General features: G+C 66.3%; 56 protein-coding genes (2 of these 56 running past the window's edge). 31 read left to right on the top strand and 25 right to left on the bottom strand.

Going from position 1 to position 54,068, the window contains the following annotated elements; translation table 11 throughout:
* Both betC and bhcR read right to left on the bottom strand, forming a co-directional pair.
* Positions 1 to 940: the 5' portion of a choline-sulfatase gene (gene betC, locus E8M84_RS11470; protein ID WP_137111332.1), read on the bottom strand. It extends 563 nt beyond the left edge of the window; the window shows 940 of its 1,503 coding nt (coding positions 1-940); it begins with the start codon at positions 938 to 940; the stop codon falls past the left edge of the window.
* A gap of 85 nt (positions 941 to 1,025) precedes the next feature.
* The gene (gene bhcR, locus E8M84_RS11465; protein WP_137111331.1) at positions 1,026 to 1,838 is read right to left on the bottom strand and encodes an HTH-type transcriptional regulator BhcR; all 813 of its coding nucleotides are present in this window, start codon (positions 1,836 to 1,838) and stop codon (positions 1,026 to 1,028) included.
* A gap of 149 nt (positions 1,839 to 1,987) precedes the next feature.
* On the opposite strand from bhcR, the gene bhcA reads away from it, so the two are divergent.
* The 5 genes from bhcA to E8M84_RS11440 all read left to right on the top strand — a co-directional run bounded on the left by bhcA (position 1,988) and on the right by E8M84_RS11440 (position 6,772).
* The gene (gene bhcA / locus E8M84_RS11460) at positions 1,988 to 3,178 is read left to right on the top strand and encodes an L-aspartate--glyoxylate aminotransferase BhcA (protein ID WP_137111330.1); all 1,191 of its coding nucleotides are present in this window, start codon (positions 1,988 to 1,990) and stop codon (positions 3,176 to 3,178) included.
* A gap of 78 nt (positions 3,179 to 3,256) precedes the next feature.
* Positions 3,257 to 4,228: a beta-hydroxyaspartate dehydratase BhcB gene (gene bhcB / locus E8M84_RS11455; protein WP_137111329.1), complete on the top strand. Its 972-nt coding sequence runs from the start codon at positions 3,257 to 3,259 to the stop codon at positions 4,226 to 4,228.
* Between the two features lie 5 nt (positions 4,229 to 4,233).
* Positions 4,234 to 5,397 carry a 3-hydroxy-D-aspartate aldolase BhcC gene (bhcC, locus tag E8M84_RS11450; protein ID WP_137111328.1) on the top strand — a complete coding sequence of 388 codons (1,164 nt, stop codon included), beginning with the start codon at positions 4,234 to 4,236 and terminating at the stop codon, positions 5,395 to 5,397.
* 87 nt (positions 5,398 to 5,484) lie between these two features.
* The gene (gene bhcD / locus E8M84_RS11445; protein WP_137111327.1) at positions 5,485 to 6,444 is read left to right on the top strand and encodes an iminosuccinate reductase BhcD; all 960 of its coding nucleotides are present in this window, start codon (positions 5,485 to 5,487) and stop codon (positions 6,442 to 6,444) included.
* 79 nt (positions 6,445 to 6,523) lie between these two features.
* A complete protein-coding gene (locus E8M84_RS11440) occupies positions 6,524 to 6,772 on the top strand; it encodes a DUF167 domain-containing protein (protein ID WP_137111326.1) in 249 nt (82 codons plus the stop codon).
* Positions 6,773 to 6,890: 118 nt separating this feature from the next.
* Here the strand turns inward: E8M84_RS11440 and E8M84_RS11435 are convergent, their stop codons facing one another.
* Entirely contained in the window at positions 6,891 to 8,378 is a 1,488-nt protein-coding gene (locus tag E8M84_RS11435; RefSeq protein WP_137111325.1) for a bifunctional diguanylate cyclase/phosphodiesterase, read from the bottom strand.
* A gap of 76 nt (positions 8,379 to 8,454) precedes the next feature.
* The gene (gene ttcA, locus E8M84_RS11430; protein ID WP_137111324.1) at positions 8,455 to 9,321 is read right to left on the bottom strand and encodes a tRNA 2-thiocytidine(32) synthetase TtcA; all 867 of its coding nucleotides are present in this window, start codon (positions 9,319 to 9,321) and stop codon (positions 8,455 to 8,457) included.
* An 83-nt stretch (positions 9,322 to 9,404) separates the two neighbouring features.
* Between ttcA and E8M84_RS11425 the strand changes: the two genes are divergently transcribed.
* Positions 9,405 to 11,069, top strand: a complete 1,665-nt coding sequence (locus tag E8M84_RS11425; RefSeq protein ID WP_137111323.1) for a pentapeptide repeat-containing protein — start codon at positions 9,405 to 9,407, stop codon at positions 11,067 to 11,069.
* 4 nt (positions 11,070 to 11,073) lie between these two features.
* On the opposite strand, the gene E8M84_RS11420 is transcribed toward E8M84_RS11425, so the two are convergent.
* The gene (locus E8M84_RS11420) at positions 11,074 to 11,805 is read right to left on the bottom strand and encodes an SDR family NAD(P)-dependent oxidoreductase (RefSeq protein ID WP_137111322.1); all 732 of its coding nucleotides are present in this window, start codon (positions 11,803 to 11,805) and stop codon (positions 11,074 to 11,076) included.
* A gap of 125 nt (positions 11,806 to 11,930) precedes the next feature.
* On the opposite strand from E8M84_RS11420, the gene argB reads away from it, so the two are divergent.
* The 7 genes from argB (at position 11,931) to E8M84_RS11385 (ending at position 18,301) form a co-directional block, all read left to right on the top strand.
* Positions 11,931 to 12,809: an acetylglutamate kinase gene (gene argB / locus E8M84_RS11415; protein ID WP_394347420.1), complete on the top strand. Its 879-nt coding sequence runs from the start codon at positions 11,931 to 11,933 to the stop codon at positions 12,807 to 12,809.
* 152 nt (positions 12,810 to 12,961) lie between these two features.
* Positions 12,962 to 13,753 carry a sterol desaturase family protein gene (locus E8M84_RS11410; RefSeq protein ID WP_137111320.1) on the top strand — a complete coding sequence of 264 codons (792 nt, stop codon included), beginning with the start codon at positions 12,962 to 12,964 and terminating at the stop codon, positions 13,751 to 13,753.
* A complete protein-coding gene (locus E8M84_RS11405; protein WP_137111827.1) occupies positions 13,723 to 14,379 on the top strand; it encodes a ferredoxin in 657 nt (218 codons plus the stop codon). The genes E8M84_RS11410 and E8M84_RS11405 overlap by 31 nt, the downstream gene beginning before the upstream one ends.
* On the top strand, positions 14,376 to 14,879 hold the full coding sequence (locus E8M84_RS11400; RefSeq protein ID WP_137111319.1) for a histidine phosphatase family protein: 504 nt from the start codon (positions 14,376 to 14,378) through the stop codon (positions 14,877 to 14,879). Before E8M84_RS11405 ends, E8M84_RS11400 begins: the two co-directional genes overlap by 4 nt.
* A 263-nt stretch (positions 14,880 to 15,142) precedes the next feature.
* A complete protein-coding gene (locus tag E8M84_RS11395) occupies positions 15,143 to 15,802 on the top strand; it encodes an SDR family NAD(P)-dependent oxidoreductase (protein ID WP_137111318.1) in 660 nt (219 codons plus the stop codon).
* Complete coding sequence (locus E8M84_RS11390) at positions 15,796 to 17,319, top strand: cryptochrome/photolyase family protein (protein ID WP_137111317.1); 1,524 nt, start codon at positions 15,796 to 15,798, stop codon at positions 17,317 to 17,319. Before E8M84_RS11395 ends, E8M84_RS11390 begins: the two co-directional genes overlap by 7 nt.
* Before the next feature lie 229 nt (positions 17,320 to 17,548).
* Positions 17,549 to 18,301 carry a hypothetical protein gene (locus tag E8M84_RS11385; RefSeq protein ID WP_137111316.1) on the top strand — a complete coding sequence of 251 codons (753 nt, stop codon included), beginning with the start codon at positions 17,549 to 17,551 and terminating at the stop codon, positions 18,299 to 18,301.
* Positions 18,302 to 18,527: 226 nt separating this feature from the next.
* Here E8M84_RS11385 and E8M84_RS11380 read toward each other — a convergent pair whose 3' ends face one another.
* Positions 18,528 to 18,899 (bottom strand): hypothetical protein, encoded by a 372-nt coding sequence (locus tag E8M84_RS11380; protein ID WP_137111315.1) that lies wholly within the window; start codon positions 18,897 to 18,899, stop codon positions 18,528 to 18,530.
* 220 nt (positions 18,900 to 19,119) lie between these two features.
* Entirely contained in the window at positions 19,120 to 20,058 is a 939-nt protein-coding gene (hemC, locus tag E8M84_RS11375; protein WP_137111314.1) for a hydroxymethylbilane synthase, read from the bottom strand.
* Positions 20,059 to 20,151: 93 nt separating this feature from the next.
* Between hemC and hemE the strand changes: the two genes are divergently transcribed.
* Both hemE and E8M84_RS11365 read left to right on the top strand, forming a co-directional pair.
* A complete protein-coding gene (gene hemE, locus E8M84_RS11370; RefSeq protein ID WP_137111313.1) occupies positions 20,152 to 21,192 on the top strand; it encodes a uroporphyrinogen decarboxylase in 1,041 nt (346 codons plus the stop codon).
* Positions 21,193 to 21,196: 4 nt separating this feature from the next.
* Entirely contained in the window at positions 21,197 to 22,090 is an 894-nt protein-coding gene (locus tag E8M84_RS11365) for a DMT family transporter (protein WP_137111312.1), read from the top strand.
* 39 nt (positions 22,091 to 22,129) lie between these two features.
* Here E8M84_RS11365 and E8M84_RS11360 read toward each other — a convergent pair whose 3' ends face one another.
* A complete protein-coding gene (locus E8M84_RS11360; RefSeq protein WP_137111311.1) occupies positions 22,130 to 23,284 on the bottom strand; it encodes an acyl-CoA dehydrogenase family protein in 1,155 nt (384 codons plus the stop codon).
* A 129-nt stretch (positions 23,285 to 23,413) separates the two neighbouring features.
* Here E8M84_RS11360 and E8M84_RS11355 point away from each other — a divergent pair, with 129 nt between their 5' ends.
* Together E8M84_RS11355 and E8M84_RS11350 are read left to right on the top strand one after the other, a co-directional pair.
* Positions 23,414 to 24,106, top strand: coding sequence for a helix-turn-helix domain-containing protein (locus E8M84_RS11355; protein WP_137111310.1), 693 nt, complete (start codon positions 23,414 to 23,416; stop codon positions 24,104 to 24,106).
* A gap of 72 nt (positions 24,107 to 24,178) precedes the next feature.
* Entirely contained in the window at positions 24,179 to 24,904 is a 726-nt protein-coding gene (locus E8M84_RS11350) for a serine/threonine protein phosphatase (RefSeq protein ID WP_137111309.1), read from the top strand.
* 98 nt (positions 24,905 to 25,002) lie between these two features.
* Here the strand turns inward: E8M84_RS11350 and lpdA are convergent, their stop codons facing one another.
* The 8 genes from lpdA to E8M84_RS11305 all read right to left on the bottom strand — a co-directional run bounded on the left by lpdA (position 25,003) and on the right by E8M84_RS11305 (position 34,891).
* Positions 25,003 to 26,391, bottom strand: coding sequence for a dihydrolipoyl dehydrogenase (gene lpdA / locus E8M84_RS11345; protein ID WP_137111308.1), 1,389 nt, complete (start codon positions 26,389 to 26,391; stop codon positions 25,003 to 25,005).
* Between the two features lie 85 nt (positions 26,392 to 26,476).
* Positions 26,477 to 26,872 carry an MAPEG family protein gene (locus E8M84_RS11340; RefSeq protein WP_137111307.1) on the bottom strand — a complete coding sequence of 132 codons (396 nt, stop codon included), beginning with the start codon at positions 26,870 to 26,872 and terminating at the stop codon, positions 26,477 to 26,479.
* Positions 26,869 to 27,828, bottom strand: coding sequence for a glycosyltransferase family 2 protein (locus tag E8M84_RS11335; protein WP_137111306.1), 960 nt, complete (start codon positions 27,826 to 27,828; stop codon positions 26,869 to 26,871). The genes E8M84_RS11340 and E8M84_RS11335 overlap by 4 nt, the downstream gene beginning before the upstream one ends.
* A 3-nt stretch (positions 27,829 to 27,831) precedes the next feature.
* Positions 27,832 to 29,400, bottom strand: coding sequence for a class I SAM-dependent methyltransferase (locus E8M84_RS11330; protein WP_137111305.1), 1,569 nt, complete (start codon positions 29,398 to 29,400; stop codon positions 27,832 to 27,834).
* Between the two features lie 76 nt (positions 29,401 to 29,476).
* Positions 29,477 to 29,938 carry a hypothetical protein gene (locus E8M84_RS11325; RefSeq protein WP_137111304.1) on the bottom strand — a complete coding sequence of 154 codons (462 nt, stop codon included), beginning with the start codon at positions 29,936 to 29,938 and terminating at the stop codon, positions 29,477 to 29,479.
* Complete coding sequence (locus tag E8M84_RS11320) at positions 29,935 to 30,174, bottom strand: hypothetical protein (protein ID WP_137111303.1); 240 nt, start codon at positions 30,172 to 30,174, stop codon at positions 29,935 to 29,937. Before E8M84_RS11320 ends, E8M84_RS11325 begins: the two co-directional genes overlap by 4 nt.
* A 468-nt stretch (positions 30,175 to 30,642) precedes the next feature.
* Positions 30,643 to 31,899 (bottom strand): 2-oxoglutarate dehydrogenase complex dihydrolipoyllysine-residue succinyltransferase, encoded by a 1,257-nt coding sequence (gene odhB, locus E8M84_RS11310; RefSeq protein ID WP_394347408.1) that lies wholly within the window; start codon positions 31,897 to 31,899, stop codon positions 30,643 to 30,645.
* A gap of 22 nt (positions 31,900 to 31,921) precedes the next feature.
* Positions 31,922 to 34,891 (bottom strand): 2-oxoglutarate dehydrogenase E1 component, encoded by a 2,970-nt coding sequence (locus tag E8M84_RS11305; protein ID WP_137111301.1) that lies wholly within the window; start codon positions 34,889 to 34,891, stop codon positions 31,922 to 31,924.
* A gap of 170 nt (positions 34,892 to 35,061) precedes the next feature.
* Between E8M84_RS11305 and E8M84_RS11300 the strand changes: the two genes are divergently transcribed.
* Entirely contained in the window at positions 35,062 to 36,246 is a 1,185-nt protein-coding gene (locus tag E8M84_RS11300) for a glycosyltransferase family 4 protein (protein WP_137111300.1), read from the top strand.
* A gap of 232 nt (positions 36,247 to 36,478) precedes the next feature.
* On the opposite strand, the gene E8M84_RS11295 is transcribed toward E8M84_RS11300, so the two are convergent.
* The 3 genes from E8M84_RS11295 to sucC are packed head-to-tail and all read right to left on the bottom strand — an operon-like array spanning position 36,479 to position 39,691.
* On the bottom strand, positions 36,479 to 37,606 hold the full coding sequence (locus E8M84_RS11295) for a glycosyltransferase family 2 protein (protein WP_137111299.1): 1,128 nt from the start codon (positions 37,604 to 37,606) through the stop codon (positions 36,479 to 36,481).
* Between the two features lies 1 nt (position 37,607).
* A complete protein-coding gene (sucD, locus tag E8M84_RS11290; protein ID WP_137111298.1) occupies positions 37,608 to 38,492 on the bottom strand; it encodes a succinate--CoA ligase subunit alpha in 885 nt (294 codons plus the stop codon).
* A gap of 5 nt (positions 38,493 to 38,497) precedes the next feature.
* The gene (gene sucC, locus E8M84_RS11285) at positions 38,498 to 39,691 is read right to left on the bottom strand and encodes an ADP-forming succinate--CoA ligase subunit beta (protein WP_137111297.1); all 1,194 of its coding nucleotides are present in this window, start codon (positions 39,689 to 39,691) and stop codon (positions 38,498 to 38,500) included.
* Between the two features lie 268 nt (positions 39,692 to 39,959).
* On the opposite strand from sucC, the gene E8M84_RS11280 reads away from it, so the two are divergent.
* On the top strand, positions 39,960 to 41,282 hold the full coding sequence (locus E8M84_RS11280) for an aspartate aminotransferase family protein (protein WP_137111296.1): 1,323 nt from the start codon (positions 39,960 to 39,962) through the stop codon (positions 41,280 to 41,282).
* A 138-nt stretch (positions 41,283 to 41,420) separates the two neighbouring features.
* Here the strand turns inward: E8M84_RS11280 and E8M84_RS11275 are convergent, their stop codons facing one another.
* Complete coding sequence (locus E8M84_RS11275) at positions 41,421 to 42,608, bottom strand: hypothetical protein (RefSeq protein WP_137111295.1); 1,188 nt, start codon at positions 42,606 to 42,608, stop codon at positions 41,421 to 41,423.
* 117 nt (positions 42,609 to 42,725) lie between these two features.
* Between E8M84_RS11275 and E8M84_RS11270 the strand changes: the two genes are divergently transcribed.
* Entirely contained in the window at positions 42,726 to 43,601 is an 876-nt protein-coding gene (locus E8M84_RS11270) for a glycosyltransferase family 2 protein (protein ID WP_137111294.1), read from the top strand.
* On the opposite strand, the gene E8M84_RS11265 is transcribed toward E8M84_RS11270, so the two are convergent.
* The 3 genes from E8M84_RS11265 to E8M84_RS11260 all read right to left on the bottom strand — a co-directional run bounded on the left by E8M84_RS11265 (position 43,562) and on the right by E8M84_RS11260 (position 45,045).
* Complete coding sequence (locus tag E8M84_RS11265) at positions 43,562 to 44,113, bottom strand: class I SAM-dependent methyltransferase (RefSeq protein ID WP_240790359.1); 552 nt, start codon at positions 44,111 to 44,113, stop codon at positions 43,562 to 43,564. The genes E8M84_RS11270 and E8M84_RS11265 overlap by 40 nt on opposite strands.
* 110 nt (positions 44,114 to 44,223) lie before the next feature.
* On the bottom strand, positions 44,224 to 44,391 hold the full coding sequence (locus E8M84_RS21440) for a hypothetical protein (protein ID WP_170971945.1): 168 nt from the start codon (positions 44,389 to 44,391) through the stop codon (positions 44,224 to 44,226).
* Positions 44,392 to 44,814: 423 nt separating this feature from the next.
* A complete protein-coding gene (locus E8M84_RS11260) occupies positions 44,815 to 45,045 on the bottom strand; it encodes a hypothetical protein (RefSeq protein ID WP_137111293.1) in 231 nt (76 codons plus the stop codon).
* Between the two features lie 108 nt (positions 45,046 to 45,153).
* On the opposite strand from E8M84_RS11260, the gene E8M84_RS11255 reads away from it, so the two are divergent.
* Entirely contained in the window at positions 45,154 to 45,708 is a 555-nt protein-coding gene (locus E8M84_RS11255; RefSeq protein ID WP_137111292.1) for a sigma-70 family RNA polymerase sigma factor, read from the top strand.
* Positions 45,701 to 46,027 (top strand): hypothetical protein, encoded by a 327-nt coding sequence (locus tag E8M84_RS11250; protein WP_137111291.1) that lies wholly within the window; start codon positions 45,701 to 45,703, stop codon positions 46,025 to 46,027. Before E8M84_RS11255 ends, E8M84_RS11250 begins: the two co-directional genes overlap by 8 nt.
* A 54-nt stretch (positions 46,028 to 46,081) precedes the next feature.
* Here E8M84_RS11250 and mdh read toward each other — a convergent pair whose 3' ends face one another.
* Positions 46,082 to 47,044, bottom strand: coding sequence for a malate dehydrogenase (gene mdh / locus E8M84_RS11245; protein WP_137111290.1), 963 nt, complete (start codon positions 47,042 to 47,044; stop codon positions 46,082 to 46,084).
* A gap of 156 nt (positions 47,045 to 47,200) precedes the next feature.
* On the opposite strand from mdh, the gene E8M84_RS11240 reads away from it, so the two are divergent.
* A complete protein-coding gene (locus E8M84_RS11240; RefSeq protein WP_137111289.1) occupies positions 47,201 to 47,950 on the top strand; it encodes a sulfite exporter TauE/SafE family protein in 750 nt (249 codons plus the stop codon).
* A gap of 155 nt (positions 47,951 to 48,105) precedes the next feature.
* Positions 48,106 to 48,360, top strand: coding sequence for an Ada metal-binding domain-containing protein (locus E8M84_RS11235; RefSeq protein WP_137111288.1), 255 nt, complete (start codon positions 48,106 to 48,108; stop codon positions 48,358 to 48,360).
* Here E8M84_RS11235 and E8M84_RS11230 read toward each other — a convergent pair.
* Entirely contained in the window at positions 48,312 to 48,623 is a 312-nt protein-coding gene (locus tag E8M84_RS11230; RefSeq protein ID WP_240790358.1) for a hypothetical protein, read from the bottom strand. The two genes, E8M84_RS11235 and E8M84_RS11230, sit on opposite strands and share 49 nt — an antisense overlap.
* Before the next feature lie 180 nt (positions 48,624 to 48,803).
* Between E8M84_RS11230 and E8M84_RS11225 the strand changes: the two genes are divergently transcribed.
* The 7 genes from E8M84_RS11225 to sdhA all read left to right on the top strand — a co-directional run.
* Positions 48,804 to 49,649 carry a CoA ester lyase gene (locus tag E8M84_RS11225; RefSeq protein ID WP_137111287.1) on the top strand — a complete coding sequence of 282 codons (846 nt, stop codon included), beginning with the start codon at positions 48,804 to 48,806 and terminating at the stop codon, positions 49,647 to 49,649.
* Positions 49,650 to 49,687: 38 nt separating this feature from the next.
* Positions 49,688 to 50,257, top strand: coding sequence for an NnrU family protein (locus tag E8M84_RS11220; RefSeq protein WP_137111286.1), 570 nt, complete (start codon positions 49,688 to 49,690; stop codon positions 50,255 to 50,257).
* A gap of 97 nt (positions 50,258 to 50,354) precedes the next feature.
* Positions 50,355 to 50,558, top strand: a complete 204-nt coding sequence (locus E8M84_RS11215; protein ID WP_137111285.1) for a DUF1737 domain-containing protein — start codon at positions 50,355 to 50,357, stop codon at positions 50,556 to 50,558.
* A complete protein-coding gene (locus tag E8M84_RS11210; RefSeq protein WP_137111284.1) occupies positions 50,555 to 51,577 on the top strand; it encodes a MaoC family dehydratase in 1,023 nt (340 codons plus the stop codon). The genes E8M84_RS11215 and E8M84_RS11210 overlap by 4 nt, the downstream gene beginning before the upstream one ends.
* Positions 51,578 to 51,775: 198 nt before the next feature.
* Positions 51,776 to 52,171, top strand: coding sequence for a succinate dehydrogenase, cytochrome b556 subunit (sdhC, locus tag E8M84_RS11205; protein WP_137111283.1), 396 nt, complete (start codon positions 51,776 to 51,778; stop codon positions 52,169 to 52,171).
* 11 nt (positions 52,172 to 52,182) lie between these two features.
* Complete coding sequence (sdhD, locus tag E8M84_RS11200; protein WP_137111282.1) at positions 52,183 to 52,554, top strand: succinate dehydrogenase, hydrophobic membrane anchor protein; 372 nt, start codon at positions 52,183 to 52,185, stop codon at positions 52,552 to 52,554.
* Positions 52,555 to 52,565: 11 nt separating this feature from the next.
* On the top strand, positions 52,566 to 54,068 hold the 5' portion of the coding sequence (gene sdhA, locus E8M84_RS11195; protein ID WP_137111281.1) for a succinate dehydrogenase flavoprotein subunit. Its footprint extends 300 nt past the window's final position; only the first 1,503 of its 1,803 coding nucleotides appear in the window; it begins with the start codon at positions 52,566 to 52,568; the stop codon falls past the right edge of the window.

The following is a 54,068-nucleotide window of genomic DNA, read 5'->3' as shown; positions in this document are numbered from 1 at the left end:
TCAGGGGCACGCGGGCCGAGCCTTCGAAGAAGTTCATCTTGAACCAGAGACCCTTTTGCCCAAGCATCTCACCGTGGTCGGAGAGGAAGACGATGTGGGCGTCCTGCCGGGTGGCCTCCAGAACGGCAAGAATCTCACCGATCTTGTCGTCGATATAGCTGATGTTGGCGAAATATGCCTGCTTGGCGCGGCGGATGTGGTCGGGGGTGATTTCCATGCCCCGCCAGTCGCAGGCGTCCATCAGGCGCTGGGAGTGGGGGTCCATGTCGTCGTAGGCGAGGGGTTCGGGCGGCTCGCATTCGGGGGCACCTTCGTAGAGGTCCCAATATTTGCGGCGGGCGACGAAGGGATCGTGCGGGTGGGTGAAGCTGACGGTCAGCGCCCAGGGGCGGGGGTCCTGGCCGCGCGAGAGGTCGTAGATCTTCTGCACGGCCTGGAAGGCCACGTCGTCATCGTATTCGTACTGGTTGGTGATCTCGGCCACGCCTGCGCCGGTGACGGAGCCGAGGTTGTGGTACCACCAGTCGATGCGCTCGCCCGGTTTGCGGTAGTCAGGGGTCCAGCCGAAGTCAGCGGGGTAGATGTCGGTTGTCAGGCGCTGCTCGAACCCATGGAGTTGGTCAGGACCGACGAAATGCATCTTGCCGGAAAGCGCCGTCTGGTACCCGGCGCGGCGCAGGTGGTGGGCGTAGGTCGGGATGTCCGAGGCGAATTCGGCGGCGTTGTCGTAGACGCGGGTGCGGGAGGGAAGCTGACCGGACATGAAGCTGGCGCGGGCGGGGGCGCAGAGGGGGGACGCCGTGTAGCAGTTCCGGAAGCGGGTGGACCGGGCGGCGAGAGCCTTGAGGTTGGGCGTATGCAGGAAGTCAGCCGGGCCATCGGGGAAGAGGGTGCCGTTCAGCTGGTCGACCATCAGGATCAACAGGTTCGGCTTGGTCATGATGTGTCCTTCGCTGGCTTTGCGCTTGTCTAGACGGTCGGGCGCGCCCGTCTGGCCCCCGACCGACCGGCCCCTGTCGAAAGCGTCACTCGGGCTGGGTGCCGCCCGTGGCTTCCGTCACCTGATCCGCCGCCGCCCGCACCAGCGCGCCGGTCCGGGTGGCGTCGGACAGCCCCATGCGGAAGGCGGGGCCGGAGACAGACAGGCCCGCCACCGGCTCGCCATGGGCGTTGAAGATCGGGGCCGCGACGCAGCGCATCCCCTCGGCGCGTTCCTGATCGTCGATGGAAAAGCCCCGGTCGCGGGTGCGGTTCAGGTCGCGGAGGAGGGCGCTGTCGCTGGTGAGGGTCAGGGAGGTGAACTTTTCCAGCCCCTTGCGGGCCAGGATGCCGCGCGTCTTTTCCTCGGGGTACCAGGCCAGCAGCGCCTTGCCGATCCCGCTGGAGTGCATCGGCGCGCGGGTGCCGGGGGGGAAGAAGGCGCGGATCGCTTCGTAGGTTTCAACCTGGGCGACGAAGAAGACCTCGTCCTTGACCTCGATGCCGAGGTTCGCGGTTTCGCCGGTTTCGCGCATCAGCGCGTCCATCGGCTGGCGGGCGCGTTCGACGACCTTGGTGCGGCGCAGAAAGGCCGAGCCGACGCGGAAGGCACCGGGGCCGATGTGCCAGAACTGGCCGGGCTCATCTACCTCGACCATGCCGTGGCCTTGCAGGGTGACAAGGGCGCGGAAGACGGTGGCGATGGCCTCGCCGGTATCCTCGGCAATCTCGGACAGGGTCCGGCCCGGGTTCAGGGCGACATGGGTCAGGATGTCCATGCCCCGGTCCAAGGCCTGCACGGTGTTCTGGTCCGTCTTTTCGTTGAACGCCTTCGGGCGGCCGCGGGGTTTCTGGGCCATCGGGGGCCTCCTGTTTGTGAAAAAGCACAAGTCATTGGATGGATTGGGGAATAGCATGGATATGTGACAGTGAAAAATCTTTTCGAAAAAATTGTGCGCATTCGCCGCAGGGCGTAGCTTTTCTGGGCGATCTTTCAGGGAGTTGCCCGATGTCCATGCAGAACCCCGTCTTCATCCCGGGCCCGACGAACATTCCGGATTCGGTGCGCAAGGCCTGCGACATGGGCACGCTGGACCACCGGAGCCCGGCCTTTTCACGGCTGTTCAAGCCGGCGGTGGAAGGTGTTCGGCGGGTTTTGCGCATGGAACAGGGCGAGGTCATCGTCATCCCGTCGACCGGCACGGGGGGTTGGGAAGCGGCAGTGACGAACACGCTGTCACCCGGAGATACCGTTCTTGCCGCCCGGTTCGGGATGTTCAGCCACCGCTGGATCGACCTGTGCCAGCGCCACAAGCTGGACGTCGAGATCATCGAAACGCCCTGGGGGCAGGGAGCGCCGCTTGAGGCCATCGAGAGGGTCCTGCGCGCGGACAAGGCAGGGCATATCAAGGCGGTCCTGGCGACCCATAACGAGACGGCGACGGGGGTGAAGTCGCACATCGCGGGGATCCGGGCGGCGATGGACGCGGCGGGACATGCGGCGATGCTGTTCGTGGACGGGGTGTCCTCGATCGCCTCGATGCCCTTCGACTTTGCGGGCTGGGGCGTCGATATCGCGGTGGCGGGCAGTCAGAAGGGCTTCATGCTGCCGGCGGGGCTGGCGATCCTGGGGGTTTCGCCGAAAGCGATTGCGGCGATGGAGACGGCACGACTGCCACGGACCTTCTTCGATTTCAAGGACATGCTGGGTGCTTACGCGCGCGGCGGCTACCCCTATACTCCCGCTGTGGGCCTGATTGCCGGGCTGGCGCATTCCATCGACCTTCTGGAGACGGAGGGGCTGGAGAATGTCTACGCTCGCCACCACCGGCTCGCCGAAGGCGTGCGCCGGGCGGTCTTTGCCTGGGGGATGACGCCCTATGCGGTGTCGGCAGACTTGTATTCGGATACGGTGACGGCGGTAAAGGTGCCTGCCGGGTGCGACGGGACCGCGCTGGTTCAGCTTGCGGCCAGCAAATACGGCATGGCCTTCGGCGTGGGTCTGGGTGAGGTCGCTGGAAAGGTCTTCCGCATCGGTCACCTTGGCATGCTGACCGAAGCGATGGTGCTGTCAGGGCTTTGCGTGGCCGAGATGTGCATGGCCGATCTGGGTTGGCCGGTGAAACTTGGATCGGGCGTGGCGGCGGCGCAGGAGTATTATCGCGGGACGGTTCCTGCGATGGCGATGGCGGCGGAGTAAGGGGCCAAAATCCTCAAGCAAGGATTTTGACAAGTTTCTTGCTCAAGAAATTTGGGCCCCAGCGGAAAGGGCAGGAAAATGAAGGACATGAACGGATTGCAGATCCCCACCTACGACGACATGCTGGCCGCACATGACCGCATCCGCCCGCATATCCGCCAGACCCCGGTCCGCAGCTCGGACTACCTGAACGAGCTTGCCGGGTGCGAACTCTTCTTCAAATGCGAGAACTTCCAGGAGCCGGGGGCCTTCAAGGTGCGCGGCGCGGCCAACGCCGTCTTCGGGTTGACGGACGACCAGGCCAGGCTTGGTGTCGCCACCCACTCCTCCGGAAACCACGCGTCCTGTCTGTCCTACGCCGCCATGCTGCGGGGCATCCCCTGCAATGTGGTCATGCCGCGCACGGCCCCGCAGGCAAAGAAGGACACTGTGCGGCGCTATGGGGGTGTCATCACCGAATGCGAACCCTCGACCAGCAGCCGCGAGGCGACCTTTGCCGAAGTGCAGGCCCGCACCGGCGGCGACTTCGTCCACCCCTACAACGACCCCCGCGTGATCGCCGGGCAGGGCACCTGCTCACGCGAGTTCATGGAGCAGACCGGCGGATTGGACATGGTCGTGGCCCCCATCGGTGGCGGCGGCATGATCTCGGGCACTTGCCTGACGCTGTCGACGCTTGCCCCGGTAACCAAGGTCATCGCGGCGGAGCCGGAACAGGCCGACGACGCCTATCGCAGCTTCAAGGCCGGGCGTATCATCGCCGATGACGCGCCGAAGACCATCGCCGACGGGTTGCTGGTCCCGCTGAAGGACCTGACCTGGCATTTCGTGTCGAACCACGTCAGCGAAATCTACACGGCCTCTGAACAGGAGATCATCGACGCGATGAAGCTGACTTGGAAGCATCTGCGGGTCGTGATGGAACCCTCCAGCGCCGTGCCGCTGGCCGTGGTCCTGAAGAACCGTGCGGCCTTCCGGGGCAAGCGCGTCGGCATCATCATCACCGGCGGCAACGTCGATCTGGACCAACTCCCCTGGATGAAAGGTTGAAGACCATGAACAAGTACACGGATTTTCAAGGGCTTGAGGTGGGTTACGACATTCCGGCCCTGCCGGGGATGGACGAGGCGGACATCCAGACGCCCTGCCTGATCCTCGACCTCGATGCGCTGGAGCGCAACATCGTCAAGATGGGCGACTATGCTCGCGCGCACGGGATGCGGCACCGGGTGCATGGCAAGATGCACAAGTCGGTGGACGTGGCCAAGCTGCAGGAGCGGCTGGGCGGCGCGGTGGGGGTCTGCTGCCAGAAGGTGTCGGAGGCCGAAGTCTTCGCCCGCGGTGGGATCAAGGATGTGCTGGTGTCGAACCAGGTGCGCGACCTGGCCAAGATCGACCGGCTGGCGCGGCTGCCGAAACTGGGGGCGCGGACCATTGTCTGCGTCGACGACGTGGCGAACGTGGCCGACCTGTCGGCGGCGGCGGTTCGCCACGGGACGGAAATCGAGGTCTTCGTCGAAATCGACTGCGGCGCGGGTCGCTGCGGGGTGAAGACGCCCGAGGAGGTGGTGGCGATTGCTAAAGCCGCGGCCGCAGCACCCGGGCTGAAGTTCACCGGCATCCAGGCCTATCAGGGCGCGATGCAGCACATGGATCGCTATGAGGACCGGAAGGCCAAGCTGGATGCGGCAATTGCCCAGGTGAAGGGGTGTGTCGACGCGCTGGAGGCGGCGGGGCTAAAGCCGGAGCTGGTGTCGGGCGGGGGCACGGGGTCCTACTATTTCGAAAGCAATTCCGGGGTCTACAACGAGCTTCAGTGCGGGTCGTACGCTTTCATGGACGCGGACTACGGCCGAATCCTCGACAAGGATGGCAACCGGATTGACCGGGGTGAGTGGGAGAATGCGCTGTTCATCCTGACCTCGGTGATGAGCCATGTGAAGGCCGACAAGGCGATCTGCGATGCAGGGCTGAAGGCTCAGTCGGTGGATAGTGGCTTGCCGGTGATCTTCGGGCGCGACGACGTGAAATACGTCAAGTGCAGCGACGAGCACGGGGTGATCGACGACCCAGCGGGCGTCTTGAAGGTCGGCGTCAAGCTGAAGCTGATCCCCGGCCACTGCGACCCGACATGCAATGTGCATGACTGGTATGTCGGTGTCCGGGGCGGCAAGGTTGAATGCGTCTGGCCGGTCTCGGCCCGGGGCAAGGCGTATTGAACCTGCGCCCGGCCCTCCCGGCGGAGCCTCCGGCGGGAGTATTTTCGACATGAGCAAATCAGGGCATAGGTCCCTGGGAAGGCACGCATGCTGATCGTTCCCGAGGCGCTGATCGCGTCGCTTGTCACCGCCGAGGATGCCTTTCGCGCGGTCGAGGCCTGTTTTGCCGCGATGGTGCGCGGAGAGGCATACAACTTCCCCGTGGTGCGCGAGGCGCTGGGCGAAGGGCGGCAGTATGGCTTCAAGTCCGGCCTCGATCGGGCGGCAGGCCAGCTTGGGGTGAAGGCCGGCGGGTACTTCCCGGGGAACGCTGCGAAGGGGCTGATCAATCACCAGTCCTCGGTCTTCCTGTTTGATCCCGACACCGGGCGGCCGGTGGCGATGGTGGGGGGGAACCTGTTGACGGCGCTGCGGACGGCGGCGGCATCGGCGATCGCCATCGACCGCCTCGCGCGGCCAGAGGCACATGTGCTGGGCATCGTCGGTGCGGGACATCAGGCGGGGTTCCAGTTGCGCGCAGCCGCACGGGTGCGGCGGTTCGAGCGGGTGATTGCCTGGAACCTGCATCCCGAGATGCTGCCAAAGCTTGGCGCGGTGGCGGCAGAGCTGGGCCTGCCGTTCGAGGCGGTGGATCTGCCCCGGATGCGAGAGGCCGAGGTGATCGTGACGATCACGTCCTCCCCTGCGGCGAGCCTTCTTGCCGAGCATGTCGCGCCCGGCACGCATCTGAGCTGCATGGGGACTGACACGGCAGGCAAGCAGGAGGTGGAGCCCGCGCTGGTGGCGGGGGCTTCGGTCTTCACCGACGAGGTAGCCCAATCGGTGACCATCGGCGAGGCGCAGCATGCAGTGGGCGCAGGACTTCTGGACGCAGCCGGAATAGTGCCGCTGGGCGATGTGCTGATCGGCAGGCACGAGGGCCGGAAAGCCATGAATGAAATCACGCTTTTCGACGGGACGGGGGTAGGCCTGCAGGACCTTGCGGTTGCGTCGGTCGCCGTGACCCGTGCCCGGGAGCGGGGATTGGGGATCGAGGTCGGGGTCTGAGCGCAGCGAGAAAGGCCCGGCCCGTGCAGGCCCGGGAGAGAGACTTGCCAGGCAGACCGGCGTGGTGCATGCCCCGGACATGACCGATCTTTCGCACATGGCAGTGGAAGGGACGACTTTCGCGGTGCGGGTCACCCCGAATGCGCGGCGGGCGGCGCTGGAACTGGTGGACGGGGTGGTCCGGATCAGCGTGACCGAGGTGCCCGAGGCCGGACGGGCGACGGAAGCGGCCCGCGCAAGTCTGGCGAAGGCGCTGGGCGTGGCGAAGACCCGCCTCGTCCTGCTGCGCGGTGCTGCTTCACGGGACAAGCTGTTCCGACTGGAGTGACCCGTGACCATGACCACGGCGCGTGCCTGTCGCTGTGCAATGTGCTGGCTGTGCAGCCGGGATGGCGGGGCGGTGCTGCGCCGATCCGAAGCCGGGCGGCCTTCCAGTCAGTTCCCGCCTATCGCGCCCGGACGCCGATCCGCAGCGCCTGGGCGCGTTTCTCGCGATGCGCGGCAAGCCAGCCCGCAAGCTCTTCCACCGGCATCGGTTTCGCGATGACGTAGCCCTGCACATGGCCGCAGCCAAGTTGCGCCAGAAGCGCGTGTTCGCCGGGCGTCTCGACGCCTTCGGCCAGGGTCTCGAGCCCCAGACGCTCTGCCAGCGACAGGATCGCGGTAATCAGGTTCTGCTGGTCGCGGTTCTGGTCGACGTTCTGGACAAAACTGCGGTCGATCTTCAAGCGGTTCAGCGCGAACCGGCGGATCGCGGTGATCGAGGCGTGACCGGCACCGAAGTCGTCCAGGTCGACGCCGCAGCCCATGGCGGCAATCCGGCCGATGTTTGCGGCAAGGACATCGTCGCCGTCGCCCGCAACGACCGATTCCAGCACCTCGACGGTCAGTCGCGACGGATCGAGGCCAAAGTGGTCCAGCGTCCAGCCGAGCCGTTCCGGCAGATGAGGGTCGCGCAGTTCCTGCTGCGAGAAGTTCACCGCCACGGTCGGAATGCGCAGGCCCTTGCGGTCGAACTCGGCCAGGGCGGCCATGGACTGGGTCAGCATGGTCTGGCCCAGAAGCTCCATCAGGTCAGAGCCGTCGATGGCCGGAAGGAAGGTCCCCGGGGCGAGGCAGCCGCGTTCGGGATGAAGCCAGCGCACCAGAGCCTCAACCCCCGTGACCTCACCGCTGTCGGTCGAGACCTGCGGCTGGAACCAGGCCCGTACTTCGCCACGCTGGACCGCCGCGGAAAAGCCGGCGCGCAGGGCGTCCCGGTCGGCCCGGGCGCGGGCCAGATCGGCGGAATAGCCGCGGATCGCGCCCGGACGGCACGAGGCTGCCTCATCCCCGGCGACCTGAGCGGCATCGAGGAGGGCCAAGCCGCTGGGCCGGGCCAATTGCATCGAAGAACAGAACCCCACGGAACAGGTCACCTGCACCGGCCCTGACGACAGCGTGACCGGCTGCTGCACCACGAGTTGCAGTCTTGCCGCGATGCGGACCATGATCTCCAGGTCCAGCCGGGGCGAAGTGGCAAGGACCACGGCGAGACTGCCGTCCTCCAGCGTGTAGAGAAGATCACGCGGGCGGAGAGCCCCGCGCAGCCGGGCGACACAGGCCGACAGCACCTCGCTTTGACGGACGCGGCCCAGGCGGTCGCACAGGTGGGCAGCATCTTCGAACTGGATCACCAGGCAGCCGGTCGCCCCGCCGCGGGCCCCGGCCTCCGTCAGCATGTCGTCCAGCCGGGCGATCACCCGGTCGCTGGTCGCACCGGTTTCGTCCACAGCCCGTGGACGGCCGAAGGCCAGCACGACAACCGGCAGCGCCGCCGCCAGCGCGACAAGCGCCAGTTCCCCGGCGATCCAGTAGGTCGAGAGCGCGAAGAGGGGCACCAGGGCAAGAATCTGCCACGCATGCCGTGCCAGCCGTTGCAGCGCCAAAGTCATGCCAGTCGCCCCCGAAAAGGCGGGCCTGATGCCCGCGGTTCGAGGTCAGGCTAGGCGGATGTTCCTGATCAGTTCCTTAACGCTCACCCGAAAGTTGCGGAAAATTCTCACGATCTCCCGTGGCGGCAAAGAGTGCCGCAAAGTCAAACAGCGTCGGGTCGGCAAGGTGCGAGGGCCGCACGTTCATCAAGGACCGGAACATGACCTGCCTGCGGCCAGGGGTCCGGGTCTCCCATTCGTCGAGGAGCCTTTTCACCTGGGCGCGCTGCAACCCTTCCTGGCTGCCGCAAAGGTCGCAGGGGATGATCGGATAGTTCATCGCGCTGGCGAACTTGCCGCAGTCTTCCTCGGAGACAAAGGCGAGGGGGCGGGCGACGAAGAGGTCGCCGTCCTCGTTCAGTAAGCGCGGCGGCATGCTGGCAAGCCGTCCGCCGTGGAAGAGGTTCATGAAGAACGTCTCAAGGATGTCGTCGCGATGGTGGCCGAGGACGACCGTCGAACAGCCTTCCTCGCGGGCGATGCGGTAGAGGTTGCCGCGCCGGAGGCGGGAGCAGAGCGAGCACATCGTCCCGCCGGGCTTGATCTTGTCGATGACCACCGAATAGGTGTCCTGGTATTCGATCCGGTGCGGCACGCCCATCCGGGTCAGGAACTCAGGCAGCACGGTCGCGGGGAAGTTCGGCTGGCCCTGGTCAAGGTTGCAGGCGAGAAGGTCCACCGGCAGAAGCCCGCGCCATTTCAGCTCGGTGAGGATGGCGAGAAGGGTATAGCTGTCCTTGCCCCCGGACAGGCAGACCAGCCAGCGGTCGCCCGCGCGCGCCATGCCGTAGGTGTCGATCGCCTCGCGCACCTGTTGCACCAGGCGTTTCCGCAGCTTGCGGAACTCCAGCCCCTTCGGCGCGCCGTGGAACAGCGGGTGGATGTCGTCGGCGTCGTCAAGCATGGGCGTCCCCTGCAGCATGGCAAGCCGATTGCCATAAAGGCTGCGCTTTGTCATCGTCAATCCCGTGGAAAGGGGTGGACGGGGTGACGACGCCAGGCACAGAGCCCGGGCCGCCAGCGCGGGCGTCAGGAGGCGGCGGCCTTGCGGCTGGCGGCATGGGGCTGGTGTTCTTTGCCTTCGGGCTCGCCGCCGGAGTGCTGGGTGCCTATGTGGCGGTTGGGTTCCTGGCCGACAGCGCCGGGCTGATCCTGTCGGTCTTCCTGGCCGCGCTGATCGTGGTGCTAGTCCTTGGCGTCCTGATCCTCGCCCTGCGCAAGACGCTGCTGACGAAGCTTTTCGGCCATGCCGAAGTGGCCCTGGAAGAGATCGCGAGTCCCCTTGCACGGATTGCGGACCGGGCCATCGAGCGTGACCCCGCAGGGGCGACTTCTGCGGCGCGGGACCTGGTGGCGATGGTGCTGGCGCGCTATTCCTGGATCGCGACCCGGCGCTGGGTGATCGCGTCCCTGACGGCGCTGATCGCGGCGATGGCGGCACTGGCGGGGACGGCGCTTCTGTTCAAGCAGAACGAGCTGATTTCCACCCAGACCGAGCTTTTGCGCGAACAGAACCTGCGTATCGAAGAGCAGACCAAGCTGATCCAGACCGATGTGCAACTGGCGGAAGCCGCGCGGAATGCGCAACTGGCGGTCGAGATCACCGAGATCGCGGCGGAACTGGGCCGGGTGGTGGACCGGGTGAACGGCGATGGAACGATCAACCCGGTCAACGTGCTGGACCCGGTGGCCGACCTGGACCGCAGCCTTGTGTTGCGCATCACCTCGATCTCGCGGGCGCTTTTGCCCTACAGGTTCCTGGATCATGGGTTCCGGCCCGAGGACCAGTCCGACGGCAGGCGCGTGGCGCTGGCCGGGCGGCGCGAGGTGCTGGGCGACAGCTATGCCAAGGCAAGCGCCTATTTCGGCTGGAGCGAGCGGCCCGAGGGCACCTATCTGACCGACCGGCCGGCAAGCCCCGAGCGCGGCCAACTGCTGCGCGTCCTGATGGCCAGCGGTGTCCGCAATCTGGAGTATCTCACCTATGCCGGGCTGGATCTGGATTTCGCAGTGCTGCGCGCGACCGACATGCAACTGGTGACAGGCCAGCAAGCGCGGCTTTCCTTCGCGGACTTCTCGGGCAGTTATCTGGTCGAGTGCGACTTCGGGACGGCGATCCTGGAAAACAGCCGGTTCCGGCTGGCCAATATCCAGAGCACACGCTTTGCCGCCCTGCCGCCCGATCAGGTTCTGGCACCCCTTCCGGCGCAGGACGGGCTGACCCCGACGCGGATGTCGGGGGCGGATTTCAGCCGTGCGACGATCCTTGCCAGCGACTTTTCGGCCACCGAACTGGCCGGAGCAAGCTTTGACGGCGCGCTTCTGGACGGCGTGGACTTCGGCGATGCGGATCTGTCGGCGGCGACGCTGCGGGGGACTGTGATCCTTGCGGCTGACTTCGGCGGGACCTTCGTGAAGCGGACGGATTTCGACGGGGCGCTGGTCATCGACCCCGAGTTTCTGACCAAGCTTGCCGCCTCGGTCGCCCCGGAGACGTTCCGGTCAGAGCTTTACACAATGGAGCCGGTCGACCTGAACTCGCTGCTGGAGATCATGGTCGTCTACAATTCCATCGAGGCCGAAGACCTTGCCGCCCGCGCGCCTGATGGGAAGGCCTACCGCATCACCCGGATCGGCGACTTCGGCCCCTGAGCCGCTAGACGTGCTGGCCGCCGTTGACCTCGATTTCGGCGCCCGAGATGTAGCTCGACTGGTCGGAGCACAGGAACCAGATCGCGTCGGCGACTTCCTTGGGCTGGCCCAGGCGGCGCATCGGCAGTTGTTCCACGATCTTGTCGGTGCCGGGCGAGAGGATCGCGGTTTCCACCTCTCCCGGCGCGATGGCGTTGACGCGGACGCCCAGGGGCCCGAAATCATGCGCCATTTCCCGGGTCAATGCCGCGAGGGCCGCCTTCGACGTCGCATAGGCCGCCCCGGCGAAGGGGTGGACCCGGACCCCGGCGATGGAGGTGACGTTGACGATGGAGCCCTTGGTGGCCGTCAACTCGTCCTTCAGCCCGCGCGCCAGGATGACGGGGGCGAAGAAGTTGACGTGGAAGACATGGCCCCAGGTGCGAAGGTCGGTCGTCATGGTGTTCAGCCGTGCCCCGCCCGGCCCCTTGGGGCTGATTCCGGCATTGTTTACAAGGGCATGGATGCGGCCGCCGACCTTGGCCTTGATCGTCTCGATGGCGGCGATGGTCTTGTTGGGGTCGGCAAGGTCGATCTCGATGTGGTTCTCCTCGCCCCCTGGCCAGGGGCAGCGCGGGTCGAAGGGCTGACGCGAGCAGGTGAGGACGCGCCACCCCTCGGCGCCAAACCGCTTGACGGTGGCATGGCCGATCCCGCGGCTTGCGCCAGTCAGGACGAGGGTTTTCTGCTCGGACATCTCATGTCTCCTTTGAGGGCACAGGCTACGCTTGCGCACGGGGAAGGCAAGGCTTGGCAGAGGGGTGGAAAAGCCGTATGCGGCGCGTCAAGATGGAGGTCCCGATGAAACAGCAGACCCTGACCATGAAAGACGCAATCACCACCGCGAAGATGCTGTCCGAGGCGCTGCCCTATCTGCAGCGGTTCGAGGGGGCTGTGGTCGTCGTCAAGTTCGGCGGCAACGCGATGGGCGACGATGCGGCGATGGCGGAATTCGCCCGCGACATCGTCCTGATGAAGCAGGTCGGCGTGCATCCCGTGGTGGTCCACGGCGGCGGGCCGATGATCAACGAGATGCTTGAAAAGCTTGGGATAAAATCCACCTTCGTCCGTGGCAAGCGGGTCACCGACAAGGCCACGGTGCAGGTGGTCGAGATGATCCTGTCGGGATTGGTGAACAAGCGGATTGTGCAGGCGATCATGGATGCGGGCGGTCGGGCCGTGGGGATTTCCGGCAAGGACGACGACCTGATGGTCTGCGAGGCCGACGACCCGGAACTGGGCTATGTCGGCCGCCCGGTCGAGATGAACGTGCAGGTGCTGCGCGACCTTTACAACGCTGGCATCATCCCGGTGGTGGCCCCGGTGGCGACGGGGATGAAGGACAACGAGACCTTCAACGTGAACGGCGACACGGCGGCGGGGGCCATCGCGGGCGCCTTGCAGGCGGACCGGTTGCTTCTGCTGACCGACGTTCCGGGGGTGAAGGACGCGAGTGGCCAGGTGATGACCCAGATCACGCCCGAGGAAATCCGCCGGATGACCGAGGAGGGGGTGATCTCGGGCGGGATGATCCCGAAGACCGAGACCGCGCTGATGGCGATCGAGCAGGGGACGCGGGCGGTGACGATCTTGGACGGCAAGGTGCCGAACGCCTGCCTGCTGGAGCTGTTCACCGACCACGGCGCCGGGAGCCAGATCCGAAGCACCGAGCCGCGGGTGAAGCCGCATGTCCGGCGCTGAGCGGTCGGTAGATTAACCGGCTGAAAGAGCAGCATTTTATCGGTCTGTAAGGTGTCGGCTATCTGTCTGGCATCCGTCGGGCATCCTGTCTGGCGGCAACACGCGCCTCGCCCTGTTAACCTTGCCCAGCGAATCGGGTGCAGGAGTGCCATATGGAGCAGGACCTTCTCTGGCGCGGCGGGGTTTTCCTCGGCCTCTTCGCCCTGTTCGCGGGGCTGGAGCCGCTGGCGCCGCGCCGCGCCCGCAGCCTGTCCCGCGGGCGGCGCTGGCCGACGAACCTGGGCATCACGCTTCTAAACACACTGGCGCTGCGCGGGCTTGCCATCGTCCTGCCGCTTCTCGCCATCGGCGCGGCGCTGGATGCCGAGGCGCAGGGTTGGGGGCTGTTGAACCGCGTGGATTGGCCGGGCTGGGTCGACCTGGTGCTGGCTGTCCTGATCCTGGACCTTGCGATCTGGGCGCAGCATCTGGTGACGCACAAGGTGCCCCTGTTCTGGCGGTTCCACCGGGTCCACCATGCCGACCGCGACATGGACGTGACGACGGGCTTCCGGTTCCACCCGGTCGAGATCCTCGCCTCGATGGGGCTGAAGATCGGGCTGGTTTACCTGCTGGGGCCGTCTGCGCTTGCGGTACTGGTGTTCGAGATCCTCTTGAGCGGGACGGCGCTGTTCAACCATTCCAACCTCGCCCTGCCGGGGGGGTTGGACCGGGTGGTGCGGCTGGTGCTGGTGACGCCGGATATGCACCGGGTGCACCATTCCATCCACCGCGAGGAGCATGACAGCAATTACGGCTTCTGCCTGTCGGTCTGGGACCGGATTTTCCGCACCCATGTGCCACAACCGAAGGCAGGGCATGACGCGATGACCGTGGGGCTGGAATGGCAGGACGAGAGACCGGCGAGGCTTTCATGGGCGCTGGGGTTACCCTTCCGGCGCTAGAGGCGCTGCTGGCCGAAGAGCGGCTGGAGGTGCTGGGCGGCTTTGCGCTGCGCCCGGGGGAGGAGGGCTTTCCGGCGGGCACGCGGACGTTGCTGCTGCTTGGGCCGAAGGAGCCGGGGTTCTGGACGCATCTGAAGACCCAGCCCGAATGGGGGGGGCCTGACCCCGTCGACCGCTGGTCGCGGCGGGTGATCGGGCGGATTGCCTGTGATCTTGCGGCCAAGGCGCTGTTTCCCTTCGGCGGGCCGCCGTATCATCCGTTCTACCAATGGGCGGTGCGAACGGGCCGGGTCTGGGACAGTCCGGTGCGGCTGCTGGTCCATGCCGGGCAGGGGTTGATGGTCAGCTTTCGTGGGGCATTGGCGCTGAAGGAAGTGGTCGAGGTGCCGCCGCCAGTGGCGAAACCGTGTGAAGCCTGCGCGGCCCCTTGCCTGACCGCCTGCCCCGCTGGGGCGCTGACCGGCACAGGGTATGACGTGCCTGCGTGCCATGCCTGGCTGGACCGGGCAGAGGGGGCGGAGTGCCTGTCGGGCGCCTGCCTTGTGCGCCGCGCTTGCCCGGTGTCGCAAAGCTATGCAAGACTGCCCGAACAGTCGGCCTATCACATGAGGCAGTTCCACAGATGAAGCGGTTGATCCTGACGCGGCATGCGAAATCCTCCTGGGACGACCCGATGACCCCCGACCATGACCGCCCCCTGAACGAGCGCGGCAAGGCGGCTGCCGCGGATCTGGGGCAGTGGCTGGCGAGCCGCGACTATGTGCCGGGCGAGGTGTTGTGCTCCGACGCGGTTCGGACGCGGAAGACGTTTTCGGGGATCGCGCCAGCCTTGCCGGGGGCACCGGTGCTGGAGCTTAAACCGGCGCTGTATCATGCGGGGCCGGACGTGATGCTGGCAGTCCTGCGCCATGCCAAGGCGGATGTGGTGATGATGATCGGGCACAATCCCGGAATCGCCGATTTCGCGGCCCGGCTGGTGGCGCATCCTCCGTCGAACCCGGAGTTCGGGCGCTATCCGACCGGGGCGACGCTGGTGGCGGATTTCGATGTGGCAGACTGGGCGGAAGTCGGTTTCGGGATGGGCGTGACGGTGGATTTCATCGTCCCGAGCGAGATCGTCGCCTGACGGGCCGTCCAGGCAGGACATCTCGAGCAAGTCAACCAAATCAAGGTGTTGGGCTGGCGCGTTGGCGCGGGCTTGACGATTGCTTGAACGGGGGAGCCGCCTCGGGGGGCATCGAGCCCCCGCTCGGCGGCGCTGCCGCGGACCTGTCCAAAGCGTTGCCGGGGGTGGAGGGTGCGGAGCCTCCGGCGGGAGTATTTGTGACATGGGCAAATATGGTCGCGAGTCCCGGCCGCGCTATGTCCGGCGTCTAGGCTGGAGGCGAGATGCGGGCATTGGTGGTGGGGGCGTCGGGCGGGATCGGTCGGGCGCTGGTGACGGAGTTGCGGGGGCGGGGCGAGGTTGTCGGGCTGTCTCGGTCGGGCGATGGGCTGGACGTGACGGAGGAGGCGTCGGTTGCAGCGGCGTTCTCGGGCCTGGAGCCGGGGTTCGACCTGGTGGTGGTGGCGACGGGGGCGTTGGTCATCGGTGGCGTCGGGCCGGAGAAGACCCTGCGGGCGGTGACGGCAGAGGGGCTGGCGGCGCAGTTTGCGGTGAACGCGGTGGGTCCTGCGCTGGTGATGAAACATGCGTTGCGGTTGTTGCCGCGGGATCGGGTGTCGCGGCTGGCGGTGCTGTCGGCGCGGGTGGGGTCGATCGGGGATAACGGCTTGGGCGGCTGGTATGGCTACCGGGCGGCGAAGGCGGCGTTGAACCAGTTGGTGCGGACGGCGGCGGTGGAGGCGCGGCGGACGCATCCGTTGTCGGTGTTTGTCAGCCTGCATCCGGGGACGGTAGAGACGGGCTTGGCCCCAAGCTTGCGGGCAGGGCATCCGTCGGTGTCTGCGGAGGTGGCGGCGGGGAACCTGTTGCGGGTGCTGGAGTGGTTGGGGCCGGAGGCTTCGGGCGGGTTCTACGACTGGAAGGGCGAGGTCGTGCCGTGGTGAGGCTGGTCCTGGTCCTGGGGGATCAGCTGACGCCCTCGGTGGCTGCCCTGCGGGCGGCGGACAAGGCGCGGGATGTGGTGGTCATGGCGGAGGTGATGGAGGAGGGCGAGAGCGTCCCCCACCATCCGCAGAAGATCGCGCTGATCCTGGCGGCGATGCGGAAGTTTGCCGCTGGGTTGCGGGCAGAGGGGTGGCGGGTCGCCTATTCCAGGCTGGATGATCCAGAGAACGCACAGACTTTGTCCGGGGAGGTGTTGCGGCGGGCTGCGGAGTTCGGGGCCGCTGAGGTGATCGCGACAAAGCCGGGGGAGTGGCGGGTTTTGCGGGACCTGGAGGACCTGCCGCTGCCGGTACGGGTGCTGGAGGATGACCGGTTCCTGTGCTCGGAAGCCGAGTTCGCGTGCTGGGCCGAGGGGCGCAAGCAGCTGCGGATGGAATGGTTCTACCGCGACATGCGGCGGAAGACCGGGTTGATGATGGAGGGGGACCAGCCTGCGGGTGGGCAGTGGAACTTTGACCACGACAACCGGAAGCCGGCGAAGGCTGATTTGCTGCGGGCGCGGCCACGGGACTTTGCGCCGGATGCGGTGGTGGAGGAGGTGCTCGGGCTGGTGGAGGTCAGGTTTTCCCATTTCGGGCGGCTTAAGCCGTTCCGCTGGGCGACGGATCGGGCCGGGGCCCTTGCGGCGCTGGCCGAGTTCGTCGAGGAGCGGTTGCCGCGCTTTGGCGAGGAGCAGGATGCGATGCTGGAGAGGGAGGCTTACCTCAGCCACGCGGTGATTTCTCCGTATCTCAACATCGGGCTTCTGGGGCCGATGGAGGTTTGCCTTGCCGTGCAGGCAGCTTGGAAGGCGGGTCGGGTGCCGATCGCGGCGGCGGAGGGGTTCATCCGGCAGGTGATCGGTTGGCGGGAATATTTGCGGGGGATCTGGGCGCTGAAGGGGCCTGCGTATCTGGAGGGGAATGCCTTGGGGCACTCCCGGGCTTTGCCGGGGGTCTACTGGGGGGGCGAGACGGGGATGGCCTGCATGGAGGCTGCCGTCGGGCAGACGCGGGACCTCGCCTATGCCCACCACATTCAGCGGCTGATGGTGACGGGGAATTTCGCGCTGCTGGCTGGGGTGGACCCTGCAGCGGTGCATGAATGGTATCTGTCGGTCTATGTTGATGCCTTCGAATGGGTGGAGGCGCCGAATACGCTGGGGATGAGCCAGTTTGCCGATGGGGGGGTGCTGGGGTCGAAGCCCTATGTGTCCTCGGGCGCCTATATCGACCGGATGTCGGATCACTGCGGGGGCTGTGCCTACCGGGTGAAGGAGAAGGTGGGGGAGCGGGCCTGTCCGTTCAACCTTCTGTACTGGCACTTCCTGGTGCGGCACCGGGAGCGGTTCAGGGGGAACCCCCGGATGGGGCAGATGTACCGGGTCTGGGACGGGATGGACGCGGGCCACCGGGAGGCGGTGCTGGCGGGGGCAGAGGGGGTGCTTTCGCGGCTGGATCGAGGGGAACTGGTGTGAGGTGTCCACGGTGGACAAACGCTGGGAGTGATTTGATTTCAAGGAGTTGGTCGCGGGCGTTAGGGGATTGTTAATCTGCGGGATTGCCCCTCACCCCGGCCCTCACCCCCGGGAGGGAGAGGGGACGCAAGGTGAGCGAGCGGCGCGTGGTTTGCCCGCCCGGCGCGGGTTGGGTTTGACGGGCGGTGCGCTGTAGCGCACCCTGCGCTGGTGAGACGTGGGGGGCGACATGGACGGGGTTCGGGCGCATCGGCGGGAGGAGGCGGCCAAGGGGTTTCCGCTGCTTCGGGGGTGCCCGTCGACCTTTGTGCTACGCCGTCTGGCCGCGTTGGACCGGATGACCGAGCGCGACCGTGAGGACTATGCCGACCAGTTGTCGGAGCTGGCCGAGGCGCAGGCAGGGGGAGCCCTGAGCCATGATGAGCGGGCGGCCCTGGTGAAACGGCTGCCCGTCGTGGCGGAAGTGGAAGGGTCCGGGGCTGCGCGACCGGACCTTCGGTTCCAGAACGTCAAGAACCTGGCGCGGCTGGCGGCGGACCCGGGCGGCATCGAGGGGTTCATTCGACTGCAGGGGCTGGAAGGGGAGTCTGCGGGCCCGCCCGCTCCACATGTGACGAGCTTTGCCGAGGCGGTGCCGGTGACGCCTGCGAAACTGCGCAAGGCGGTCAGCGGCGCGCTGGAGGCGCGGTTCGGCGGCAAGGTGATGAAAGAGTGCGCGGATCTCGATCAGCTGCGTGTCGAGGTGCCGCGCGGGCGGATGGTGTTGAACCTGGGATTTGCGAGCAAGGGCTGGGGAGCGATGTCGCGGCAGCTCGATTACAGTCTTTGGGCCGATCTGGACGGGGTGCGGATGGTGCCGACGACCTATGAGGCGCTGTGGCTGTTGCCAGCGCAGTGGGACCTGCTGACCCCGTCGAATGTCGAGGCCGCAGCGGCGCATCTGGTGCGGCTGGTGGAGACGCGGCTGGCGCTGCAGGGGTGACCAGGCGGAGGTGTTCGATCCGGCCTGAGGGGTCGGGTTTGCTGCGCGGCAGTCGCGGGGCTGGGCGCAGGGACGAACCGCGACGCTGGAGAGGCTGAGGGCGCTGCCTCCGGCGGGAGTATTTGGAACATGGGCAAATGCCGGGCACGTTGATGCAGGGCGGAGGCCGACTGTGGCCTGCCCTTCGTCGCATCCCTCCGGCAGGTGCTGCGCTGTGGGCGTGAGGCTATTCGGCGTAGAGGGCGGCGAAGGGGCCGCCGGTCTGGCTCATGCGGTCGCGCGTGGACTGGCACCAGGTTTCGGGATCGGATGCGGACACCTCGTTCAACGAGGCCTTGATCTTCTCGTCGAGAAGCTGTTTCGCCTTGGCCTCGGGGACCTGGGACAGCATAGCGAACCCCTCGGCCTGGATGTCATCGGCGACGCGGGGATTCACGAAGAAGAACTGCGCGCAGAGGTTGCGGACGGTTTCGATCTCGGCCGCGATCTCGGCGCCGAATTCAGCTGCGCCAAGCGTTGCGTCGTCCTGGGCGAGGGAGGGCTGGGGAAGGGCAAGGTTGGAGGCGGCGAGGGCGGGGAAGAGAAGGAAACGGAGCACGGAAGACGAACCTTTGCACGGGGTGAGCGACCTTGAGATTAGACAAGGGCGGGACGGGGCCGCAAGCGGGACGAGGGAGCGGGACGGGCTGCGGGTTGCCATCGTCGGGAGCAGCGCCTTGGGCAGGCGGCGGTGCCTCCGGCGGGAGTATTTGGGTCGTGGGCAAGACTGCGGGTCGGCCTTCGCTTGCGGGGTGGCGGAGGCAGGCGCGGGCGCGACCTTAGTGGAAGAAGTTTGGCCCCGCCTTGGAGAGGAGCTCTTTTGCGAGGGCGCGACCGATGTCGGAGCCTTGTCCGACTGGGCCGCGGCGTTCGCCTGCGACGTTGGCGGAGCCGTCGGGGCGGAGGAGTTCGCCGCGGAGCCAGAGGGTATCACCTTCCAGAACCGCTAGGCCCGCGATGGGGGTTTCGCAGGAGCCGTCGAGGGTGGCGAGGAAGCTGCGCTCGGCGGCAAGGCGGAGGCCGGTGTCTTGGTCGTGGATGCGGGCGAGCATGGCGGCGGTGCGGGGGTCAGCCACGCGACGTTCGATTCCGATGGCACCCTGGGCGACGGCGGGGAGCATTTCTTCGGGTGCTATGGCAGAGCGGGCGACATGGGTCATGCCAAGGCGCGTGAGGCCTGCCATGGCGAGGAAGGTGGCGTGGGCCACGCATTCGTCGAGTTTCCGCATCCGGGTTTGCACGTTGCCGCGGAATTCCACGAGCTGGAGGTCGGGGCGGCGGAGGGCGAGTTGGGCGCGGCGGCGGAGGGAGGAGGAGCCGACGGTCGCGCCCTGCGGCAAGTCACGGATGCTGGCGTAGCGGGGGGAGACGAAGGCATCGCGGACGTCGGCGCGGGGGAGGTAGCAGTCGAGGATCAAGCCCTCGGGCTGCTGCGTCGGCATGTCCTTCATCGAATGGACGGCGATGTCGATGCTGGCGTCGAGCAGCGCCTCTTCGATCTCGCGGGTAAAGAGGCCCTTGCCGCCGATCTCGCGCAGGGCCTTGTCCTGGATCTGGTCGCCGGTGACCTTAATGACCACGATTTCGAAGGCGGCCTCGGGCAGCGCGAAGGCCTCCATCAGGCTGCGCCGTGTCTCGTGCGCTTGCCAGAGGGCGAGGGGGGAGCCTCGGGTGCCGATCTTGAGGGGCTTCACGGGGGTGGGCAGATCATCGCTCATGCGCCAAGGCTTAACGGTGTCAGGCGCGGCTGACAACTCTTGACAAGCCGGGCGGGGCAGCCGACCCATGGGGCAAGACGAAAAGGACTGGACATGACCAAGACGATCCTGCGCGCGCTGAAGGGCGAGGTGCTGCCGACCCCGCCGATCTGGATGATGCGACAGGCGGGACGCTATCTGCCGGAGTACCGCGAGACGAGAGCGAAGGCGGGGGATTTCCTGTCGCTGTGCTACAATCCGGAGCTGGCCGCCGAGGTGACGCTGCAGCCGATCCGGCGCTATGGGTTCGATGCGGCGATCCTGTTTGCCGACATCCTGCTGCTGCCGCAGGCACTGGGGCCGAAGCTGTGGTTCGAGACGGGCGAAGGCCCCCGGATGGAGACGACGGACACGGCGTCGCAGGTGGCGAACCTGAAGCCCGTCGAGGCGATCCACGAGACGCTTTCGCCCGTGTATGAGACGGTGAAGATCCTGGCGCGGGCTTTGCCGAAGGAGACGACGCTGATCGGCTTTGCGGGCGCGCCCTGGACGGTGGCGACCTACATGATCGCGGGGAAGGGGTCGAAGGATCAGGCGGCGGCGCATGCGTTGAAGGCCGGGGACCGCGCGACGTTCCAGGCGCTGATCGACAAGATTTCGGACGCGACGGTGGAATACCTCTCGGCGCAGATCGAGGCGGGGGCCGAGGTCGTCAAGCTGTTCGACAGCTGGGCCGGGTCGCTGAAGGGGCAGGATTTCAAGGACTTCGCCGAGGCGCCGACCGCCAAGATCATCGCGGCCCTGAAGGCGCGGCATCCGGGGATTCCGGTCATCGCCTTCCCGCGTGAGGCGGGACAGGGGTACATAGGGTTTGCGCACCGGACAGGTGCGGACTGCGTGGCGATTGATAACTCGGTCAGCCCGGAATGGGCGGCGGCGAATGTGCAGATCGACGGTTGCGTGCAGGGCAACCTTGCGCCTGAGCATATGGTGACGGGAGGGCAGGCGCTGATCGCAGCGACGCAGCATGTCGTGCGGGCGTTTTCCAAGGGGCCGCATATCTTCAACCTCGGCCACGGGATCACGCCGGATGCGCATCCGGACAATGTGCAACTGATGATCGACACGATCCGGGGCACACCGGGCGGCGGTTGAGCCGATGGGCTGGGTGCTGGCGACGCTGATCGCGGCCGCCGCTCAGACCGCCCGCAACGCGACGCAGGCGAGCCTGACCCGGGCCATCGGCACGCTGGGTGCGACCCAGGTCCGGTTCCTGTTCGGGTTGCCGTTTGCGGTGCTGTTCCTGGGGCTGGTCGTTGGGTTCGGTGGCGGGTCGGTGCCGTCTGTGACGGCCGAAGCGCTTGGGTTCACCCTGCTGGGAGCCCTGTCGCAGATCGCGGCGACGGCCCTGATGCTGTACACGATGAAGTCGCAGAGCTTTGCCGTGACCACGGCCTGGATCAAGACCGAGCCGGTGCTGGTCGCGCTGATCGGGGCGGTGGTGCTGGGCGACCATCTGAGCCTGCCGATGCTGGCGGCCATCGTGATCGCCACGGTCGGGGTGGTCCTGATGTCGGTAAAGCCGGGGATGGGTCTGGCGCTGTGGCGGGACGGGGGGTCGGTCCTAACCGGGCTGGTCGCCGGGGCGCTGTTCGGCCTGGCGGCGATCGGATTCCGGGGTGGCATTCTGGCGCTGCCCTCGGGCGAGTTCCTGATCCGGGCGACGACGATCCTGGTGGTCAGTCTTGTCCTGCAGGCCGGGGTTCTGTCCCTGTGGCTGATGGCCTTTGACCGGGCGGCGCTGTTCGGGTCTCTGCGGGTCTGGCGGGCCTCGCTTGGTGCGGGGTTTCTGGGGGCCTTTGCCTCGCAGTTCTGGTTCATCGGGTTTTCGCTGACCTCGGCCGCGAATGTCCGCACGCTGGCGCTGGTCGAGGTGATCATGGCGCTGGCGGTGTCGGTCGTGGTGATGGGTCAGGCGGTGCGGCCCCGGCAGGTGGTCGGGATGGCGGTGATCATGCTGGGCGTGATGCTTCTTTTGCAGAGCCAGCCGTAAGGGGGGTGGGGCGGCCTGTGTCGACCGCCCCTTTCGATCCTAGAACACCGTCGTGACGGGTTCGCCCAAGGCCATCGCGCCGGAATATTGCGCCTGCGCGCCGCGCTGCATCGGGTGGTAGCGCGCACCCTGGATGTCGCGGAAGCGCCGCTCCAGGCCCACCGAGCGGTAGAAGCCCGCGCCGCCTGCGAGTTCCATCGCCAGCTCCACCGCGCGGATGGCATGGTCGGCCATCAGGGACTTGGCCATCATCACGGCGTTGATCGTGTCGGCCGAAGGGGCATTGCGTTCGGCCGCGGCCATCATGGACTCTTGGGCCAGTTCCGCGCCGCGGAGTTCGGTCATCATCCGCCCGGCCAGCGCGCGGAGGTCGTGGGTCAGGGGTCGCTTGCGCGCCAGCTTCAGCGCAATGTCGCAGGCGCTTTCGGCGACGCCAAGGTAGGCCGCGTAGATCAGCGGGAAGGCGATGGTGCCGATGATCTGGAACAGCGGGTGCCATTCCCCGGCCTTGCGTTTCAGCGCGACGGCAGCGTCGGGGACGAAGTAGCCGTCCAGGACCACGTCGTTCGACCCGGTGCCGCGCATGCCAAGGGTGTGCCAGGTGTCCTCGATCCGGACGCCTTCGCCCTTCATCGCGACACCGAAATGGAGGACATGGCGTTCGCCGCCCTGGTCCAGCACCGCGCCGGTCATCAGGATGTTCCCGGCAGCGGCGCCCGAGGTGAAGACCTTGCGGCCATGGATGCGGTAGCCGCCTTCGACGGGACGGGCCTCGCCTGAACCGGCGATCCAGTCTGATCCGCCGCTGGAGAGGAGGATGATGCGCTCGGCCGCGATGCGTTTCAACAGGGGCTCGACGGCGGCAACCTTCTGGTGCTGCCAGCGCCAGGCCGGGATCGCCACCTGATGCGTATGCATCGCGAAGGCGAGCGCTGTGGACCCGCAGGCCCGGCCGAGGACGCGGAGCATCGACGACAGCTCTCGCACATCCGCGCCGCCGCCACCGAGGTCATGGGGAACGCCCGCCTCAACCAGGCCGGACTCGCGCAGGAGGGCGTAGTTTTCGGCGACGAAGCGGTCTTCCGCATCGGCCCGTTCCGCCCCGGCGGCGATCCGGTCGGCCAAACCCTCGGCAATCTCGACGCAGCCGACCCGGTCGGCGGTGGTTTTGGTGATTTCGTCCTGCAATGTCATGGTCATTCTCCAGTCTGTTCTGCGAATGCCTTTAGACTGCGCGCCGGGTGGTGTTTCGGCCAGTCCATGAACTGTACTAGGTGCGACTCTTCGGGGCTGTTACCCTTGCCTGGAAATGGAGGGTTCCCGATGACCGAGACCGCAAGTTATGGCCAGTTCTGCCCCGTCTCGATGGCGGCCGAAATCCTGTGTTCGCGCTGGACGGTCGTGATCCTGCGCGAAATGTTGTGTGGCAGCACAAGGTTCAACGATCTGCGACGGGGCTTGCCGCGGATGTCGCCGACGCTGTTGTCCAAGCGGTTGAAAGAGCTGGAGGTTTCCGGCGTGATCCGTACCACGCCCATTGCTGGGGGTGGGTTCGAGTATCACTTGACCGAGGCAGGCGAAGAATTGCGGCCCATCGTCATCGGGATCGGAAACTGGGGCCAGCGATGGGTGGAATCGCGGCTGTCGCTGCGCAATCTGGACCCGACGCTGCTGATGTGGGACATGCGCCGCAACCTCAGCCCGGACCCGCTGCCCGAGCGGCGCTGCACGATACAGTTTCTGTATCCCGAGTTGCCACAGGACCGGCGGAACTACTGGCTGGTGGTGGAATCGGGCGAGGTCGACCTGTGCAGCTTTGACCCGGGGTATGAGGTGGACCTCTTGGTCACCAGCTCGTTGAAGACGATGACGGCGATCTGGATGGGGCTGGCGCGGCTGGGGCCGGAGGTCGATGCGGGCCGGGTCCGGCTGGACGGGGACCCAGCGATCCGGCGATCAATGCAGAAATGGCTGAAGCTGAGCGTGTTCGCCCCGGTCGAGCGGCGCGTCGCCTGACGGGGCCGCGGGGCTTTTGCAATCCTGTCGTCCAGGCGTTACATGGGCTGCGTTCATTCCCGGAGCGCGCTGGTGCCCGATCCTGATCTTGATGCGGCCCTGTCGAAGGCGTTAACCGACCCCCCGCGCCGGGTGCGGCGGCTGGACCTGCCCGACGGGCGGCGCTTCTGGCTGAAGCGGGTCGAGCGGCTGTCGGGGCGGCTGCGGCTGCAGAAGGGCGATCCGGCCAAGGCTTTCGCGGCGGAACGGGAGGGTCTGCGGGCGCTGGCGGCGGCAGGGTTGCCGGTGGCAGGGGTGGCGCAAGAGGGGCTGGACTGGCTGCTGATGCCGGACGCGGGGCCGACCTTGCCGGATGTGGCCGCCGATCCGGGGCGCGATGAGGCGGAAAAGCTGCGCGCCTTTACCGAAGCGGGCAGGTCGCTGGGGCGGCTGCACTGGGCCGGGATGGCGCACGGGCGGCCTGCGGTGCGCGATGTCTGCTGGGACGGCAGCGCCGCGCGGTTCATCGACCTGGAGCGGTTCCGGCGGGCACAGCGCGCAGGCGTCTGGCAGGCGGCGGATGTGGTGATGTTCGCGCAGACGGCCTTCACGCAGTGGCCCGAGGATGGCCGCTGGCTGGAGGCGGCGCTGGGGGCCTATGCGATCTCGGCCCCGGAGGGCGCGACGGCGGCCGTGCGGCGGTTGGTGCGCTGGCTGACGCCGGTGAGATGGCTGGCCGCGGGACTGTCGCGGATCAGGCCGGGAAGCCGGGAACTGCGGGCGGTGGGGCTGACGCTGGGACGGCTGCGGCGGCTTTAGCGGAGCGGCTCGTCGGGGACTTCGTTCCTCCTCGCTCGGGTGGCCTTGCGGGGAGGAGACGAAGTCGAACGAGGAGCCGTCTGGTCAGGCGTGGCCACTCACGCGTGAATTGCCCCGTCGCCGCAGGCAAGGGCGGCTTCGCGCACGGCTTCGGACCAGGTCGGGTGCGCGTGGCAGGTGAGCGCGAGGTCCTGCGCGCTGGCGCCGAACTCCATCGCGACGCAGACCTCGTGGATCAGGTCGCCTGCGGCCGGGCCGATGATGTGGCAGCCGAGGATGCGGTCGGTGGCGGCGTCGGCGATCAGCTTGACGAAGCCTTCGGCCTGGAAGACGGCCTTGGCGCGGGCGTTGCCCATGAAGGGGAACTTGCCGACCTTGTAGGCGCGGCCTTCGGCTTTGAGCTGCTCCTCGGTCTGGCCGACGTTGGCGACCTCGGGCGTGGTGTAGATCACGCCGGGGATGACGCCATAGTTGACGTGGCCGTGCTTGCCGGACAGGACCTCGGCCACGGCCATGCCCTCGTCTTCCGCCTTGTGGGCCAGCATCGGCCCGGCGATGGCGTCGCCGATGGCGAAGAGGCCGGGGATGTTGGTCTGCCAGTGGGCGTCGGTCTTGATCGTGCCACGGGGGCCCATTTCGACGCCCAGGGCTTCGAGGCCGAGGCCTGTGGTATAGGGTTTGCGGCCGGTGGCGACGAGAACGATGTCGGCGTCGAGGGTGGCCTCAGCGTCGTTCTTCTTAAGCTTGTAGGTGACGGTCGCGCCCTTCTTGGTCTTGGTGACGGACTGGACGGCGGCCCCAAGGACGAACTTCAGGCCTTGCTTGGTTAGGATGCGCTGGAAGGTCTTGGCGACCTCGGCGTCCATGCCGGGGGTGATGGCGTCGAGGTATTCGACCACGGTGACCTCGGTGCCGAGGCGGGCGTAGACGGAGCCCATCTCAAGCCCGATGACGCCGGCACCGATGACGACCATGGTCTTCGGGGGCTTCGCCAGAGTGAGGGCGCCGGTGGAGGTGACGATGGTTTCCTCGTCCACGGTCACGCCGGGGAGAGAGGAGGCCTCGGACCCGGTGGCGATGACGATGTTCTTCGCGGTGTGGAGGTCGTCGCCGACCTTCACCTGGCCCGGGGCGGGGATCGTCGCCCAGCCTTTCAGCGAGGTGACCTTGTTCTTCTTGAACAGGAACTCGATCCCCTTGGTGTTGCCCGTGACGACATCATCCTTGTAGGCCTGCATCTTGGCCCAGTCGACTTTCGGGGAGGCGCCGATCAGGCCCATCTTCTCGAAGTTCTCATGCGTTTCGTGCAGCATGTGGGTGGCGTGGAGCATGGCCTTCGACGGGATGCAACCGACGTTGAGGCAGGTGCCGCCGAGGGTCTCGCGTCCCTCGACGCAGGCGACCTTTTGCCCCAGTTGCGCGGCCCGGATCGCGGCGACGTAACCGCCGGGGCCGGCGCCGATGATGATGGTGTCGAAATCTGCCATTTGGTCGGTTCCTTGTGGTTCGTGTCGGAGCGGGGGGTTTTGCACCCCCGGACCCCCGCAGGATATTTTCGGACAGATGAAAGGGTCAGATAAGGGCGGCCACGATCATCGTCAGGGTTGCAAAGAAGCCTACGCCCCAGATGGCCGAGCGCCAAGGGCGCCAGCCGAAGGCATAGGCGGGGATGTAGAGGAGGCGGGCCACGAGGTAGGTCCAGGCGGCATATTGCGTGGTGACGGTGGACTGGTTGCCGAGGGTAACGACCACAACGGCGAGGGTGAACAGGATCAGCCCTTCGAAGTGGTTGTTCAGCGCGCGCTGCAAGCGGCCGGTCAGGATGGACATCTCGCGCGAGGGGGGGCGGTCGCGGGGGCTGGAGGTGTAGCCGGTGCCCAGCTCGACGTTCGCGCGGACGGCGAAGAGGACGAACTGGAGGGCCTGGAGCAGGCCGGCAAGGGCGAGGACGGTCAGTTCGGGGGTCATGCGGCGGCCCTTTTCGTCCAGCGGGTCAGATTGTCGGGGGTGAGGCGGGCGGCCTTGGTGGCGGCGAACCAGTCGCGGCAACGAGCTTCGGCGTCAGTGATGCCGGGAAGGGCGCGGAGGCGAGAAAGCTCGGCCGCGGTTTCGGGCCAGCGGGCGAGGATGGAGCGGTCCTGCGTGTCGTTCCGGTTGGCGATGCGGTGCCATTTCGAGCCGAGGTGGTATTTGTCGGACGGCGGGCCCATGCCGCGGCCGCGGTCGTTCTTCAAGAGGAAGACGTCGGTCGACCGAGTGGCGTAGTGGTTGATCTGCGCGCCGCCCCTGAGGGCGGTTTCCACTGGCTGGTAGCGTGAGCGCGGGGCGCCGTGGAGGGGGGCGGAGGAGAGGGGCTCTCCGGCGGCGTTGACAGCGAGGGGGGCGTCGATCAGGGGCTGCGTCGGCATGTGGTCGGAGGCCGAGGCGAAGGCGCGAAAGCGGAAGAGCGACTTGAACTTGACGGTGGTGGGGTCGGGGGCGGGTTCGCAGGCGGTGAAGGCGCGGAGGGTTTCGCCGGGCCAGTCGCGGTGGCCGTTGTCGCCGAACATGCGCCAGGGAAGCGCGATGGTGTGGGCGTCTTTTGCGCGGTCGATCAGGGTCTGGACGGGGGCGGCACCGGGGGAGATGGTCAGGAATTCGTCGCTGTCGAGATGGGCGAGCCATTCGGCATCGGTCTGGGCCAGGTGCGCCATGGCGCGGGGGATGCCTGCGGCCTGGGGTGGGGTGCCGGGGGGGAGGGGGTTCGGCAGGTGGGTCACCTCGCCCTGGGTGGCGAGGCGGTCGAGGAGGGTGTCGGAGCCGTCGTCGCAATCGTTGGTGCAGATCACCACCGGGCCGAAGCCGATCACGCGGTGATAGGCGAGCCATTCGAGGAGATGGATCCCCTCGTTCCGCATGCAACTGACCAGTGCGATGCGGCCCATCCGTCAGCCCGCCTTGCGCATCCGGGCGCGATCGAGGGCGGCTTGCAGGAAGGCCTGGAAGCTGTGCTGGGCGGCGAAGGATGCAAGATTCTCGAAAATCTTCTCGGTCTTCTGGGCCGTAAGCTGGGCTTCAAGGTTGAAATAGTGCAAGTCAGACTGCAGTGGTGGGGCGAGCGGTTCCGAGACCACGGGCTTGCCGCGCAGGTAGGCTTTCAGGAAGCGGGGGTATTCGGAATAGGTGCCCTCGCGGAAGTGCAGGTTCAGGACGGCACCCTGTTTCGCGATCAGCGCATCCAGCGGACGGCCGAAGGTGCCGTGGGGGGCGACCTCAATGGGGCCTTTCGCCTGGAGGTCCGCGAGGAGCGTCCGGCGGCGGTCGTTCAGCGCGCCGAAGAAGACCGGCGGGGTGGGTTGGAAATCGGGGGTGATGGGGGCTTCGGGGAAGATGTGCGGGCCGAACAGGACCTTGGCGCGCAGATCTTCGGGCAGGAAGTCATAGGCGGGGGCGTTGTCGGCGCTGAAGTCGAGGAGGACATCGTAGAAGGTCGCGTGCCTTTGCCGGAAGCGTTCCTTGGGGATGCGCCACATCGGCTGGCCGGTCTTGTCGAGGTATTGCTCGGTCTGGATGCCGATCCTGAAGCGCCCGGTATCCAGCGGGCGGTCAATGACATGGACGCCGACATAGACGTCGACGGGTTCCGACAGGGGCGCAGAGATGCAGCGCGCAAGGTCGTTGCCGAAGTCGCGCAGCACGCGGTGGCCGGAGTAGAGGTCGACGTTGTGGACGGTGGTTTTCTGGGTGTTCACCGGTTCCGCGGGAGCGAGGGTCGTTGCGGCGACGAGGGGCTTTTCGGCCGGGATGTATTCCCGTGCGGCGGGGCGGAAGGTCTGGAAACCGTCGTTGGCGAGTTTCACCGGGTCGACGTAGGTGAAGCTGGCGTAGAACTTTTCGACCCCATAGTCGGCCAGGGTCAGGTCGGTGAAGCGGCTCAGGATTTCGTCATAGGCCTTGGTCAGCGCCTTGTTCTTCGGGTCGAGGTTCGAGACGACGACCAACCCGGTGGGCGCGCAGTCGAGGACCTGGATCGTGAGGTCAGGGCGGTATTCCTGCAGGATCGGGATCAGTTTCCAGACGTCACCCGTCCAGGCGCCGCGCGGGATGTTGTCGAGGTCGCGCGTGGTCATGCCGTGGCCGAAGGGGCAGCAGTCGTGCAGCGCGATGACCGATTTGGGGGTGCCTGCGGCCTCGGCATTGATGAAGTCGCGCAGGAGGTATTCGTAGAGGTGCATCCCGTCGAGGAAGCTGAAGCCGGGCCTGGCTTTCAGGGTCTTCAGGTGGCCGTCGGCGAAGAAGTCGTCGCTGGTTTGCTGGTAGAGGTGCAGCTGCGACTTGTTGCCGGCGACGTCGTACTTGATGCGGAACTGCGGGTCCACGGCGATGGAGGGGCTGCGGGATTTCGCCAGCGACCGGCCGGTCTGCGAGCCAATCTCAAGATACCAGTCAAAGCGCAGTTGCGCGTGCAGGGCGTCGAGGAATTCGCGATAGTCGAGGCCCTTGGCGGGGATGAACATCAGGCTCTCCGGGTCGTTTGGGTCCCGGCTACCGGAGGGCGGAGCGGGACACATGTCAAGAGCGGGGCTGTGCGGGTCATTCGAAGGCCGCCGGAAGCTTGAGTTCGAGGATGGTGAGGTTGAACTGGTAGTAGCGCTGCTGCCAGTCGGGCTGGGTCTCGCAGAGGGTCTTGACCTGGGCCCAGGGGGTGTCGGGGGCGGGCATCAAGTTCTCCGGCTGCGCGGCGGTGGTGAAGGCGGTGACGGCCTCGGGCGGGACCTGGTTCGCCGTCAGGATTGCGGCGGCGGCGGTGACGTCGCGCTGCCAGTTTTCCGCGATCTGGGCGTGGGTGGCGGGGTCGAGCGCGGAGCAGGTCAGGAACACGCGGTGTTCGGCGATGGCCTGGGAGAGAAGGATGTCGGCGGCGGGGGTGCCGGTGGGGATGACCTGGGCGGCGGCGGGGGTGGCGAGGAGGAGGAGGGCGGCGAGGAGGCGCAGGGTCGGACGGTGCGCTGTGGCGCACCCTACGGGGGTCGTGAGGGCGGCGCGGTGGGTCATGCGGTTTGCAGGAATTGCGCGGTGAGGGCGTGGCCGAGGGCGGATTGCTTGGCGAGCCAGGCTTCGGCGTTCTTGCGGTTGTGGACCTCGAAGAGGACGAGGATGGCGTTCTGGTCGCCCTTCCAGATTTGCAGTGTGTTGAGGCTGGCGGCGGCGATGTTCTCGGCCTCGGCGTCGAAGGCGGATTTCCAGGCGGCGTAGTCGGGGGCGGAGGTCTGGATCAGGAGTTGGGTCATTTGGGGGCTCCTGCTGGGTTAGGCCGGTTGCTCCCCGCCCCTCGCAGCGAGGGGAGGAGAGGTGACTTTCTGGCAGCTAGTAGCAGCGCATGATTCCAAGGGAATCTGTTGAGCAGGTCGTTCCGTTGCTGCCTCGCGTGATACCTAGGGAATCTGTGCTCCAACTATTGCCCTGATTGTCCCGCGTGATGCCGAGGCTATCTGTTGAATAGGTGCTTCCGTCGCTGCCCCTGGTTATGCCTAGGGAATCCGTCGACCAAGTATTGCCGTGGTTATCACGGGTTATACCTAAACTATCAGTCGAGTACGTCGTCCCATCACTGCACCGCGTGATGCCCAAGGAGTCGGTTGAACAAGTTAGTGTTTGCGCGTTCACGCTGGACACAAGAACCAGAGTGAAGGTGAGCGCTAATCGTAGTCGCATTCTCTTCTCCAAAAATGCCTGTAAACCTCTGACTAGGTTGTCCCTTACAAATCCATCAGCAGCCGCCGCGGGTCTTCCAGCGCTTCCTTCACGCGGACCAGGAACGTCACCGCTCCCTTGCCGTCCACGATCCGGTGGTCGTAGCTCAGCGCCAGGTACATCATCGGGCGGATGACGATCTGGCCGTTCACCACGACCGGGCGGTCCTGGATCTTGTGCATGCCGAGGATGCCGGACTGTGGGGGGTTGAGGATGGGGGAGGACATCAGCGACCCGTAGACGCCGCCGTTCGAGATGGTGAAGGAGCCGCCCTGCATCTCGGCCATCGACAGTTTGCCGTCGCGGGCGCGAAGGCCCAGTTCGGCGATCTTCTTCTCGATGGCGGCAAAGCCCATCTGGTCGGCGTCGCGCACGACGGGGACCACGAGGCCCGACGGGGTGCCGACGGCGACGCCCATGTGGACGTAGTTCTTGTAGACGATGTCCTGGCCGTCGATCTCGGCGTTGACCTCGGGGACTTCCTTCAGCGCGTGGCAGCAGGCCTTCACGAAGAAGGACATGAAGCCGAGCTTGACGCCGTGCTTCTTCTCGAACGCGTCCTTGTATTCGTTGCGAAGGCCCATGATGCCGGACATGTCGACCTCGTTGTAGGTCGTCAGCATCGCGGCGGTGTTCTGCGCGTCCTTCAGGCGGCGGGCGATGGTGGCGCGGAGGCGGGTCATTTTCACCCGTTCCTCGCGCGAGGCATCCTCGGCCGGGACCGGCGCGCGGGGGACGGAGGCGGGCGCAGGGGCTGCTGTCGGGGCGACGGCGGGGGTCGCCTGGGCAGGAGCGGTGGCAGCTTTTGCCACGTCCTCCTTCATGATCCGGCCATCACGGCCCGAGCCCTTGACCTCATCGGCCGAAAGACCGGCCTCGGCCATCGCCTTCTTGGCGGAGGGGGCGTTTTCCACATCGGTGCGGGCGACGACCTCTTCCGTGCCAGCACCGGGGGAGCCGACAGCGGCGGCGGCCTCAATCTTCGGGTCCTCGGTCTTGGGCTTCTGCGCCGGTGCGGCGGCGGCGGCGCCCTCGGTCACGATGGCGAGGCGCGCGTTGGCGGCGACCGTGGTGCCTTCCGGCGCGATGATCTCGGCCAGCACGCCCGACACCGGGGAGGGCACCTCGACCGAAACCTTGTCGGTCTCAAGCTCGCAAAGCATTTCGTCCTGCTTGACCGCGTCGCCGGGTTTCTTGAACCAGGTCGATACGGTGGCCTCGGACACGGATTCGCCAAGGGCGGGAACCATCACGTCAGTCATTTGTCTTCTCCGGTCTTCGAGGTCAGTTCAGGCCCAGGGCCTGGGCGACGAGTTGTTGCTGTTCGTATTTGTGGCGGGAGGCGAGGCCGGTGGCGGGCGAGGCGCTGGCCTTGCGGCCGGCGTAGGACATCCGGGTGGCCTTGCCGCGCAGCTTGGTCAGGATCACCTCCATCTCGGGCTCGATGAAGGACCAGGCGCCCTGGTTCTTGGGTTCCTCCTGGCACCAGACGAAATCGGCCTTGGGGAAGCGGCCGAGTTCCTGGGTCAGCGAGATCGTGGGCACCGGGTACAGTTGTTCGACGCGGAGGAGGTAGGTGTCCTCCAGCCCTTGCGCGTCGCGTTCGGCGAGAAGGTCGTAGTAGACCTTGCCGGAACAGAGGACGACGCGCTTGATCTTGTCGTCGGCCTTCAGCTTCAGGGTCGAGTTGCCCTTCTGCGCATCGTCCCAGAGAACGCGGTGGAAGGTGGAACCGTCGGTGAAATCCTCGGCCCGGCTGATCGCCATCGGATGCCGCAGGAGCGACTTGGGCGTCATCAGGACCAGCGGTTTGCGGTAGGTCCGATGCAGCTGGCGGCGCAGGATGTGGAAGTAGTTCGCCGGGGTCGTGCAGTTGGCGACGATCCAGTTGTCCTCGGCGCTGAGTTGCAGGAAGCGTTCCAGACGGGCGGAGGAGTGCTCCGGGCCCTGGCCTTCGTAGCCGTGCGGCAGGAGCATCACGAGGCCCGACATCCGCAGCCACTTCGATTCCGACGAGTTGATGAACTGGTCGATCATGATCTGCGCGCCGTTGGCGAAGTCGCCGAACTGGGCTTCCCAGAGGGTCAGCGCGTTCGGTTCGGACAGCGAGTAGCCGTATTCGAAGCCGAGGACGGCGTATTCGGACAGCATCGAGTCGATGACCTCATACCGCGCCTGGCCGGGGCGGATGTGGTTCAGGGGATAGTGGCGTTCCTCGGTCGTCTGGTCGATCCAGCCGGAGTGGCGCTGCGAGAAGGTGCCACGGGTGCAATCCTGCCCCGAAAGGCGCACGGCAAAGCCTTCGGTCTGGAGCGAGCCGAAGGCCAGCGCCTCGGCCGTGGCCCAGTCGAAGCCCTGGCCCTTGGCGAACATTTCCTTCTTGGCGTCCAGCTGGCGCGCGACGGTCTTGTGCATGTCGAAGCCGTCCGGGACGCGGGTCAGCGCGGCACCGATCTCGGCCAGGGTCTCGGGCTTGATCCAGGTTTCGCCGCGCTGGTAGTTGTTCAGGTCCTTGGTCTGGAGGTTCTTCCAGCGGCCATCCAGCCAGTCGGCCTTGTTCGGCAGGAAGGCCTTGCCAGCCTCGAATTCCTCGTTCAGGCGGGCCTGGAAGGCGGCCTTCATGTCTTCGATTTCGCCTTCGGGGATGAGGCCGTCGGCGACGAGGCGGTCGGTGTAGAGCTGCAGCGTGGTCTTCTGCTTGCGGATGCGGTTGTACATCGCCGGGTTGGTGAACATCGGCTCGTCGCCTTCGTTGTGACCGAAGCGGCGGTAGCAGAAGATGTCGATGACCACGTCCTTGTGGAACTTCTGGCGGAACTCGGTCGCGACCTTGGCGGCGTGGACCACGGCCTCGGGGTCGTCGCCGTTGACGTGGAAGATCGGCGCCTCGACCATCAGGGCGATGTCCGTGGGATACGGAGAGCTGCGGCTGAAGGCCGGGGCGGTGGTGAAGCCGATCTGGTTGTTGACGATGATGTGGATGCAGCCGCCGGTGCGGTGGCCCTTGATGCCCGACAGTTGCAGGCATTCCGCGACGACGCCCTGACCGGCGAAGGCCGCGTCACCATGCAGGAGGATCGGCAGGACCGCGATGCGTTCAGCCGTGTCGTTCAGCTGGTCCTGCTTGGCGCGGACCTTGCCCAGCACCACCGGGTTCACCGCTTCAAGGTGCGAGGGGTTGGCGGTCAGCGACAGGTGGACCTTGTTGCCGTCAAACTCCCGGTCGCTGGAGGCGCCGAGGTGGTACTTCACGTCGCCGGAGCCATCGACGTCCTCGGGCTTGTAGCTGCCGCCCTGGAATTCGTGGAAGATCGCCCGGTAGGGCTTTTGCATCACGTTGGCGAGGATGTTCAGGCGGCCCCGGTGCGGCATGCCGATGATGATTTCCTTCACCCCCAGCGCGCCGCCGCGCTTGATGATCTGTTCCATTGCGGGGATCACCGCCTCGGCCCCGTCAAGGCCAAAGCGTTTGGTGCCCATGTATTTGACATGAAGGAACTTTTCGTAGCCCTCGGCCTCGACCAGCTTGTTGAGGATCGCCTTGCGGCCTTCGCGCGTGAAGGCGATTTCCTTGCCGTAACCTTCGATCCGTTCCTTCAGCCAGGCGGCCTGCTCGGGGTCGGAGATGTGCATGTACTGCAGCGCGAAGGTGCCGCAGTAGGTGCGCCGGACGATGTCGATGATCTGGCGCATCGAGGCGTGGGTCAGGCCCAGCACGTTGTCGATGAAGATCGGGCGGTCCATGTCAGCTTCGGCAAAGCCGTAGGAGGCCGGATCGAGTTCCGGGTGGCTGCCGCGCTCGGCCAGGCCGAGCGGGTCGAGATCGGCGGCGAGGTGGCCACGGATCCGGTAGGCGCGGATGATCATCAGGGCGCGGATGGAATCGAGGACGGCGCGCTGGATCTGTTCGTCGGACAGCTGGACGCCCGCCTCGGCGGCCTTGGCGGCGATCTTCGCGCCGGCGGCTTTGGCTTCCTTGGCCGGAGGGGGTGCGGCCCATTCGCCGGTCAGCGCGGCGGTCAGGTCGTCGGCCGGCTGGGGCGGCCAGTCGGCACGCGCCCAGGAGGGGCCGGAAGCGGCGCGCTTGGCGTCAAGCTCGCTGTCGCCGAGGGCGCGGAAGAATTCGGCCCATTGCGGATCGACCGAAGCCGGATCGGCGGCATGGCGCGCCGCGAGCTGGTCTATGTAATCGGCATTGGCGCCATCCATGAAGGAGGATGCCTGGAACTGGGCGTTCGGGGATTGATCGGTCATGCTCTGGCTCCATTCCTCTGGCAATCGCGGGCCGGCTGGGGACTTTCTGACGTCTTGACGAGCAGCGCCCCGACAGGGAAATCGCTGCTTAACAGAAGTGTTTCAATGTGGTAGGCGCCATTTGATCTACGGGCCATACCACTGCGGATTCCTTTTTTCAGGTCGTTCTCATGCCGATAAAAAGCCTGCTTGTCCTTTCCGCCGAGTTTCCGGCGCCGTGGCAGACCTATATCGTTGACCAGGGACGCGATTTTGCCGCGCTTGGCGTGAGGGTCGGCTTTGTCTCCACGCGCCGCCCGGCGCCGCAATACTTTTCCGAGGCGATCCTGACACGCGCCGGCGGTGAGTTCGAGACGCTGTTCCCGCCCGCCGCTGGTGATCTTGGCTATCTCGTGCTGCATCCGGTGCAAACGCTGAGGATGCTGCGCTACTTGGCGCGTGCCAGGGCTGGCGGGATGCGCGGCTGGTTGCGCCGTCTGGTCCTGTTGCCCAGCGCCGCGCGGCTGATCAGGCTGGCCAAGGCGCGCAACGCGGATCTGGTCCATCTGCATTCCTTCGGCGACGCTGCCCATGTCGCCGCCATCGCCGAACGCGCCTGCGCGCTGCCCTACAGCCTGACCCTCCATGGTGCGACCCAGGACTGGGGCGGGGACATCACCCTCAAGGGCGAGAACGCCCGTCATATCTTTGCGGTGACCCGGGCCCTGGCCGCGGAAATTGCCGATCTTTGTCCGGGGCGTCCCGTCTCGGCGTTGTCCATGGGCATCGACATCGACCGGTTCGGCTGGGTGGAGCGCCCGGATCGCGCACCGGGCGATACCTGGACCCTCTGCACGATCGCGCGGCTGCATCCCGGAAAGGGCCATGTCCAGGTTCTGGAAGCTGTCCGCCGCCTGCGCGACGAAGGCTATGACCTGCGCTACCTGATCGCCGGTAGCGGACAAGCCGAAACCGAGATCCGCGAGGCAATCGCCCGGTTGCAGCTGGAGGATGCGGTGCAGCTGCTCGGCCCGCTTTCCGGGGACGAGGTGGCGGCGCTGATGCAGAGGTGCGACATCAAGGTACTGGCAAGCCTGGGCGAGGCCGCGCCGGTGTCGGTCATGGAGGCCATGGCAACTGGCCTGCCGGTGATCTGCTCGCGCGTCGGCGGGACGCCCGACATGATCGAGGACGGCAAGCAGGGCCTTCTGGTCCCGCCCGGCGATATCACGGCGCTGACCGACGCGCTGCGCCGGTTGGTCGGGACGCTGGGGCTGGCTGCGGGCATACGCTTGGCGGCGCGGCAAAAGGCAGTCGATGACTTCGACTCGGCCAAGCTCACGGCGCGGGTCTACGAGGCGCTTGCGACCGACTGAGGCGGAGCAGGAGGGACTGTCGCTGCCGCCGACAATCGTGAGGCGCTGGCAGCAGAGCTGCGGCGGACCGGCAGGAACCTCACAGACCGACCCGGCCGATCCGGCGCTGCCGGATCCGCCGCCGCGAGGTGCGGCGATGGCGGCGATGGGCGATTGGTCGATCATGAGGAAATTCGCCGGAGTTGAGGAACGGAAGAGGCGGGTTGCGGACGTCAGAGGGTTGAGGGGCGGGTCATGGCTGCGAGAGTGGCGGGAGGCCCAGCACCCGGCGCTGGATTGGGGCATAGTATGGGCCAAGGGTGGACCGGTCCTGGCGCATGATGCCCAACGTGACCGGGACCGCCGCACACATGGTACGGAACTGCCGGAACGCCCAGCGCCGCGACAACAGGTCTTTGAGAAACTCGGCGTTCAGGCGGCGCAGGAGCATCACGTAGAACTGGATCATGCTTCTGACTGGCGTGTTCGAGTGCTTTCGCAGCAGGAAGGCTACGTTCAGAACGCCCAGCATGGTCGATTGTTCACGCTTCAGCCGCCCGGCCATCGCCTCGTGATGGTAGATTCTGGCGTCCTGCGCCTGAACGATCCAGCCATGGCGGGAGAAGCGATAGGTCGCATCCAGGTCTTCCGCCGAGGCATAGGCGAGCAGGTCGTTGTCGAAGGGTTCCGCCAGCGCCATCGCGCGGCGGACCGTCATGCGATAGCCACCGATTGTCTTCACCGCATGGATCGGACCCAGGCCGCTGGCGGCCACGGTTGCTTCGTCCGGGACGTGCCAGCGGCCATCGTAAGGAATGAACACGCGGTCGGCCGACATCATCAGAAGCTCGACCCAGAGAAAGCGCGCCAGACTTGAGCGCGACAGGATGACTTCGGTCAGCCGGGCCTTGGACGCGCCGGTCTTTCCGGCGGCGGCCACGCCCGCGGCTGGGCCATCGGCGCCTGTCAGCGGGGCATCGCTGGCCGAGACCGCCGCGACGCGCTGGTCGCGGTCGGCCTCGTAGACCGCCATGATGGCTTCGGCGCAATCGCTGTGCAGGAAGGCGTCGTCGTCGATCAGGAACAGGATATCGGCCGAGGCGGCCTTGATGCCATGGTTGCGCTGGGCGGGAAGCGACTTCTTCGGGGCGGGCAGGTATTGGATAGGCACGCCGGCAGCCTCGGCCATGGGGACGATCCGGCGGCTGTTGCCGTCCCAGTCTGGGCTGGCATCCACGATGACGATCTCGGAGGGCAGGCGGGTCTGGGCAAGCGCATGGCGCACGCAGACCTCGAGCAGGTCGACGCGGTTGTAGGTCGAGACACAAAGCGCCCAAGTGAGCGTTCCGGTCACGACCCCAATCTGTCCGTCCTGTCCCATGCTAGCCCTTGATCGCCTTCAGCACGGCTTCACCGAGGCCCGCCGGGCTGTCGGCCACCACGATCCCGGCGCTGAGCATGGCCTGGATCTTCGATTCCGCGTCACCCTTGCCGCCGGCGACGATGGCCCCGGCGTGGCCCATGCGGCGACCGGGGGGGGCGGTGCGGCCGGCGATGAAACCGGCGGTGGGCTTCCAGCGGCCCTTCTTCTTTTCGTCCGCGAGGAACTGGGCGGCGTCCTCTTCCGCCGAACCGCCGATCTCGCCGATCATGATGATCGAGTGGGTGTCGGGGTCGGCCAGGAACATCTCGAGCACGTCGATGTGTTCGGTGCCCTTGATCGGGTCGCCGCCGATGCCAACGGCGGTGGATTGGCCGAGGCCGACGTCGGTGGTCTGTTTCACGGCCTCATAGGTAAGGGTGCCGGAGCGCGACACAACCCCGACCGAGCCCTTGGAGAAGATCGAGCCCGGCATGATGCCGATCTTGCATTCGCCGGGGGTCAGGACGCCGGGGCAGTTCGGGCCGATCAGGCGGGACTTCGAGTTGATGAGGGCTCGCTTGACCTTCATCATGTCGAGGACCGGGATGCCTTCGGTGATGCAGACGATCAGCGGGATCTCGGCGTCGATGGCTTCCAGGATCGAGTCGGCGGCGAAGGGCGGGGGGACGTAGATCGCAGTGGCATCGGCTTGGGTCTTGGCCACAGCCTCATGGACGCTGTCGAAGACGGGGAGGCCGAGATGCTCGGTCCCGCCCTTGCCGGGGGTCACGCCGCCGACCATTTGCGTCCCGTAGGCGATGGCCTGTTCGGAGTGGAAGGTACCCTGCGAGCCGGTGAAGCCCTGGCAGATGACGCGGGTGTTCTTGTTGACGAGAACGGACATGAGCTTCAGCCTTTCACCGCTTTGACGATCTTCTGGGCGGCATCCGACAGGTCGTCGGCCGCGATGACGTTCAGGCCCGAGTCGTTGATGATCTTCTTGCCCAACTCGACGTTCGTGCCTTCGAGGCGCACGACCAGCGGGACCTTGAGGCCGACTTCCTTGACCGCCGCGATCACGCCCTCGGCGATGATGTCGCAGCGCATGATGCCGCCGAAGATGTTGACGAGGATGCCCTTCACCTGCGGGTCGGAGGTGATGATCTTGAAGGCCTCGGTCACCTTTTCCTTGGTGGCCCCGCCGCCGACATCCAGGAAGTTGGCGGGCTCGGCCCCGTAGAGCTTGATGATGTCCATCGTGGCCATCGCCAGCCCCGCGCCGTTGACCATGCAGCCGATCTCGCCATCCAGCGCGATGTAGTTCAGGTCGAACTTGGAGGCGGCGAGTTCCTTCGGGTCTTCCTCGGTCTCGTCCCGCAGGGCGGCGATGTCGGGGTGGCGGTAGATCGCGTTGCCGTCAAAGCCCATCTTGGCGTCCAGAAGGCGGAGGGTGCCGTCCTTCAGCACGCAGAAGGGGTTGATCTCCAGCATGTCCATGTCCTTGTCGACGAACAGCCGGTAGAGGTTCTTGACGATGGCGACGCAGGACTTGACCTGGGCGCCGGAAAGGCCGAGCGCAAAGGCCACGCGGCGGCCGTGGAAGTCCTGCAGGCCGGTGGCCGGGTCGATGGTGAAGGTGTGGATCTTTTCCGGGGTGTCGTGGGCGACGTCCTCGATCGACATGCCGCCTTCGGTCGAAGCGACGATCGAGATGCGGGAGGTCTGACGGTCGATCAGGAAGGCCAGGTAGAATTCGCGGTCGATGTCGGAGCCGTCTTCGATGTAGATCCGGTTGACCTGCTTGCCCGCGGGGCCGGTCTGGATGGTGACGAGGGTGCGGCCCAGCATCTGGCGGGCGAATTCAGCGGCTTCACCGACCGAGCGGGCGAGGCGCACGCCACCCTTTTCTCCGGCTTCGGGTTCCTTGAAGTGGCCCTTGCCGCGGCCCCCGGCGTGGATCTGCGACTTCACCACCCAAAGCGGGCCGTCAAGCTCTCCGGCGGCGGTCTTGGCGTCCTCGGCCTTGAGGACGACGCGGCCGTCACTGACCGGGATGCCGTAGCTGCGCAGCAGTGCCTTGGCCTGGTATTCGTGGATGTTCATGGAGCGCCCCTTTGACGGCCGGGATTGGTCAGGGGCGTTCTGGCATGGGTTGGCGAACAGGCCAAACGCCAAATGCCTGAAATGCGCAGGAAATGCCGGGAAAGTGACGGATGTGATCACAGGCTTTGAGGCTGTGATCACACGACGGAAAATTGTGATCACATGGTTGCGGTAACGCCAGACTCGCCGCCGAATCACCCTGCAGGTGGCCAGATTGACAAGGTTCGAGGGGATTGCGAAGGCTGTAGCGGAAGAGAAGGAGACCGCCATGCCGCGCCCCAGTGCGAACGACATCACTCAAGGCACCCTGCCGAAGATCAGCCACGGGCGGGGGGTCTATCTGTGGGATGTGGACGGGCGGCAGTACATCGACGGCTCGGGCGGGCCGGCGGTGTTTTCCATTGGGCATGGCGACCCAAGGGTGAACGAGGCGGTGGCGCGGCAGATGGAGAAGGTGGCCTATGGCTATCGCTATCTGTTCACCACGGATCCGCTGGAGGAGATGAGCGAGATCATCTGCAAGGCCACGGGGCTGGCCGACATGGTCTACACGACCAGCGGGTCGGAGGCGGTGGAAAGTGCGGTGAAGATCGCGTTGCAGTATCACTTTGACCGGGGTGAGCCGGGGCGGGTGAAGTTCATCGCGCGGAAGCGGTCCTGGCATGGGAACACGCTGATGGCGACGGCGCTTTCGGGGTTCGAGGACCGGCAGCGCGCCTTTGCGGGGGCCTTGCCCTCGGTCGGGCGGGTGAGTGCGGCGAATGCCTATCGGCTGCCTTCGGGCGTCACGCGGGAGGGGCTGGTGGCCCATCTGGCGGCCGAGCTGGAGGCGGAGATCGTCCGGCTGGGGCCCGAGACGGTGGCGGCGTTCATCTTCGAGCCGGTTGTCGGGGCGGCCGGGGGGGCGTTGCCTGCGCCGGAGGGGTATGGCCGCGCGGTGGCGGAGGTTTGTCGGCGGCACGGGGTGCTGGTGATCTGCGATGAGGTGATGTGTGGCTCGGGCCGGACCGGGGTCTGGCGCGCCTCCGAAGAGGACGGGATCACGGCGGACATCATCACGGTGGCGAAGTCGCTGTCGGGGGGCTACCTGCCCTTGGGGGCAGCGGTCTACACCCAGGAGATCGCGGATGTGATGGCGGCGGGGCATGGCGGGCCGCTGACCGGGCATACCTATACCGGGCACACGGCCTGTCTCGCAGCGGGCGTGGCGGTGCAGAAGATCGTGGCCGAGGAGGGCCTGCTGGCGCGTATCCGGGACAAGGGGCCACGCTGGCAGGCTGATCTGCGCGCGAGGATGGCGCATCTGCAGCAGGTCGGCGATGTGCGGGGGCGGGGGTATTTCATCGGGGTCGAGCTGGTGGCGGACCCGGAGACGAAGGCCCCGTTTGATGCGAGCCTGGGGGTGAATGGGCGCATCCGGGCGGAAGGCTTGCGGCGCGGGTTGATCTGTTATCCTTCGGGCGGGCATGTCGATGGGGCGGCGGGGGATACGGTGATCCTCGCGCCGCCGTTCAATGCGACGGATGCCGAGTTGGACGAGATCGCCGACAAGCTGGTGGCGACGCTGGAGACGGTGATCGCCGGGCTGTGAGCGCCGCGCGGGTTGGGGCGGTTGTCAAATTGAGCGCCTTGCGGCGCGAAGACCTTCTGTCTCGGCTCTGCGCGTGAAGGACGCACAGAGCCTCGGGATTTGCCTCCGGCGGGGATATTTGTGAACAGGTGAATGGCTTTAGTTCAGGAAGACGGCGAAGAGCATCGCGTCGCCCTGGACGATGTCCTCGAAGTCGCGCCAGGCTTGGCCGCCCATCTGCGGGCCTTTCTCGGCGTAGGGCAGGAGGCCTTCGCCCTGAATCCAGGTGACGAGGTCGACGGCGGGCGGGTTCTCGAAGGCCTTTTTCAGGTTGATCCCGGCCTCGGCCCCAAAGCGCCAATGGGGGATGAGGAGTTCGCCATTCAGCGCCTTTTCGGCGTCGGCAAGGACCGCCTGCCAGCGTTCGCCGGTGCCGGGGGGCATCCTGAGGCCAAGGCCGGAGACCTGGGTATCGTTCGGTACCCATTCGCCCGTGTTGTCGGTTTCCAGGGCGACGAGCGACCAGAAGCGGCGGTTCTCTTCGATCATCGACAGGAAATGGCCGTAGGCGTCCTGCGCGAGGCTCTTGTCGGGGGTCTTGGAGAGGGCGATGAGGACCATCGCGGCGCGGTCGACCTGGCGGCCGAACATCATGTCCATCGCGTTGTGGGGCGGGGTGGGGCCCCAGAGGGCGTAGATTTCCCTGGACGAGTCGATCACGCGCTGGATCGCCGGTTCGGGGTCGTAGGCGAGCGCGGTGGAGGCGAAACCGGACAGGAAATGGGTGTAGGCCGAGAGCCAGGCGGCGTCGGCGGTGTCGAAGGTGATGACCGGGTCTTCGACGGCGACGCCCATGCCGCGCCCGCCGCCAAGCGCCATGCCGGTGACTTCGGCCAGGCTTTCGCCTTCCTCGCGGGTGCCATTCGCGTTGATGTCGAACCAGAGGTCGGCAACGCGGATCGGGAGCGAGAAGGGCTTGTCGCCGAGTTGCGCCAAGGCTTCACGTGAGGCGTCCATGTCCGCGTCGAGGTTGCGGATCAGGGCGGTGAAGTCGGCAGCCTGGAAGGGGATGGCGTTCGGGTTTTCCGGGATCGGCAGGCGGAGGATCGGGAGTTCCGACCAGTCGGCCTTGACCCCGGTCTTCCAGCGCAGTTGCAGCGCCTGTTCGACACCGCCGAGGAAGCGCAAGCCCGCGAGGGCGAAGAGGTCTTCGTTGGTGGGGGCGGTGAGGGCAGCGAGGCGGGCTTCGGTGGGCGCAAGACCGGTGCGGGCGATTTCCTCGGACAAGGTCTCGGCTGCGACGGGCGTGGCGAGGAGGAGGGCGAGGGCGAGGGCGAGGGTGCGCATGGGGACTCCTGTGCAGATGGGTTGAGTCTGGGGGGCAATGGTGCCGGGCGCAAGTCAGGTTCGCCGCAGGGGTCCGGTGGGCTTTACCCCCACCAACCTGCTGGCTAGAAGTCCCGCATGCGCCATGTCATCACCTTGTCGACGATCCCGCCGCGTTTTACCCAGATCGGCCCCACCCTGGCCTCGCTGGTGCGGCAGACCTCGCGGCCAGAGGCGGTCGAGCTTTACATTCCCGCCAGTTATCGCCGGTTTCCCGAATGGGGCGGCGGACTGCCCGAAGTGCCCGAGGGGGTGACCATCGTACGGATAGAGGCGGACCATGGACCCGCAACCAAGGTGCTGCCCGCCGCGCGGAAGTGGAGTGGGCAGGGAGTGGACCTCTTGTACGCCGACGATGACCACCATTACGCCAAGAACTGGGCGCAGCGGTTCCTGGACGTTCGGCGCGAACATCCCGAGGCGGCGGTTTGTGCGGCGGCGACCACGGTCGAGCGGATGGGGCGGCCGTGGTCTGCACCGCGGCCGACGCCGACCGCCCGGATCGCGCCGGGCTATCAGGAGCAGATCGGCTTTCACCTGCGCCGTCTGGGCAGGGCGATTGTCGAAGGTATCGTTCCGGCACGGCCCGGCAGGGTCAAGCTGCTGCCGAAGTTCCGCAAGCTGGACGCATCGGGCTTTGTCGACATTGCCGAGGGGTATGCGGGCGTCGCGCTTAGTCCCGAAATGCTGGACGATGCGGCGTTCGACATTCCGCCGGTGATCTGGTCGGTCGACGATGTCTGGCTGTCGGGCCACCTCGCCCGCCGCGGAGTGCCGATCTGGGCGGATCAGCGGTTGAACCTGGCGCAGGCGATCCTGCCGTTGTCCCGTACGGCGCCGCTGTATTCGGCGGTGATCGAAGGCAGCAACCGGCCGCAGGCCAACACCGCCTGCGTCGACTACATGCGGAAAACCTATGGAATCTGGGGCGGCACGGCGGCCCAGAGCACCTGACCTCGGGGCAGAAGCTGGGCGGAGCGGCTGGCGGTGAAGCCAGCCTCGGCTACGGTCTGGACGATGCGTTCTTCGGCGACATGGTAGGGCGGGCGGTCGGGGTGGGTGACGACGCCGTCGGGCTGGCGTGTGGGGCAGGGGTCGTCAGAGAGAAACACCGTGAAAAGCACGCTGCGGAGATTGGGGAAGCGGCGGAGGTTGGTCAGCGCGGTCTGCAGGTCGGCGTGGGGGAGATGGGTGAAGACGCCGAAGGCGATGGCCAGCGTGATGGTATCGGGGACGGTCGGGAAGGCGAAGGTGGCGTCCTGAACCAGGTGGTCTTCGGGGAGGCGCGCGGGGTCGGGGAGTTCGGTGAGCCGCCCGTGCCGCATCAGGGCGAGGGAGGCGTCGGTACCCCAGTAGTGTCCGGGTTTCAGGTAGGGGACGGCCTTGTGGCCGAGCCTGAGCGCGCCGCATCCGATGTCGAGAAGGAAGTCGTCGGGGGTCATCCCGTGGTCGAGGAGGGCGGTCATCTGGACGCGCCCCGTCTCGTCCCAGCGGCCGCCGACGATGTCGCGATGGCGGCCCTTCGCGATGGCCTCGTCATAGAAGCCGGGGGCGAGGTAGGGGGACTTGAGCCGGGTCAGGCCTTGTCGTCCTTCTTCGCGGCGGCGGCCTTCATGCGGGCGAGGAGCTGTTCCGGCGTCTCGCGCGGGGGCTTCACTGCCTTGGGAGCGCCCTTCTGGGCGTGGTCGGGGCCGCGAAGAGTGCTGCGGGCGCCCTTGGGGTTGCCGGATTTCGAGTAGTCCATCGGGGGCCTCCGGGGAGTGGGGTTTGAGGGGTGGGATGCCGGATTTGCGGGCGGGGGGCAAGGGGGTGTGGGAGTGTCCACGGTGGACAGAAGCGGGGAGTGAGAGATTTCAGGGGATTAGGCGAATGAATTAAGGAGTTGGGAAGTATTGGCTGAGGACTGCCAGCATTGAGGAGTGGATCAAATGCTGTGCCCCGAAAGCCAAAGGCTTTGAATCCCGTAAGGGCATTTGAGGGCTTTCAGCGCGATTGCGCGTCCCAAGCAAACACCCGGCGGGCGGTCCGTGTGGAGCGGCTTCAGCCTCTGGTCGCTGAGATGGATTTGCAGATCAGGCCGTGATAGCCTTCAGGAACGACAGCATTGTCCGGCGCTTGAGTTCCGATTGCGGCTTGTCCAGCCGAATGCCGATCTGTCCACCCGATTTCAGGCGAGAACCAGCCCGCGCGACCGCAAGACTGACAGTATTCCCGCAACCGAGATCAGCAGGCCTGCAACAGTGCCACCGAGGACGGAGAGCATCAGGATCTTGGGCTCTGACTGGCCGATGCCAAGCCATACCAAGGCCGCGAGGATCAGGGGAATGTGCATTCCGACAAAGATCACGCCGACAACTTTCAGGATCGTGCCGTACTTCGTGAAGAGGTCTTCGTTCATCATCTTCCTCCAACAAGTCAGATTGCAGAGACGTGTCCTTGATAATTTCTCCCACAGGGTGAAACTTGCTGACGATTGCAGCGTAAAGTTGACCTGAACCGGGCATAAATGCAGAAAATTGCATCACCCTCTGATCTTGATGCGCTAATGCTGGCGACGAAGCGGGGAAGTCAGCGGGATTTCAAGAGGTTGGTCGATGCGAGCAGTGCAAGGCTTTACGGAGTGTTGCTGGCCATGCTGCGGGACCGGGATCAGGCGCGGGATGCATTGCAGGTGACGTTCGCACGGGTCTGGCTGCGGGCGAAGAGCTTTGATCCGGACCGGGGACCGGCAGAAGTCTGGATGATCTCGATCGCCCGGAACCACGCGATAGACCTGATGCGGGCCCGCAAACGCCGGGCCGAAGTGGTGACAGATGATCTACCGGAAATTCGCGACCGTGCACCGACGCCAGAGCGCCGGGCAATCATCGGAGGGGAAGTTCGAAAGCTGATGTCCTGTCTGGAAAAGCTTGACCCGAAACGCGCGCAGGCGATCCGGATGGCCTATCTGGAGGGTGCGAGCTACGAGGACCTTGCCGAGCGGATGAGCACGCCCCTGAACACGATCCGCACCTGGCTGCGGAGGGGGTTGAGCGCGCTGAAGGACTGCGTCGATGGCTGAAGCGATCCCGCGCGACGACCTGGACCTTCTGGCTGCGGAATATGTCCTGGGTCTTCTTGATGCTGAGGCGCGACGTGCTGCGGCTGCGCTGGTCGAGGGAAATGGGACAATGCGGCTGTTGGCCGAGCAGTGGGAGGACAGGCTTGCCGATCTGAATGCGGAATTCGTTTCGGTCGAAGCCCCGGATGTGTGGCCCGCGCTTGACCGTCAGCTTTTCGCCGCCCGTCGCAAGCGCACACGGCTGTTCTGGCTGCTGGTGGGAGCGTTTGCGGTGGCCCTGGTCACGAAGGTGGCGTTCTGGGCGCAGCTGCTGGGATGAAGACCGAAGGACGCGGGGCACACTGGCCGCGCGTCCTTTGGCACAGGTTCGGCCTTAGGCCAGCGTCGGGTCGATGCCCTTGCAGGCGGTCACGAGGCCCTTCACGGCGTCGACGGACTTGTCGAACATGGTCTTCTCGGAAGCGTCGAGCTTCACTTCGACCACACGCTCGACCCCGCCCGCGCCGATGATGACCGGAACGCCGACATACATGCCGTCAAGCCCATAGGCGCCCTTGACGTGGGCGGCGCAGGGGAGGAGGCGTTTTTGGTCCTTGAGGTAGGCTTCGGCCATTTCGACGGCGCTGGCCGCGGGGGCGTAGAAGGCGGAGCCGGTCTTGAGGAGGCCGACGATTTCCGCCCCGCCGTCGCGGGTACGCTGGACGATGGCGTCAAGCTTTTCCTGCGTGGTCCAACCCATCGCGACGAGGTCGGGCAGGGGGATGCCGCCGACGGTCGAATAACGGACGGAAGGCACCATCGTGTCGCCGTGGCCGCCAAGGACGAAGGCAGTGACGTCCTTCATCGAGACGTTGAATTCTACGGCAAGGAAGTGGCGGAAGCGGGCAGAGTCGAGGACGCCGGCCATGCCGATGACCTTGTTGTGCGGGAGGCCCGAGAATTCGCGCAGCGCCCAGACCATCGCGTCCAGCGGGTTGGTGATGCAGATCACGAAGGCGTTCGGGCAGTTGGCCTTGATGCCTTCGCCCACGGACTTCATCACCTTGAGATTGATGCCCAGAAGGTCGTCGCGGCTCATCCCCGGTTTGCGGGGGACACCGGCGGTGACGATGCAGACATCGGCGCCCGCAAGGTCGGCGTAGGTGTTGGTGCCGGTGAGCGAGGCGTCGAAGCCTTCGACCGGGCCGGACTGCGCGAGGTCCAGGGCCTTGCCCTGCGGCGTGCCCTCGGCGATGTCGAACAGGACGACGTCGCCCAGTTCCTTGAGCGCGATCAGATGCGCAAGCGTGCCGCCGATCTGACCGGCGCCGATGAGGGCGATCTTGGGTCTGGCCATGGGAGCCTCCTGGTTCGGGTGAATCGGCCAGAGGGGTAGCGGCTAATCGGGCGGCTGTCCAGCCTTGGGCGGCGCGTTGTATACCATTGTATGCTAAAAAATCGCGCTTTCGGTCGGAGGTCGGAGGGGTTAGCGGTAACGCCGGTGGAGGGCGCGATGGAAGAAGTCTGGTTCTGGGTGGCGGCCGTGGCGGCTGCCGCGATGGTGGGGATGGGCAAGGGCGGGATTCCCATCGTTGGCATGCTGGCGGTGCCGGTGATGGCGCTGGTGATGAACCCGGTGGTCGCGGCGGGGATGCTGCTTCCTGTCTTTGTCGTGTCCGACATGTTCGGGCTGTACGCCTACCGCCATGAGTTCGACCGGCGGGTGCTGGGCATCGTGGTGCCGGCGGCGATCGTCGGGGTGGGCGTAGGCTGGGCTACGGCCTCGATCGTGTCGGAGGCGGCGGTCACGCTGTTGGTGGGGGTGATCGGGCTGGCCTTTGCGCTGAACCTGGTCCTGCGGCGCCCGGTGGGGGGGGAACCGAAGCGGGCGGAGGTGGCGCCGGGGATGTTCTGGGGCGGCGTGGCAGGGTTCACGAGTTTCGTCAGCCATGCCGGTGCACCGCCCTATCAGGTCTACACGCTGCCCCTGGGCATGCCGAAGGCGGTGTTCGCCGGGACCTCGACGATTGCCTTCGCGATCATCAACGCGGTGAAGCTGGTGCCCTATTACGCCTTGGGTCAGTTGAACCTCGGCAATCTGAAGGTCGCGGCGGTGCTGAGCATCCCGGCGGTGATTGCGGTATTCGCTGGGGTGCGGATGGTGCGGCGGATGCCGGAGAAGCTGTTCTACCGGCTGGTGACCTGGGCGCTGTTCCTGATTTCGCTGAAGCTGATCTGGGACGGGGCACGGGCGGTGATCTGACCCGGTTCTTGCGGGTTCCAGTCTGCGGGTGCTGACGTTCCCGTGCGATCCTGCCATGCTTTGCCGGTCTGCCCCCTCACCCTGGCCCTCTCCCCCGGTGGGGAGAGGGGACGCGGGGTGGCAGGCGGTACGCCAGGATTGCGGAGGTCGAGAGGATGCCGGATGCGGATGAGCTTTATGCGTCGCTGGTGGCGCGGGACGGTCGGTTTCTCGGGGTCCTGGTCTGTGTGAAGACCACCGGGATCTTCTGCCGGATGACCTGCCCGGCGCGGACGCCGCTCCAGAAGAACGTGGAGTTCCGGGCGACGGTCGACGCGTGTGAGGCGGCGGGGTTCCGGGCCTGCAAGCGCTGCGAGCCAGATCAGGCCGGGTCGCCCCTGGCGGGCAGTTCTTCGGTCACCGTCTCGTAGTTCGAGCCCGAAGCCATCAGGCACATCATGCCGTGGGGGAGCGTCATGGTGATCGACCAGGTGCCGGTTTCTTGGGAAGCGAAAAGCTCCATCACGGCGGCCTGACCGGCGATCCCGACCGAGCGACGGGTTTCGCCGTAGCGGTCGGCAAGAAGCGAGATGACCGCCTCGCGGCTGTCGCATTGCGGGGCGGAGTGGACGATCTGGGGGACGGCAAGGACGGCAGCGAGGCCGAAGGAGAGGGTGAACATTTGCTGGGTCATGGGCGGGCCTTTCTGGCGTTCGGGATGCAGGAAAGGCTGCCGGGATCAGGCTGACAGGCGGTTAACGGGGCGAGTCGGCGCTGCGGGTGCCAAGGAGTTTCTGCATTGCGGCGAAATTGGGCTTGCCGTTTGTGTCCGATCCGTGCTTTCAAGCGCAAGAATGTTGCGCGGAGGTGAGTCGTGGCGCGTCCCTATCGGTCTGTCCTGTATATTCCCGCCTCGCGTGAGCGGGCTCTGGAGAAGGCGCGGGAGTTGGCTGCTGATGCGATCATCTTCGATCTGGAAGATGCGGTGTCGCCCGAGGAGAAGGTGCGGGCGCGGGAGGTGCTGGCCTCGGGCCTCGGCGACACCGACTATGGGCCGCGGGCGCGGATCGTGCGGGTCAATGGCCTTGGGACCGAGTGGGCTGAGGGGGACCTCGCGGCCTTCGGGGGGCATCCGGGGGTGGATGCGGTCTTGCTGCCGAAGGTGAATTCGGCGGCCGATCTGGATGCGGTGGCGGGGAAGGTCAAGGCTCCGCTATGGGCGATGCTGGAGACGGCGAAAGGATGCCTGAATGCCGGGGAGATTGCGGCGCATCCCCGGCTGGAGGGGATGGTCATGGGGACCAATGACCTGGCCAAGGAGCTGGGCGCGCGGTTCCGGGCCGACCGGTTGCCGCTGATGGCGGGTCTGGGCACTTGCGTGCTGGCGGCGCGGGCCGAAGGCAAGGTCATCGTGGATGGCGTTTTCAACGCGTTCAAGGACGAGGCGGGTCTGCGGGCCGAATGTGAGCAGGGGCGCGACATGGGTTTCGACGGCAAGACGCTGATCCACCCGGCGCAGCTGGAGGTCGCGAACGCGGTGTTCGCTCCGTCTGAGGAAGAGGTTGCGCTGGCCCGTCGTCAGATCGCGGCCTATTCCGAGGCGCGGATGCGTGGGCAGGGGGTTGCGGTCGTCGACGGGAAGATCGTCGAGAACCTGCATGCGGCGACAGCGCAGGCCCTGATCCGCAAGGCCGAGGCAATTGCGGCGTTTGCGGTTTAGGGGCAGGGTGCGGCCGATGAACCGGCTGGAGGCCTTCGATGACACTGATCGTACTGGGTTTGGCGCTGTGGTGGGCGGCGCATCTGTGGAAGCGGATGGCTCCGGCATCGCGGGCGCGCTTTGGCGAGCCGGGGAAGGGGATCGTCACGGCGCTGGTGCTGGCGGGCGTGGTGCTGATGGTGGTCGGCTTCCGCGGCAGCGTCTGGCTGGGGATCGACGGGGCGGAGTTCGTGCCGGTCTGGGACCCGCCACGGTTTCTGGTGCATGTGAACAACCTGTTGATGCTGTTCGCCTTCTACCTGTACGCGGCATCGGGCATGAAAACGCGGATCACCCGGGTCATCCGGCATCCGCAGCTGACGGCGGTGAAGACCTGGGCTGTCGCGCATCTGCTGGTGAACGGCGACCTTGCCTCGATCGTACTGTTTGGCGGGATCCTGGCCTGGGCCGTGGTGTCGGTGATCCTGATCAACAAGGCCGAGCCGAGGGGGCCGCTGCCGGAGCCCGCGCCAGTGGGCAAGGAGATCGGGGCCGTGGTGGGTGCAGTCGTGGTGATGGGCGTGGTGATGCTGGTGCACAACTGGCTGGGGGTGCCGCCCTGGGGCTGACGGAGTATTGGGGGGCTTCGCGCCCCCCAAACCCCCCGCGGAGTATTTGAGGCATGGGCAAGACAATTTTAGTCGAATTGTCTGAGGTTTGGGGAAGATGAAGCTCTATCGGTTTCTGAGTGCGGATGACACATCGGCCTTCTGTCACAAGGTGACGGCGGCCTTGAACAAGGGATGGGAGCTGCATGGCGGACCCACCTATGCCTTTGACGCGGCCAATGGCGTGATGCGCTGCGGGCAGGCGGTGGTGAAGGAGGTGGAGGGCGAGTACCACCCGGATGTGAAGTTGGGCGAGCAATGAAGACGAATCCGGGGCGGTTCTTCGAAGATTACACCCTGGGCGAAGTGATTGCCCATGCGGTGCCGCGCACGGTCGGGGCGGGGGAGCGGGCGCTGTACCACGCTTTGTATCCGGCGCGGGGGGCCCTGTATTCGTCCGACGAATTCGCGCGGTCGGTTGGCCTGAAGGCGAGCCCGCTGGACGACCTGATCGCCTTCCATACGGTGTTTGGCAAGACGGTACCGGACATCTCCCTGAATGCGGTGGCAAACCTTGGCTATGCCGAGGGGCGCTGGCTGCGGCCGGTCTGGCCAGGGGATACGCTGCGGTCGGAGTCCGAGGTGATCGGGTTGAAAGAGACCTCGTCGGGCGCGACGGGGGTGGTCTGGGTGCGGACGCGCGGGATCAACCAGCATGGCGAGGCGGTATTGGAGTATGTCCGCTGGGTGATGGTGCGCAAGCGGCGGCGGGAGGTCGTGGTGCCGGTGGCAGTACCGGAGCTGGCGTCGGTGGTTTCGGCTGAGGCGCTGGTGGTACCGGAGGGGCTGGATTTTTCGCGCCATGATTTCGGGCTGTCGGGGGAGCCGCATCGCTGGGGCGACTACGCCTTCGGCGAGGTGATCGACCATGTCGATGCGGTGACCATCGAGGAAGCCGAGCACATGCTGGCGACGCGGCTTTGGCAGAACACGTCAAAGGTGCATTTCGACGTGGGCCAGCGCGAGGATGGGCGGCGGCTGATCTATGGCGGGCATGTGATCTCGCTGGCCCGCGCGCTGTCGTTCAACGGGCTGGCGAACGCGCAGATGATCGTCGCGCTGAACGCAGGGGCGCATGCGAACCCGTGTTTTGCGGGGGATACGGTCAGGGCCTGGTCGGAGGTGCTGGACCGGGCGGAAACTGCGGTGCCCTCCGTGGGGGCGCTGCGGCTGCGGCTGGTGGCGACGAAGGGCAAGGTGGGCGAGTTGCGCGGGACGGACGGGAAATACCTGCCCGAGGTGCTTCTGGACTTGGACTACTGGGCGCTGGTGCCGCGCTGAGTCGCGGTTGGCCCGTGCTGTGATCACGCCTCTGAAAGTCGTGATCACAAAGCAAAGAAATCCGCGCATGATAGCGACAACATGTTGCAGTTGCGGCAATCCCTGCGTGACACGCGCAAAATCCGCGCTATGCAGGACAGCGAACGACAGCCTGGCGCTGGCCCGATGGACCCGCGCCGCCAGACGTGAGGATCGATCATGGCAGACGTCAAGCGGGCCGCGCCCGTATCCCGCCCCCTGTCTCCGCATCTGCAGGTCTACCGCATCCAGATGACGGCGGTCAGCTCGATCCTGACGCGGATCACCGGACATGCGCTGGTGGCGGGGGTGGTGCTGGGGGTGTGGTGGCTGCTGGCCGCGGCGACGTCGGATGCGTATTTCGCAACGGCCAATGCAGTGGCGACCAGCTGGTTCGGGGACCTGGTGTTCACCGGGTCGCTTTGGGCGGTATGGTATCACTACCTGGCGGGCTTGCGGCACATCTACTTCGATGCGGGCCACGGGCTGGACGTGCCCACGGCGGAAAAGCTGGGCTGGGCCTGCGTCATCGGGTCGGTCGTGCTGACTGTGATCACAATTCTTCTGGTTCAGTGAGGGAAGCCGCCATGCGCTATATCACTCCCCGCAAGCGCGCCGAGGGTCGGGGTGCCGCCCATGCCGGGACGGAGCATCACTGGTCGATGACGGTCTCGGCCGTCGGATTGGCTTTCCTGGTGCCGGTCTGGCTGTACGTGTTCGGCCGGGCGCTGGGCCAGAGCCGCGAGGCGGTGCTGGAGACCTTCTCGCACCCGTTCCCGGCGATCCTGACGGCGCTGGTGCTGGTGGTCGGGATGCGCCATTTCGCGATGGGCGCGACGACGATGATCGAGGACTACGCCCGGGGCACGACGCGGAAGATGCTGATCATCTTCGCGATCTCGCTTTCCTGGGTGATTGCCGCGACGGGGCTGTTCGCCCTGGCCCGCATGGCGCTGTGAAGGACCTGATGATGACTGCCTATCCGTATGAGACGCATGAGTATGACGTGGTCGTGGTGGGGGCTGGCGGGGCTGGCTTGCGCGCGACCTTGGGCATGGCCGAGCAGGGGCTGCGGACGGCCTGCGTGACGAAGGTGTTCCCGACGCGGTCGCACACGGTGGCGGCGCAGGGGGGGATTGCGGCCAGCCTTGGGAACATGGGGCCTGACCACTGGCAGTGGCACATGTACGACACCGTGAAGGGGTCGGACTGGCTGGGCGACACCGACGCGATGGAATACCTCGCGCGGGAGGCCCCGAAAGCGGTCTACGAGCTGGAGCATTACGGGGTGCCGTTTTCGCGCACCGAAGAGGGCAAGATCTACCAGCGGCCCTTTGGCGGGCACACAACCGAGTTCGGGAATGGCCCGCCGGTGCAGCGGACCTGTGCGGCGGCGGACCGGACGGGGCATGCGATCCTGCATACCCTGTATGGGCAGTCGCTGAAGAACAACGCGGAGTTCTACATCGAATATTTCGCGCTGGACCTGATCATCACCGACGGGGCCTGCACGGGCGTTGTCGCCTGGAAACTGGACGACGGCACGATCCATGTCTTCAACGCGAAGATGGTGGTTTTGGCGACGGGCGGTTACGGGCGGGCTTACTTCAGCGCGACCTCGGCGCATACCTGCACCGGGGACGGCGGGGGCATGGTGGCGCGGGCGGGTCTTCCGCTGCAGGACATGGAGTTCGTGCAGTTTCACCCGACGGGGATCTATGGCTCGGGCTGTCTTATCACCGAGGGCGCGCGGGGTGAGGGCGGGTATCTGACGAACAGCGCGGGCGAGCGGTTCATGGAGCGGTATGCGCCGCACTACAAGGACCTGGCGCCACGCGACTATGTCAGCCGCTGCATGACGATCGAGATCCGGGAAGGCCGGGGCGTGGGGGCGAATGCCGACCACATCCACCTGAACCTGTCGCATCTGCCCCGCGAGTCGCTGGAGTTGCGGTTGCCGGGGATCACGGAAAGCGCGCGGATTTTCGCAGGCGTGGACCTGCACAAGGAGCCGATCCCGGTGCTGCCGACGGTGCACTACAACATGGGCGGCATCCCGACGAACTATTGGGGCGAGGTTCTGAACCCGACGAAGGACAACCCGGATGCAGTCTTCCCGGGCCTGATGGCGGTTGGTGAAGCTGGGTGTGCTTCTGTGCATGGGGCGAACCGGCTGGGGTCGAACTCGCTGATTGACCTCGTCGTGTTCGGTCGCGCTGCGGCGATCCGGGCGGGGCAGGTGGTGGATCGAGGGGCGTCCGTGCCTGCCACCAACAAGGCCGAGGTCGACAAGGCCTTGGGTCGGTTCGACGACCTGCGGAACGCCAAGGGCGCGGTTCCGACGGCGGAACTGCGGCTGGAGATGCAGCGCACGATGCAGGCCGATGCGGCGGTGTTCCGTGCCGAGGAAACCCTGGCGGCGGGCGAGAAGAAGATGACGGTGATCGCGGGCAAGATGAATGACCTGCATGTC

Origin of the sequence: Rhodobacter sp. SY28-1 (genome assembly GCF_005222785.1) — a bacterium.
Taxonomy (GTDB): Bacteria; Pseudomonadota; Alphaproteobacteria; order Rhodobacterales; family Rhodobacteraceae; genus Tabrizicola.
This window is presented reverse-complemented; position numbering and strand designations above follow the sequence as displayed.

What these genes read in the sequence shown, in the direction of transcription:
- E8M84_RS11435 (WP_137111325.1), bottom strand. Translation starts at nt 8,378, where the DNA reads ATGACTTTGGCGCTGCAACGGCTGGCACGGCATGCGTGGCAGATTCTT.
- E8M84_RS11210 (WP_137111284.1), top strand. Translation starts at nt 50,555, where the DNA reads ATGAAGACGAATCCGGGGCGGTTCTTCGAAGATTACACCCTGGGCGAA.
- odhB (WP_394347408.1), bottom strand. Translation starts at nt 31,899, where the DNA reads ATGACTGACGTGATGGTTCCCGCCCTTGGCGAATCCGTGTCCGAGGCC.
- sdhC (WP_137111283.1), top strand. Translation starts at nt 51,776, where the DNA reads ATGGCAGACGTCAAGCGGGCCGCGCCCGTATCCCGCCCCCTGTCTCCG.
- E8M84_RS11320 (WP_137111303.1), bottom strand. Translation starts at nt 30,174, where the DNA reads ATGACCCAACTCCTGATCCAGACCTCCGCCCCCGACTACGCCGCCTGG.
- E8M84_RS11250 (WP_137111291.1), top strand. Translation starts at nt 45,701, where the DNA reads ATGGCTGAAGCGATCCCGCGCGACGACCTGGACCTTCTGGCTGCGGAA.
- sucD (WP_137111298.1), bottom strand. Translation starts at nt 38,492, where the DNA reads ATGTCCGTTCTCGTCAACAAGAACACCCGCGTCATCTGCCAGGGCTTC.
- E8M84_RS11335 (WP_137111306.1), bottom strand. Translation starts at nt 27,828, where the DNA reads ATGGGCCGCATCGCACTGGTCAGTTGCATGCGGAACGAGGGGATCCAT.
- E8M84_RS11260 (WP_137111293.1), bottom strand. Translation starts at nt 45,045, where the DNA reads ATGAACGAAGACCTCTTCACGAAGTACGGCACGATCCTGAAAGTTGTC.
- E8M84_RS11295 (WP_137111299.1), bottom strand. Translation starts at nt 37,606, where the DNA reads ATGGGACAGGACGGACAGATTGGGGTCGTGACCGGAACGCTCACTTGG.
- hemC (WP_137111314.1), bottom strand. Translation starts at nt 20,058, where the DNA reads ATGAGCGATGATCTGCCCACCCCCGTGAAGCCCCTCAAGATCGGCACC.
- E8M84_RS11330 (WP_137111305.1), bottom strand. Translation starts at nt 29,400, where the DNA reads ATGTTCATCCCCGCCAAGGGCCTCGACTATCGCGAATTCCTCGACGCC.
- E8M84_RS11255 (WP_137111292.1), top strand. Translation starts at nt 45,154, where the DNA reads ATGCAGAAAATTGCATCACCCTCTGATCTTGATGCGCTAATGCTGGCG.
- E8M84_RS11360 (WP_137111311.1), bottom strand. Translation starts at nt 23,284, where the DNA reads ATGACATTGCAGGACGAAATCACCAAAACCACCGCCGACCGGGTCGGC.
- E8M84_RS11340 (WP_137111307.1), bottom strand. Translation starts at nt 26,872, where the DNA reads ATGACCCCCGAACTGACCGTCCTCGCCCTTGCCGGCCTGCTCCAGGCC.
- E8M84_RS11355 (WP_137111310.1), top strand. Translation starts at nt 23,414, where the DNA reads ATGACCGAGACCGCAAGTTATGGCCAGTTCTGCCCCGTCTCGATGGCG.
- E8M84_RS21440 (WP_170971945.1), bottom strand. Translation starts at nt 44,391, where the DNA reads ATGGACTACTCGAAATCCGGCAACCCCAAGGGCGCCCGCAGCACTCTT.
- E8M84_RS11385 (WP_137111316.1), top strand. Translation starts at nt 17,549, where the DNA reads ATGGACGGGGTTCGGGCGCATCGGCGGGAGGAGGCGGCCAAGGGGTTT.
- bhcA (WP_137111330.1), top strand. Translation starts at nt 1,988, where the DNA reads ATGTCCATGCAGAACCCCGTCTTCATCCCGGGCCCGACGAACATTCCG.
- E8M84_RS11405 (WP_137111827.1), top strand. Translation starts at nt 13,723, where the DNA reads ATGGGCGCTGGGGTTACCCTTCCGGCGCTAGAGGCGCTGCTGGCCGAA.
- sucC (WP_137111297.1), bottom strand. Translation starts at nt 39,691, where the DNA reads ATGAACATCCACGAATACCAGGCCAAGGCACTGCTGCGCAGCTACGGC.
- E8M84_RS11300 (WP_137111300.1), top strand. Translation starts at nt 35,062, where the DNA reads ATGCCGATAAAAAGCCTGCTTGTCCTTTCCGCCGAGTTTCCGGCGCCG.
- E8M84_RS11265 (WP_240790359.1), bottom strand. Translation starts at nt 44,113, where the DNA reads ATGACCGCCCTCCTCGACCACGGGATGACCCCCGACGACTTCCTTCTC.
- E8M84_RS11410 (WP_137111320.1), top strand. Translation starts at nt 12,962, where the DNA reads ATGGAGCAGGACCTTCTCTGGCGCGGCGGGGTTTTCCTCGGCCTCTTC.
- E8M84_RS11400 (WP_137111319.1), top strand. Translation starts at nt 14,376, where the DNA reads ATGAAGCGGTTGATCCTGACGCGGCATGCGAAATCCTCCTGGGACGAC.
- sdhD (WP_137111282.1), top strand. Translation starts at nt 52,183, where the DNA reads ATGCGCTATATCACTCCCCGCAAGCGCGCCGAGGGTCGGGGTGCCGCC.
- E8M84_RS11395 (WP_137111318.1), top strand. Translation starts at nt 15,143, where the DNA reads ATGCGGGCATTGGTGGTGGGGGCGTCGGGCGGGATCGGTCGGGCGCTG.
- argB (WP_394347420.1), top strand. Translation starts at nt 11,931, where the DNA reads ATGAAAGACGCAATCACCACCGCGAAGATGCTGTCCGAGGCGCTGCCC.
- lpdA (WP_137111308.1), bottom strand. Translation starts at nt 26,391, where the DNA reads ATGGCAGATTTCGACACCATCATCATCGGCGCCGGCCCCGGCGGTTAC.
- ttcA (WP_137111324.1), bottom strand. Translation starts at nt 9,321, where the DNA reads ATGCTTGACGACGCCGACGACATCCACCCGCTGTTCCACGGCGCGCCG.
- E8M84_RS11325 (WP_137111304.1), bottom strand. Translation starts at nt 29,938, where the DNA reads ATGACCCACCGCGCCGCCCTCACGACCCCCGTAGGGTGCGCCACAGCG.
- E8M84_RS11270 (WP_137111294.1), top strand. Translation starts at nt 42,726, where the DNA reads ATGCGCCATGTCATCACCTTGTCGACGATCCCGCCGCGTTTTACCCAG.
- hemE (WP_137111313.1), top strand. Translation starts at nt 20,152, where the DNA reads ATGACCAAGACGATCCTGCGCGCGCTGAAGGGCGAGGTGCTGCCGACC.
- bhcR (WP_137111331.1), bottom strand. Translation starts at nt 1,838, where the DNA reads ATGGCCCAGAAACCCCGCGGCCGCCCGAAGGCGTTCAACGAAAAGACG.
- E8M84_RS11230 (WP_240790358.1), bottom strand. Translation starts at nt 48,623, where the DNA reads ATGACCCAGCAAATGTTCACCCTCTCCTTCGGCCTCGCTGCCGTCCTT.
- bhcB (WP_137111329.1), top strand. Translation starts at nt 3,257, where the DNA reads ATGAAGGACATGAACGGATTGCAGATCCCCACCTACGACGACATGCTG.
- bhcC (WP_137111328.1), top strand. Translation starts at nt 4,234, where the DNA reads ATGAACAAGTACACGGATTTTCAAGGGCTTGAGGTGGGTTACGACATT.
- E8M84_RS11215 (WP_137111285.1), top strand. Translation starts at nt 50,355, where the DNA reads ATGAAGCTCTATCGGTTTCTGAGTGCGGATGACACATCGGCCTTCTGT.
- E8M84_RS11275 (WP_137111295.1), bottom strand. Translation starts at nt 42,608, where the DNA reads ATGCGCACCCTCGCCCTCGCCCTCGCCCTCCTCCTCGCCACGCCCGTC.
- E8M84_RS11240 (WP_137111289.1), top strand. Translation starts at nt 47,201, where the DNA reads ATGGAAGAAGTCTGGTTCTGGGTGGCGGCCGTGGCGGCTGCCGCGATG.
- E8M84_RS11420 (WP_137111322.1), bottom strand. Translation starts at nt 11,805, where the DNA reads ATGTCCGAGCAGAAAACCCTCGTCCTGACTGGCGCAAGCCGCGGGATC.
- E8M84_RS11365 (WP_137111312.1), top strand. Translation starts at nt 21,197, where the DNA reads ATGGGCTGGGTGCTGGCGACGCTGATCGCGGCCGCCGCTCAGACCGCC.
- E8M84_RS11280 (WP_137111296.1), top strand. Translation starts at nt 39,960, where the DNA reads ATGCCGCGCCCCAGTGCGAACGACATCACTCAAGGCACCCTGCCGAAG.
- E8M84_RS11220 (WP_137111286.1), top strand. Translation starts at nt 49,688, where the DNA reads ATGACACTGATCGTACTGGGTTTGGCGCTGTGGTGGGCGGCGCATCTG.
- E8M84_RS11235 (WP_137111288.1), top strand. Translation starts at nt 48,106, where the DNA reads ATGCCGGATGCGGATGAGCTTTATGCGTCGCTGGTGGCGCGGGACGGT.
- mdh (WP_137111290.1), bottom strand. Translation starts at nt 47,044, where the DNA reads ATGGCCAGACCCAAGATCGCCCTCATCGGCGCCGGTCAGATCGGCGGC.
- bhcD (WP_137111327.1), top strand. Translation starts at nt 5,485, where the DNA reads ATGCTGATCGTTCCCGAGGCGCTGATCGCGTCGCTTGTCACCGCCGAG.
- E8M84_RS11305 (WP_137111301.1), bottom strand. Translation starts at nt 34,891, where the DNA reads ATGACCGATCAATCCCCGAACGCCCAGTTCCAGGCATCCTCCTTCATG.
- E8M84_RS11440 (WP_137111326.1), top strand. Translation starts at nt 6,524, where the DNA reads ATGACCGATCTTTCGCACATGGCAGTGGAAGGGACGACTTTCGCGGTG.